The 52579-nt window shown below is 62.8% G+C and carries 40 protein-coding genes (1 of these 40 running past the window's edge); 19 read left to right on the plus strand and 21 right to left on the minus strand.

What is annotated here, in order from left to right; genetic code table 11:
* A protein-coding gene (locus tag G365_RS23200; protein ID WP_019646699.1) for a S1 family peptidase crosses the window boundary here: on the plus strand, positions 1-450 show its 3' end. Its footprint begins 495 nt before the window's first position; only the last 450 of its 945 coding nucleotides appear in the window; its start codon lies off the left edge, out of view; its stop codon occupies positions 448-450.
* Positions 451-496: 46 nt separating this feature from the next.
* Here G365_RS23200 and G365_RS0116790 read toward each other — a convergent pair whose 3' ends face one another.
* The 3 genes from G365_RS0116790 to G365_RS0116800 form a co-directional block, all read right to left on the minus strand.
* A complete protein-coding gene (locus G365_RS0116790; protein ID WP_019646700.1) occupies positions 497-997 on the minus strand; it encodes a hypothetical protein in 501 nt (166 codons plus the stop codon).
* A 124-nt stretch (positions 998-1121) separates the two neighbouring features.
* Entirely contained in the window at positions 1122-1826 is a 705-nt protein-coding gene (locus tag G365_RS23205; protein ID WP_019646701.1) for a glycine zipper domain-containing protein, read from the minus strand.
* Between the two features lie 77 nt (positions 1827-1903).
* Complete coding sequence (locus G365_RS0116800) at positions 1904-3469, minus strand: formylglycine-generating enzyme family protein (RefSeq protein WP_019646702.1); 1566 nt, start codon at positions 3467-3469, stop codon at positions 1904-1906.
* A 219-nt stretch (positions 3470-3688) separates the two neighbouring features.
* On the opposite strand from G365_RS0116800, the gene G365_RS0116805 reads away from it, so the two are divergent.
* Positions 3689-4060 (plus strand): hypothetical protein, encoded by a 372-nt coding sequence (locus G365_RS0116805; protein WP_019646703.1) that lies wholly within the window; start codon positions 3689-3691, stop codon positions 4058-4060.
* Here the strand turns inward: G365_RS0116805 and G365_RS0116810 are convergent.
* The 8 genes from G365_RS0116810 to G365_RS23210 form a co-directional block, all read right to left on the minus strand.
* Positions 4057-5256, minus strand: a complete 1200-nt coding sequence (locus tag G365_RS0116810) for an FtsX-like permease family protein (protein ID WP_019646704.1) — start codon at positions 5254-5256, stop codon at positions 4057-4059. The two genes, G365_RS0116805 and G365_RS0116810, sit on opposite strands and share 4 nt — an antisense overlap.
* Positions 5253-5987: an ABC transporter ATP-binding protein gene (locus tag G365_RS0116815; RefSeq protein WP_019646705.1), complete on the minus strand. Its 735-nt coding sequence runs from the start codon at positions 5985-5987 to the stop codon at positions 5253-5255. Before G365_RS0116815 ends, G365_RS0116810 begins: the two co-directional genes overlap by 4 nt.
* 22 nt (positions 5988-6009) lie before the next feature.
* Positions 6010-7971 carry a vWA domain-containing protein gene (locus G365_RS0116820; RefSeq protein ID WP_019646706.1) on the minus strand — a complete coding sequence of 654 codons (1962 nt, stop codon included), beginning with the start codon at positions 7969-7971 and terminating at the stop codon, positions 6010-6012.
* 143 nt (positions 7972-8114) lie between these two features.
* Positions 8115-9233 carry a tetratricopeptide repeat protein gene (locus tag G365_RS0116825; RefSeq protein WP_019646707.1) on the minus strand — a complete coding sequence of 373 codons (1119 nt, stop codon included), beginning with the start codon at positions 9231-9233 and terminating at the stop codon, positions 8115-8117.
* Positions 9223-11928, minus strand: coding sequence for a putative virulence factor (locus G365_RS0116830; RefSeq protein ID WP_019646708.1), 2706 nt, complete (start codon positions 11926-11928; stop codon positions 9223-9225). Before G365_RS0116830 ends, G365_RS0116825 begins: the two co-directional genes overlap by 11 nt.
* Before the next feature lie 17 nt (positions 11929-11945).
* Positions 11946-14954 carry a virulence factor SrfB gene (locus G365_RS0116835; RefSeq protein WP_019646709.1) on the minus strand — a complete coding sequence of 1003 codons (3009 nt, stop codon included), beginning with the start codon at positions 14952-14954 and terminating at the stop codon, positions 11946-11948.
* A 10-nt stretch (positions 14955-14964) separates the two neighbouring features.
* A complete protein-coding gene (locus tag G365_RS0116840; RefSeq protein ID WP_155976344.1) occupies positions 14965-16476 on the minus strand; it encodes an SrfA family protein in 1512 nt (503 codons plus the stop codon).
* 50 nt (positions 16477-16526) lie between these two features.
* A complete protein-coding gene (locus G365_RS23210; protein WP_019646711.1) occupies positions 16527-18185 on the minus strand; it encodes a VWA domain-containing protein in 1659 nt (552 codons plus the stop codon).
* A 317-nt stretch (positions 18186-18502) separates the two neighbouring features.
* On the opposite strand from G365_RS23210, the gene G365_RS0116850 reads away from it, so the two are divergent.
* The 5 genes from G365_RS0116850 to G365_RS0116870 are packed head-to-tail and all read left to right on the plus strand — an operon-like array spanning position 18503 to position 28953.
* Positions 18503-19762 (plus strand): NHLP bacteriocin system secretion protein, encoded by a 1260-nt coding sequence (locus G365_RS0116850; RefSeq protein ID WP_026345450.1) that lies wholly within the window; start codon positions 18503-18505, stop codon positions 19760-19762.
* On the plus strand, positions 19762-21963 hold the full coding sequence (locus G365_RS0116855; RefSeq protein WP_019646713.1) for an NHLP family bacteriocin export ABC transporter peptidase/permease/ATPase subunit: 2202 nt from the start codon (positions 19762-19764) through the stop codon (positions 21961-21963). The genes G365_RS0116850 and G365_RS0116855 overlap by 1 nt, the downstream gene beginning before the upstream one ends.
* On the plus strand, positions 21963-24536 hold the full coding sequence (locus G365_RS22125) for an NHLP bacteriocin export ABC transporter permease/ATPase subunit (protein WP_019646714.1): 2574 nt from the start codon (positions 21963-21965) through the stop codon (positions 24534-24536). Before G365_RS0116855 ends, G365_RS22125 begins: the two co-directional genes overlap by 1 nt.
* 26 nt (positions 24537-24562) lie before the next feature.
* Complete coding sequence (locus tag G365_RS0116865; protein WP_019646715.1) at positions 24563-25105, plus strand: cyclic nucleotide-binding domain-containing protein; 543 nt, start codon at positions 24563-24565, stop codon at positions 25103-25105.
* Positions 25105-28953, plus strand: a complete 3849-nt coding sequence (locus G365_RS0116870) for an ATP-binding cassette domain-containing protein (RefSeq protein ID WP_281164090.1) — start codon at positions 25105-25107, stop codon at positions 28951-28953. The genes G365_RS0116865 and G365_RS0116870 overlap by 1 nt, the downstream gene beginning before the upstream one ends.
* Here G365_RS0116870 and G365_RS0116875 read toward each other — a convergent pair.
* Complete coding sequence (locus G365_RS0116875) at positions 28901-29866, minus strand: LysR family transcriptional regulator (protein ID WP_019646717.1); 966 nt, start codon at positions 29864-29866, stop codon at positions 28901-28903. The two genes, G365_RS0116870 and G365_RS0116875, sit on opposite strands and share 53 nt — an antisense overlap.
* 292 nt (positions 29867-30158) lie before the next feature.
* Here G365_RS0116875 and G365_RS0116885 point away from each other — a divergent pair, with 292 nt between their 5' ends.
* From G365_RS0116885 to G365_RS0116910, 6 genes are all read left to right on the plus strand, one after another.
* Positions 30159-31160, plus strand: a complete 1002-nt coding sequence (locus tag G365_RS0116885) for a hypothetical protein (protein WP_019646719.1) — start codon at positions 30159-30161, stop codon at positions 31158-31160.
* 187 nt (positions 31161-31347) lie between these two features.
* A complete protein-coding gene (locus tag G365_RS0116890; protein WP_019646720.1) occupies positions 31348-31938 on the plus strand; it encodes a response regulator in 591 nt (196 codons plus the stop codon).
* 48 nt (positions 31939-31986) lie between these two features.
* Entirely contained in the window at positions 31987-33732 is a 1746-nt protein-coding gene (locus tag G365_RS23215) for an ATP-binding protein (protein WP_019646721.1), read from the plus strand.
* A complete protein-coding gene (locus tag G365_RS22135; RefSeq protein ID WP_019646722.1) occupies positions 33729-34862 on the plus strand; it encodes an HDOD domain-containing protein in 1134 nt (377 codons plus the stop codon). Before G365_RS23215 ends, G365_RS22135 begins: the two co-directional genes overlap by 4 nt.
* A 132-nt stretch (positions 34863-34994) precedes the next feature.
* Positions 34995-36191 carry an acyl-CoA dehydrogenase gene (locus G365_RS0116905; RefSeq protein WP_019646723.1) on the plus strand — a complete coding sequence of 399 codons (1197 nt, stop codon included), beginning with the start codon at positions 34995-34997 and terminating at the stop codon, positions 36189-36191.
* A 112-nt stretch (positions 36192-36303) separates the two neighbouring features.
* Positions 36304-37530, plus strand: coding sequence for a CaiB/BaiF CoA transferase family protein (locus G365_RS0116910; protein WP_019646724.1), 1227 nt, complete (start codon positions 36304-36306; stop codon positions 37528-37530).
* A gap of 237 nt (positions 37531-37767) precedes the next feature.
* Here the strand turns inward: G365_RS0116910 and G365_RS23640 are convergent, their stop codons facing one another.
* From G365_RS23640 to G365_RS0116940, 8 genes are all read right to left on the minus strand, one after another.
* A complete protein-coding gene (locus G365_RS23640; RefSeq protein WP_081628606.1) occupies positions 37768-37932 on the minus strand; it encodes a DUF2256 domain-containing protein in 165 nt (54 codons plus the stop codon).
* A 167-nt stretch (positions 37933-38099) separates the two neighbouring features.
* The gene (locus tag G365_RS0116915) at positions 38100-39086 is read right to left on the minus strand and encodes a peptide ABC transporter ATP-binding protein (RefSeq protein WP_019646725.1); all 987 of its coding nucleotides are present in this window, start codon (positions 39084-39086) and stop codon (positions 38100-38102) included.
* Complete coding sequence (dppD, locus tag G365_RS0116920; RefSeq protein WP_019646726.1) at positions 39083-40063, minus strand: dipeptide ABC transporter ATP-binding protein; 981 nt, start codon at positions 40061-40063, stop codon at positions 39083-39085. Before dppD ends, G365_RS0116915 begins: the two co-directional genes overlap by 4 nt.
* A gap of 4 nt (positions 40064-40067) precedes the next feature.
* Entirely contained in the window at positions 40068-41048 is a 981-nt protein-coding gene (locus tag G365_RS0116925) for an ABC transporter permease subunit (RefSeq protein ID WP_019646727.1), read from the minus strand.
* 29 nt (positions 41049-41077) lie between these two features.
* Complete coding sequence (locus G365_RS22140; RefSeq protein ID WP_019646728.1) at positions 41078-41947, minus strand: ABC transporter permease subunit; 870 nt, start codon at positions 41945-41947, stop codon at positions 41078-41080.
* Positions 41931-42092: a hypothetical protein gene (locus tag G365_RS24650; RefSeq protein WP_019646729.1), complete on the minus strand. Its 162-nt coding sequence runs from the start codon at positions 42090-42092 to the stop codon at positions 41931-41933. Before G365_RS24650 ends, G365_RS22140 begins: the two co-directional genes overlap by 17 nt.
* Positions 42093-42286: 194 nt before the next feature.
* Positions 42287-43879, minus strand: coding sequence for an ABC transporter substrate-binding protein (locus G365_RS0116935; protein ID WP_019646730.1), 1593 nt, complete (start codon positions 43877-43879; stop codon positions 42287-42289).
* 316 nt (positions 43880-44195) lie between these two features.
* Positions 44196-44672 carry an Lrp/AsnC family transcriptional regulator gene (locus G365_RS0116940; RefSeq protein ID WP_019646731.1) on the minus strand — a complete coding sequence of 159 codons (477 nt, stop codon included), beginning with the start codon at positions 44670-44672 and terminating at the stop codon, positions 44196-44198.
* A gap of 217 nt (positions 44673-44889) precedes the next feature.
* On the opposite strand from G365_RS0116940, the gene ald reads away from it, so the two are divergent.
* The 5 genes from ald (at position 44890) to G365_RS0116965 (ending at position 51256) form a co-directional block, all read left to right on the plus strand.
* Positions 44890-46008 carry an alanine dehydrogenase gene (ald, locus tag G365_RS0116945; protein WP_019646732.1) on the plus strand — a complete coding sequence of 373 codons (1119 nt, stop codon included), beginning with the start codon at positions 44890-44892 and terminating at the stop codon, positions 46006-46008.
* Between the two features lie 464 nt (positions 46009-46472).
* Positions 46473-47606, plus strand: a complete 1134-nt coding sequence (locus G365_RS0116950; protein ID WP_051089923.1) for an ABC transporter ATP-binding protein — start codon at positions 46473-46475, stop codon at positions 47604-47606.
* 182 nt (positions 47607-47788) lie between these two features.
* Entirely contained in the window at positions 47789-48844 is a 1056-nt protein-coding gene (locus G365_RS0116955; RefSeq protein ID WP_019646734.1) for an ABC transporter substrate-binding protein, read from the plus strand.
* Positions 48845-49140: 296 nt separating this feature from the next.
* Complete coding sequence (locus G365_RS0116960) at positions 49141-50418, plus strand: ABC transporter permease (RefSeq protein WP_051089924.1); 1278 nt, start codon at positions 49141-49143, stop codon at positions 50416-50418.
* Between the two features lie 13 nt (positions 50419-50431).
* Entirely contained in the window at positions 50432-51256 is an 825-nt protein-coding gene (locus G365_RS0116965) for an ABC transporter permease (RefSeq protein WP_019646736.1), read from the plus strand.
* 99 nt (positions 51257-51355) lie between these two features.
* Here the strand turns inward: G365_RS0116965 and G365_RS0116970 are convergent, their stop codons facing one another.
* Positions 51356-51922, minus strand: coding sequence for a cupin domain-containing protein (locus G365_RS0116970; protein WP_019646737.1), 567 nt, complete (start codon positions 51920-51922; stop codon positions 51356-51358).
* A gap of 335 nt (positions 51923-52257) precedes the next feature.
* On the opposite strand from G365_RS0116970, the gene G365_RS0116975 reads away from it, so the two are divergent.
* Positions 52258-52579 (plus strand): aldehyde dehydrogenase family protein (locus G365_RS0116975; protein ID WP_026345452.1); only part of this gene is annotated, 322 nt, incomplete at its 3' end.

Consider the following 52579-nt stretch of genomic DNA (forward strand, 5'->3'; position numbering starts at 1 on the left):
CCGGCCGGACGCGATTTTGCCCTGCTGAAAGTGGCGGGGGCGCCGCTGACCACCAAACTTGCGCTGACCCCCAATGTTGCCGACCTGCAACCGATCGTTGCCGCCGGTTTTCCCGGCCTGCTGATTACCAACGACGTCAATTTCCACCGGCTGATGCAGGGGGACCTGTCTGCAACCCCGGAAATCATCCTGTCGCAGGGGGCGGTGATGGCAATCCAGAACCGCAGCGCCGGGATGCCAACCATTGCCCACAATGCCCCGATTTCCGGCGGCAACAGCGGCGGGCCGCTGGTTGACGCCTGTGGCCGGGTGGTCGGCATCAACACCTATATCCGGGTCGCTTCTGATCAGGGCACCAATGCAGGCTATGCCCTGGGGACAGAGGGAATCCTGAAGTTTCTGGCCAAGGCTGGCGGTTCGCCCACGGTACAGAGCGGTACCTGCGAATAAAATAACCCCCCGGACTGAGAGATCCGGGGGATTTTTCTTAGGCCTGTTAGCGCCCGATCAGGGTATCCAGCTCTTTACTCAGGCTGTCTTTCTGCTTACGCAGGGCATCAAGCCGGGCTTCTTTCTCCGTATCATTGCTGACCGGATCAGCCTTGACCTGCGCAATCCGCGCTTCAAGCTGAGAAATCTGGCGCTGAAGCTCCGTCGTGTTGCCCTTGGCTTTGGCAACTTTCTTCTTCAGATCAGCGATATCTTTATCGAGTGCCGCCGCTTTCTGTTCCGCAGCCGTCCTGTCCGCCGCAACAGCGGTCTGCTGCTGCTGGGTCCGCTGCAGCTCGCGCTGCTTCTGGGTATTGACGTCCTGCTCGTTCTCCAGCGTTTCCTGTTTCTGCTTGGCCCGCTTGTCATAGGTGCCGTCAGACAGGTTGCTCATCCCGGAGAAAAATCCGCCCTTCGCCGGATCTTCATTGGTCTGGCAGGCCGACAGGGTCAGCACAGAGCCCAGACAGATCACCGGCAGAAGCAGACGGCGACGGATACGGTTCATCGTGGTCATCCTTTTCACAAAACGGCCCTGGCAGAGATTCCGGATCGGCGCTTTCCGCGATGCGGGTACCGACCAAGGGTATCGTATCAGCCGGTCACACTGGAACGCCTGGAAATAGAAAAACTTAGCCTATCCGGGCAACCTGACGGCGCTGCATCAGGCCGTTGATATCCCCCTCAAGCTGGGCGATCTGCTTTTCCAGCGTCCCGATTTCCTTATCCATCGCCTGCATCCGTTTAGAGGATCCCTGCGTCTGGGCACGGGCCTGCACGTATTCGTCATGCTTTTCCTTCAGCTTTGCCAAAGTCTTCTGCATGTACTGAGTGTTTTCGTCGATACGCGCCAGTTCCTGCTTCGCCTTGTCCTTGCTCATCTGGCCGGAGGCGATCTTCTGATTCAGCGACTCAAGGGTCCGGCTGTCTTCAGCGATCACCTGACGGCTGGTGGCAATCATATCGGCAAGGCGCTGGTTATCCTTGCGGACATCGTCGGTCATTGAATCAAGACGAGCTTCCTCATTGGCATACTGTTCCTGCTTATCCGCAATATAGTAGCCGGTTGCCCCGCCCATCGCAGCACCGGCGGCGCACCCGATCGCCGCCCCCTGACCACGCTGACCGTTGCCCGCTGCCAGCAGACCGACCAGCAGACCGACCGCGCAGCCCGCGACTGCCCCTTCAACCACTGTCTGGTTAAAAGTATCGGCCTGCTCCCGCAGCCGCTTTTCCGCCGGAGACAGGTTTGCCTGATCAACACTGGATGTCGCGCAGCCCGCCAGAAACAGACTGGCGATCAGAACTGTCCCGATTCCCTTCCCAAAGCGCATCATTGTTTACTCCTGTTCCCACAATCCAGACCGGCTTTTGCAGTTTCAGCCGTGTCCCCGGCAGAACCCGGTTTCTCCGTTTACATCTTCACGTAATCATCCAGCCATTTCTGGCGGCTGACTTTATGGTCATCACGATATCCAAGCACATGCCCGGTATGCCGCTCCAGATACGGGACCAGATGGGCCAGACCCAGATTTTTCATTTCGGTGGCCAGAAGATCCCGCTGCCGTTTCAGGGTATCATCCCCATAGTCTTCAGCAATGCGTATCACCGTATCCGCATAATAGCGCAGGTTGTCATCCAGTGCCTTCTGGTTCTCCTGCACCTTCGCCTGATAATCCTTCGTCCGGTCGCTGTTGGGATCAGACGCCTTCTGGCTTTCGTACAGAGAGCGCAGGCGGTCAACCCACTTACCGTCATCGGCCAGCTTCTGTCCGAGAAATGCCCCCATCCGCAGGGCCGTGCGGGCCGCACGGTCACGCTGCTCATCCCGCAGGGCCAGATCAGCCCTCAAAGAGGCCTGCACCTGTTCCAGCCGCTTTTTCATTTCCGGGTCCGGAGCGGCTTTTGCCAGCACCGCCAGATCTTCAATCGGTGTCTCCGCCTGCTTGCCAAGCTGAACCCCCGGCCGGTCATCGGTCGCCGAGCTGGCCCCCAGCTTATCCCACGCCTGCTGAACAGCCTTCAGCTGCACCCCTGAGGTCAGCGACGGAACCGCCGCCACCACCCGGAAACCGGTGGTCTTGGATTTGCGGGCTCCAGCGTCATCAAAATACGGCACCTCCTGCCGCAGAGCCGTGCGGATGTCCTGCTCCCCGGTCAGATAATTGCCACCACGCACCACATACCCGCCAGCCTGACCGTGTGACCGGCCCAGTTTGTTCAGACGGAACGGCTCCAGCACCATTTCATCCACATTGCCAAGCATATCGTGGATCCCCAGCGGACCCGGATTGAGTAGACCCGTTAACTGTGGCTTTCCGTTGGCCGACTGCGTACCGGCAAACCAGACATACTTCGGCATCCCTTCCGGCATCGCGAACAGGCGCTCACCGAAGTCAGCGGGGGAGACCGAGGCCCCGCCCCGGGCCGCATATTCCCATTCCGCCTCGGTCGGCAGGCGGATATAGGCCGCCTCATCGCCTTCCTTCGGCAGGGCCTTCGCGGCATTCGTGCGCAGCCAGACCGAATAGCGTTCGGTAAACTTCACCGCGTCAAACCAGCCGATATCCGCCTGCGGCAACCGCTTCGGGACCGCAACCTTCGGGCAGGCCTCCGGCGTCTCGGCCATAACGGCTTCATACTGTGCCTGCGAAACTTCGTACTTGCCGATCAGATAGCTGCGCTGGTTTTTGCCGTCACTGAAACTACCGGCAATATATTCGGGATGCACCCCTTCGATTGATCCCCGGGCCGGATCGCCGCCGCCCAGCATGACCCGGGTATCGCCCAGCGGGCCGTCAGCCGGAACCGCCACACGGCGGAACACCATTGCCCCACCACAGGGCATTGGCAGGGTCACATCCTCCGCCGCCGGTTTCGGGTTGCTGATCTTGGCATCCCAGTCAGCGGCTGACGCCGTCACAGCCAGACCGCCGAGCAGAAAGATCCCTGCTGCCAGCCCTTTGAAACCCGCCTGCATGTCCGATCCCCTCTGACACAAATCCAGCATGAAGTGTGCGCATCATGCCCCGGATCACCTGTGGAAACAAACGCTTCCCAGCACCCTTTGCCCAAACAGTCGACTCCGGGACTAAAAAAGAGGATTTTTTTAAGATTCCGGGCAGGAACATTTAGCAACCGTCCGCACACCGCCTTTTTACAATGATGCCCGTTCTTTCAAAATAAAACCGGAAGCATCATGAGTACCCTCTTTCTCCGCAGTGCGGTTGTGTATGCCCTTTTCGGGATTATGCTGGGAATCCAGATGGCGGCAACCCAGCAGTTTGATGCCAGACCCGTCCACGCTCACGCCCTGCTGGCCGGATGGCTGTCGATGGCGGTGATGGGGGTGATGTACAAAGTGTTCCCGGCCCTGAAACACCGGGTTTTAGGCCCGGCGCATTTCTGGCTGCACAGCATCGGCCTGCCGGTGATGCTGGCAGGGGTCTTTGCCATTCATCGCGGGCAGGCTGATATCGGCGAACCGATCGCCGGGATCGGATCGATGGTTTTTGCCGTCGGCATTATCGCTTTTGCGGTTAATGTCTGGCGGCATGTCAAAGAGGATTAAATTTCCCGCAGGCTTTCCGCCGGGTCAATCTGCGCCACCTTCCGCGCGGCCCCGGCGGCGGCAAGCACCGCCAGCACAAGGGTCAGCACGATCCCGATGAGGTAATGGGCCGGATCAAGGCGGCAGACAAATTCTTCGCGGGCCAGTGTCCCGGCCAGTGTGGCGTTGAAAAAGGCGGCCGAAGGCCAGTACAGCAGCGATGACAGGGCCACCCCGCCGGCGGCCACCAGCAGCCCTTGCGTCACCGGCACCAAAGCCAGTGCCGTTCCGTCAAACCCCAGCAGACGCAGCAGGGCCAGATCCCGGCGTTTACGCTCCACCGCCGCCCACAGACTGGCCCCAAGCGACAGCAGAAACCCGATCACGGCCAACCCCAGCAGCAGGGACAGCACCCGGCTCAGGCTGCGATCAAGCAGACGGACGCTTTCAATCTCTGCCGCACGGGTCCGGACCTCCATTCCCTGCTGGCGTAACTGCTCCGCCAGCGGAGCGACCGCCTCCAGATCTGCGGCAAAAACCCGGGCGCTGGCAAACAGCCGGTCTGCCGCCGGTTTCTCCCGACCATCGCGCCAGTCTTCAGCCGCCACCAGAAAAGCCAGTGGCGCGAAGACTGCCGGACGGGAGAACAGCGCTTCCGGCACGACACCTGCAACGGTCAGGGACCAGCGCCGGACTTCCGTCTGGCCCTGCACAATGCGGCTGATCTGGCCGGTTACCGTGCTCCCCGCCGTCACCCCCAGAGTCGTGGCGGCACTCTGGCTGAGCAGAACAGTTCCGTCAGCCAGTGGCCGGGCACGCAGATCCGGCGGGATCAGAGGATCCCCCGGCGCGGTCGGCACCAGCTCAAGGCCGGGCTCAGCCTTCCCCGATGCCACCCGAACATCCAGTGTTGCCGCCAGCGACCGCGTCCGTGGCACCACAAAGCCGGTCCCCGGTTGGGCTGCCAGAGCTGAAAACCAGCCCGCATCAAGGCGATAACTGCCAACCACCACGACCTCACGGTTACGGGGGTCAGACAACAGGCGGGTCTGAAGTGTGGTGACAATCCCGGTTTTCAGCCCGAACAGCACCATCAGCGGCGTCATCACCGCCGCCAGCGCCACACACAGACACAGGGACACCTTCCAGTCATGCCGGAAATCCCGGCTGGCCAGCCGCACCGCCTGCCGGAAACCGGGCCTTACCGCCTGCGTCATCTTGCGTCCCCTGCCCCCGGCGGCACAAAACGCACCGTCTGGCCATTCTTCTCAAGAACCCCGGTCAGCACCGGCACCTGAAGACCGGCGATCCGCCTCTGATCGTGACTGACCAGAATCAGCGCCGCACCGCTGTCGACACTCAGGCCCAGCAGCAGGGCCAGCGCCCGGTCGGCGGTGGCCGGGTCCAGCGCCGCCGTCGGTTCATCGGCCAGCACCAGCGGCGGACGGTGCGCCAGTGCACGGGCCATCGCCACCCGCTGACGCTGCCCGATCGACAGCAGGCGCGGGGCCTTGGTCAGATGATCCTGCAGGCCAAGCTGTGTCACCAGATGATCATACCAGCCCCGGTCAACCGCCTGCCCCAGCAAACGCGGGGACAGACCGATGTTCTCGGCCACCGACAGATAGGGCAACAGCCCACCGGTCTGGAGAATGTACCCGACAGATCCCGCCCGCAGTGCCGCCAGACCGCTCTGACCCCGCGCTCCATCGGCCCACAGAGCAGAAACGTCCTGCCCCATCACCCGGAATGTTGCCGCTGCCGCCGGGCGCAGCACCAGCCCGAGAAGATCCAGCAGCGTGCTTTTGCCACATCCGCTCGGCCCGGTCACCGCCAGAGCCTGACCGGCCCCCAGCGACAGACCCGGTACCGTCAGGCGAAAGGCGCCGCGCTGCCCTGATAGACCCTTGATATGAAGGACAGGGGCATCGGTGCTTGTCTGCGTCATGCGGCGTCGCTCATGGCCCAACTCACGGCATCGCATCCAGCGGCACCGGATACACCGCTTCCCCGGCATCCGCTCCGCCATCCAGCGCCACCCAGCGGCTGACGTCATCGTGGTAGATCTGGTACAGCCGCAGCTTCCGTTGCAGTTCATCCAGGAAGACCTGCTGCTGCGAAATGCTCCAGCTCGACCAGGTCTCCTGATCCAGATCCAGAACTTTGCTGCGGTACGGCAGATCATCCAGATATTCCCCCATCAGGCCTAGATCGGCCAGTTTCTGGGCATTGGGGGAATTGATGGCGTTGGGATCGCGGCCCAGCGTCGCCGCTGCCGACCGCATCCGGGCGAAAAAGTCCTTCGGGGACAACTGAGCGGCCTGCCCGGCATCCAGAATACTTTTCACCACCTGCTGCATATCGGACAGCTGGTTTTTGGTCAGAAGCACCCGCACTTCGGTGGTCGCGACATCGGGTTTGACCAGATCTCGGTCGCTGATCCACGCCGAAAACAGCGGCGGGGCACGGGTTCCTTCGGTCCGGCCCAGCCAGGCCAGTTTCATGGCATGGCCCAGCAGGGCCGCATCATCCTTGACCTGATCGCCGCTGGCCTTGCTGGCCGACAGGGCAGACCCGGCGACCTCTTCCCCACGGGAGCTGGCGTTAACCTGATCGACAATCGCATCGGCCAGACTGTCGACAATCTTGCCAAAAGCATCAACCGAGCCGGATTCCACCGGATAATACAGCGGGTGGGGGACCAGCGGATGGGCTGTCAGGGCCTTATACTGGGCTTCAGCCTCAGCATGGTTGGCCTTCCCCTCCGGGGTCCGCAGATGCATCGCATACAGCGCCACGCCCCGATGCTGGGCTTCCAGACGCACCTGCTCGGCATCCAGCTTCGTGCCCGACAGCGGATCATTGCCGCGCAAAGCCCCGGCATCGGTGATCAGCACCACATAGCGGCCGCCGAAGTTAGCCCAGTCAACCTTATCCAGCGCCGTCATCACCCCGGCATAGGCATCTTCAGAAAAGCGGGCCGAAGAGGCAGTGGCCTGCCTGAGGCCGGAAACCTTCTCCAGAAACTCCTTCCCCGACTTAACCTGATTGGGGTCGGCATACAGGCGGGAGACGTATTCCAGCGCCGGAGTCTTATCAATGTTAGACCGGAACGCCACCATACCGAACCGTACCTTATCGGACAGACCGGCCTTCTCGATGCGGTCATAAATCCGCTTCACCGCGTCGCGGGTCCGGTCAATATACGGCCCCATCGAAATGGTGGAATCGATGACAAACACCACCGAAGCGGAAAAATTGCGCAGTCCGTTGGCCTTCGGCGCCTGTGCTTTATCGGCTTTGGCCTCCTGCTGCGTCACCGAGGCGACCTCCAGCAGCCGCATGCGGTGACCGCTGGCGGCAAAGGTTTCTTCCGCCGACAGAATCGGCAGCAGATAGAACTGTTTGTTCAGATCAACATAGGCTTCCGGCTCGATCGACACCACCGACGGATCATTTTTTCCCGACGCAATGGTTTTGCGCAGCGGCGCAAGGGTTGACCCCGGATCATCGGCATTGACCAGCGTCGCCAGCGTATCCCGGTCCTTAAACAGCAGGGAACGTTCACGCCCGGCCGGGTTGGTGAAGGCCAGCGTCATCTGCTGCTTCCACGGCAGGGTGTAATCAGCGGCAACCCAGCCGTCAGTCTGCCCCTTGGCAGTCAGCCCGACCTCAAGCCATTCCGCGCCGTTTTTCTGCACCCGGCCATAAACATACAGACGGGTCAGCGCCGGTTGCGGCTTGCCCGCCGCATCCGCCGGATCTTTACGGATCTGCGCCCCCGGACGGGTCAGCACCCGCTGATACAGGGTCTTCTTCCCTTCCATCAGCAACGGGGTCCGTGCCGCTTCCGCCGATGGTACACCCCATGCCCCGGCCAGCAGCACCGCCGCCACCAGACACGCTTTCCCCACCGACGATAACATGCGCATCGCTGCGTCTCCCGTTTCTGACTTTCGCATCTCGCCCCTTTTTACCCCACTCCCCCAAGGGTCGCAAAGGCTGTCTGGTTCATAGAAAGACACGGAGACAAACAGAAACCGGCCCGGGGGGTCCCTCCGGGCCGGTTCTTCTTTTACTTCAGCGCTGCTGCGGCCTCAGCATCTCCAGCATCGGCGGCTTTTTTCAGCCATTCCTTCGCCTTGTCGGTCTGCGGACCGCTGCCACCCGGCTCAAGAGACTTGAGGACCAGCCCCAGACGGCGCTGCGCTTCTACATTGCCCGCCTGCGCCGCCGGTTCGTACCAGAAAGCCGCCGTCTCGGCGTCAGCCTGCGGCAGCGGGCTGGCAGAGGCGCTCCACGTTGCCGGATCATACATCTTACCCAGCGCGAGACCCGCTTCCGGGTTCCCCTGCCGCGAGGCCTGCTGCCACGCCAGCATCGCCAGATCCAGCTTGCCCCGCGCCGTCAGATCCTTTGCCGTCGCCGTAATATCGGCCACTGCCGGATTGCCACCCAGATAACGGGCCAGATCTTCCCGGGTGTTGATCACCGAGGCCGGGGTCTGACCCGGCGCTGCCGTTTCCGCCGTCTTGTCGCCGCCAAGCAGACCGTCAAGCAGACCAAACTTCCAGGCCGCCGCACCCCCGCCGACAAGCAGCAGGACCAGCAGCCCGATCAGCAGCAGCGGAACCAGAGGCGACTTCGGCTTTTCCGGTTCCGGGTCACGCACCGGGGCAGCCAGCTCCGGCGGGTCATCCCGCAGCGGCGGGTCGATCATCTGCGGTTCCGGGGCAGATACCTGCGGCTCGGAGTCCACAATAACCGGTTCAGCAACCGGCGGGGGCGGCAGCGGGGCCGCAATCACCGGCTCAGGATTTTCCCCGCGGGCGAACGACGGCGGCAGGGGTTGCACCAAAGACAGTGACGACACCTCAGGCCCGGTGGCCCCATAGGTCACCATCATCCGCAGGCGGACGTTGTTGGGCAACTGGGCCAGCGGATCAAACAGGGTCGGCCCCAGAGGCACCACCGCCACTGCCCCATCCCAGCCAAGACTGGGCAGAATCTGCGACACCTCTTCGGGCTGCCAGGCACCACTGCTGGTCAGATACCGCCCACCCTGCTGGTTCTGGATGATCTTGACCGACAGCGGTTCCAGCGGATCAATATCCGGTGTCAGGCCGCTGATGCGCAGCAGACCATGGCCGGGGCCACGCCGGACGTCGGCGATCAGTTCACTCTTAAGCGGCATGATGACGGATCAACTCCAAAATCTGGCCCAGACGCTGGTTCTGTTCCGGGGTCAGTTCACTGCCAGCGGCATGCCCGGCATTGCCCATGGCAAGGCTGGTGAACGCATCCAGCCAGTCAAGAATATACAGGGCCGAATAGTTCATCGGCTGTGGCCCCAGCACCGGCAGAACATTGCTGAGCGGCGGAGGCGGCTGGAACAGCTTCCGCCCCGCCAGCCGGGATGACGCCGGGCGCTTGTCCAGCGGCAGAACCGTCTGGCCCAGCGTATCGATAAAGCCGTTCAGAACGGTCGAGACAACCGACACCTGCCGCCCGATCAGATCCCGGCGGGTTGCCCCGGCCCGGTCCTCTGCCTCGGCGAGCAGGGTGGTCAGCCGTTCTTCCAGCCGCAGACGCAGGGCGCCGGTGATCAGCTCATCCGTCACGGCCTGAAGGGTTGCCTCATCCAGCCCGAGGAAGCGATGCAGGGCGGCATCCTCGGGAATGGTCCGCAGGTGCCGCAGCCAGCCGGACATCACCGCCTGAGCGAACCGTGACGCCCGGTTGGCAGACTGGGTGATTTCCGCCGGCGGCGGCTCAAGCACCGCTTCTTCACCAAAGCCGGACAGGTCAAGCGACAGGAAGCTGCCACCGCCAAACGGCGACACCGGGGCTGCGGCCGCCTTCCCCGCAGCAGCGGGCGGCGGTACCTCCGGCTCCTCATCGGCTTTGCTGTACAGATCCCGGATGGTCCGGCCCGGCAGGTGCAGGGCATTCAGCAACTCGGCAAACAGGGCGGCACGGGCCGCCAGCGCTGCTGTCACCGTCTGCGCCACCTGCTGCTTCTGCGCAACCGCATCCGCCCCGTCAGCCCGGTAATAGCTGCCAAGCGCGGACTCCGTCAGACTGGTCTGAAGGTGGGTCACCTGTTCGGTGATCCGCGCCAGCTTCAGCTCGCGCCGGGCCACCTGCTCCAGATAGCCGGTCAGGCGGCCCATGCCGCCATCATCCAGCGCCATCATCGCGTCCCACGCCGCCGCCGGATCGGAGAAATGGCGGTTGACGCTGTCGTCACCGACAAAGGTATCCCGCATCTGGCCCATCCGGGTCTGCTGGGTCGAGACAATCTCAACCTCGCGACCCGTCGCGTCAGTGCCGATCACCCCGGCCGCCATCCCCGGTTTGCGGACCAGAAACAGATTGTTGAACGACTGACCCGGGGCCCACTTGTCCAGCCAGTCGAACTGCTCGAACTTCTCACGCAGGGTCAGGCGCATCATGCCGTGCCAGCCGGAGCGGATCAGATCCAGCGTCTCATCCGGGCGCGGGGCCAGACGGACGTCGAACATGGTGATCGCCCACACCAGCCCCGGCAGGCGGCGGGCGCGCTCTTCCGGCGTCGCCCCCTGCGTGGAGTTGATCCAGCTTTCCAGCGCCGGGCCAAGATCGTTGACGTCGGACTGTTTGTGGCAGGGGGTGCACATCACCAGAACGTTCATTTCCTGATCGTCGGTGTAGCGCTCGAACAGATAAGCGACCTTGCCACGCAGAATCAGTTCGGCAACCGGGTCGCGCCCCTCCAGCTTTTCCGCCACTTCCTTCAGGCTGGTCACCTTCAGGCGGCCACGGTAGCCGGGGAAATCGAGCAGATCGACCTGATCGAGCATCGGCGCCATCGGCGGGTCGGCCAGCTCAAACGTCATTTCCCGCGACAGGGCCGCCAGCAGCGAGCGGGCCAACGTCACCGGGGTCCCGGGGCCACCGTCAGGGCCGGTCAGCGGCACCAGCGACACCTGATCGGCATCATCCCGCCCCAGACGCGACAGCATATCGACGTTCATGATGCTGTCGGCCTGTGACAGCCCGCCGCCATCGGGGCGCACCAGCGCGCCCAGCTCGGCCAGAACGGTGGCGGCATGGCCGACCCGCTGCAACCCGTCGCGCAGACGCAGATAGGCCGCCGTCAGCTCGGGGATACTGCCCCACAGCAGACCGAACAGGGTGGCACGGTCCTGCGGGGCCAGACGCGGGGCCAGATCCATGGCCTTCGGCCAGAAGGTCGCCTGATAGGCCTGCATCGGAATCGGGAACCGCCGCAGGAAATAGTCCATCACATCGACCACATCCTCGGCTTCCATCCCCGGTGTGGGGGCAGGCTGCACCCGGCGGGCCAGATCGGCCAGCACCGCCTGCATATCCTCCGCCTTCGGGGCCAGAGCCGCTCTCTGATGGTCAAAGTCCATGAAGAAGGAGTTGCCGATAATCTTCAGCAGATCCGGCTCACTCAGCAGATCCAGCCGCACCGGAAATCCGCTGACCTTGCTGCGGTTCTGCCGGGTAAAGCGGGTGACGATGCCGGTGGCTTCCTTACCGCCGCCCGGCGGGTTGATGTGAGCGATGAAATTCAGGCGCTGCCCGTCCATCATCGTTTCCAACGATCCGCTCTCCGAGCGGGCCAACGCCGAAATCAGGTATGATTTACCCGCCTGCGACAGACCAAAGAAACCGACCGCCATCGGGCGGGAGGCCGCGCCTTGCAGCCGCCGTGCCAGCACCTTGCCACGGCGCAGACGCTCGGTCAGACCGGCGGCATCCCGCTCCAGACGCGGGCTGTCGGCCTTGGTGGCGCTGACCCAGTCAACACCCTGCCCGGTTCCGTCCACAATGGCCGCACAGCGCCCGACCAGAGCATCGGCAGAAACTGATCCTGTCATTTTCTCTTCCTCCCCCGTCAGCGCACAATGCTGCCGCTGTCCAGCCAATGGCTGGTTTCTCCGACCCCACGGGTCAGCAGCGTGCACAGCCGCATCGTCAGGGTATCCCGGGCCATGGTGGAACCACCGCGGCTGCTGATCTGTTTGATTTCAAGGCGGTCGATGCCCTTTTTCATCACCCGCCGCAGCGCCACTTCCAGCACCATCGGGCCGTCGCCGTCATCGGTCTGTACCGGTTTGTCCCCGTACAGGGTCGAACGGGCCTTCTGGTTGCCGGTATTGAACTCAATCAGATACAGCGGACTGGCCCCCCAGCGCGGCGAAGACAGCTGACGGAACCCGAGGTTCATCCGCCCGCGCACCTCAAACACCGTATCTTCCGGGAACGGCGTGTCAGGATTATCAAGATCGAGATCGGCGTAATAAACATCCTCGGTCTTGATGGTCTGGGCATGATCCATCAGACCGATGTTCCGCACGGTCGAGTAGAGCTTGAAGGTATTGGCGCGGAAGAAGAAGTTAGGGATACGCCCCTGCCCCAGCACGCACAGCATCGCCCCCACCGCCGCCGTGGTCTTGGGGTCAGCGATATGACCGTTGTGATGGAACGGATACCACACCCCGGTCCGGTAATTATGCAGCGGCACCACCCGCTCCGGCGGCAATGCCAGCAGCCCCCGGAACAGGGACTGCACCCCCGGCAGCCGCGACGGCCGCCCGGAGATCAGCAGCACATCGCAGTCATACAGATAAGCAATCTCGCACAGTGCTTTGATCGGTTTAACAATTTCCATCTGATCGGTGATGAACAGACGGTGCAGACGGTTCATGTCGACACTGACCGGCACCGACAGCAGATCGAACGGCACCGTGGTCACGCCAAGTACCCGGCGGACCCCGGCGGCAAAATACTCCAGCACCTCGGCTGACGGCTGATCACGCCCGGTCAGCAGACTGCCAAGGGTTTCCGTGCGCGGTTCGGCACCCTGACGGGGCTGGAACTGCTCGTATTCTTTCAGCAGGGTCAGACCGGCGGGATACAGGACCTGCAAGGCCAGCTGCTGGCGCAGGACCATATCCTGCACGATCCCGGCCTCTGCCCCGATCAACCGCGACAGCAGCGAGGCCGGATCCGCCACCCCAAAGGCAATCAGCGCCTGTTCCAGCGCCGGAACGATGATCTTCTGGATGGTGTCGTGAACAATATCGTCCCCGGCCACCTTGAAGCCGTCGCGGAACATCTGCTGCGGCAGAATATACACGTTGCCGCCGCTGCCGTTATCCAGCGTGTAATCGTTGATCACCAGATCGGTGGTACCGCCACCGATATCGATGGAGGCCACACGCACCCGGCGGTCATCCGCCGTTGCCCCGCCACGCGGACGGCGCAGGACCTTGAAGAAGTCTTCCGGGCGTCCGCCGAAATTGTTGGCACACTCAGAGTAAAGATAGACCACCTGCGCACAGGTCGCCTCATCCCACTGAATCCGCATCCCCGGCAGGGCGGGCCATGCCTTGTCGCGGTCTTCCTGCGTCTCCATCGGGCAAACATCCGGGTGCCAGCCCAACGCTTTCCAGACCAGCCCGACGGCCTGACGCAGCCGCTCCTCGAAGATCTGCCGCTCGGTGGTCGGCATCGACGGCGGGACGGTCAGGATCACCGTCCGCAGCTGACGCGGCAGATTGGCATGACTCATCTTCATCCGCTGTCCGGGACTGTTCATCTGGCACAGGGCCTGTACCAGCACCTCCGCCAGCATGAACGTCATCAGAGAACTGCGGCTGTAATGAGGGACAAACACCTGCAGCTGGTCTTCCGGCGGCAGGGTATGCAGGGCAACCCCTTCATCATTGATCAGGTCGCCGAACGGGGTGGCCGTCGCCAGCGGCTCGCTTTCCGCTTTGTTGAAGGCAACGTTGAAGCGCCAGCCGGGCTGATAAGGGGCCTCATCCCACAGGTACCGCTTGGGGCTGGACAGACCGGTGGACCCTTCAGTCCCCCGGCGGCGGGCTGCCAGACGCGCCGCTTCAGGGCCGACACGGGCAATGGTCGGCCACACGAAGGCATCGGCCCGACCGGACTGGACCGACTGTTCCACCTTGCCAAACGTCGCTTCGGCAAATTCAAGACGGCTCTCAAACGGCTCTTTATGCACAAAGTGCGGGCGGGTCAGGTCCCGCAGCTCCAGCTCATACCGGGTCTGCAGACCATCGCCCTGCTGCGGATGATCCTCGATCAGAATCCCAAAGGTGCGGGAGTTGCCGACATCCAGCACCATATCGACCGGAATCGGGCGATGGATGTCATTCGGGCGGTTCGACAGCAGCCGGATGCGCGGCGGCGCGGCCTTGGCCCCCAGCAGCCACAGCATATTCAGATAATGGGCAAAATACTTATGCTGGCGGGCATTTTCAGCGATGTCATCAACATCCAGCCGGGCCAGAGCCTCAGCCTCGCTGACCTGCTGGCGCAGCCAGTCCGTCACCCATTTCTGTTCGCAGAACCACGCCGCATCCTGCCCCCGCCATGCCAGCTCAAAGCGGGCACCGGATTCCACATCTTTCAGGCTGGGGGTGAGGTACGCCGCACCGGCCACCTCAGTATCATAAACCGTGGTGTCAAACGCCAGCACCACCCGGTGGGTATGCCCGTCGCGGTCTTCGCCCGGCTGCAGGGCAACAATCCGTGCCCGCGCCCAGTTGGCCGGTCCGCGCGCGAAGGTGTCACCCTGCCGCAGCATGAACGGCACCGGCAGCCAGACGTCGGACAGCAGCTTCAGGGTATCCGCCACCCCGGTTTCCAGCACTTCCGCCGGGGTGGTCAGCACCCGGGTGGCGGGATGGACAAGGCCACCCCGGACCGGATCATCCTCCAGCCGGACCAGCGCCGGGCTGCCTTCGATCCGCGCGAACTGCCCCGGCACCTCCTTCTTCAGATCCAGCGTCAGGCCAAAGTCCATAAACTGGACTCCGGTGCGCATGATCAGAGTGGCGTCTTCCTCGAAGCGGATTACTTCTGCCAGCATCCCCGGTTCCTCACTGCCCAATCACCACATCAAACTTACTGCCATCGGAATTGGTGCCCTTACAGGACGCCCGTCCGTCAGCCCCCGGTACACAGTCAACCTTGGCTTTGCCAAAACCGCCGCCATCCGGGCAGACCGCATCCTGAAGATCGATCTGCATCTGCTTCCCCTGCATCGACGCCTGCGCCGGGGCCTGACAGACCGTACCGTCATGCCGGGTCACCGCCGCCGTGCCTTTACCGTTCTCAAACGTATATTCCATTTCCACCGGCAACCCGGTGGCACTGTCCACCAGCCCGGTGCGCGACCGCCACTTACCGTTCAGGAAGTCCATGTTGCCATTGGCCCCGGCATCAGGGGGCAGAACCAACGGCTTCAGCGGCTCCTGCCCCGGCTTTTTCGGATCAACGGGTTTCTGATTGGCCTGCTGATCCGGCTTGGGCGGGGTTACCGGCTTCTGATCCTGCGGATTGGCTTCCGGTGACAGCTTCTTTGGGTCAACCGGTTTCTGCTCCGGCGGCTTCTGGTCCTGCGGCTTGGTTTCAGGCGGCTTCGGCGCATCCGGTTTCTGAGGATCCGGCTTCACGTCAGGCGCTTTCGGATCCTGCGGCTTCTTTGCATCAGGCATCAGATCCGGCGCGGTGATCTTCGGGTCCGGCAGCACCGTACCGTCCGGGCCGACAATGCCAACCCCGGGGATCACCGTGCCCGGCACCACATCGGGCAACACCATGCCCGGCACGACCTTTTTCGGGTCAACCGGCAGATCGGGCTTTTTCTCCGGATCCGTGCCCAAGGTCAGGGGACCGATCCCCGGAAGATCAAGAACCACCGGGGTCGCGCATCCACGCAGCAGGAACAAAAGCAACAGCAGAAGGAGCAGCAGCGGCAACAGCCACAGCAGCCAGCGCCACCACGGCCGACGGGGTTCTTCCTCCACCACCGGCGGAGGAACCGCAGCAGCAGCGGCAGCCGCCACAGGGGCAACAGGCGGGGGAGCCGGGCGGGTCAGCACCAGATCACGGATGGTATCCGCCGCAGACGGCGCATTGATATGGGTAAATCCCCAGAAGGTAACGACGGGCAGCCCGTCCACCAGATAGATATGGCCGTCATCGGGGATCTGCAGACCGAACGGCAACAGGCGGATAAATACCTCCTGATCCTTGCTCGGTGCCGTCACTTTCGACAGGTTTTCCGCCAGCTGGGTTGCCCGGGCGAGCAGCTTTTCGCGCGCGGCCTGCAACAGCGGCAGGGCGTCCTGCTTCTCCTCAAACGAGGCAGAGGACCATGGCACCACCATCGACCCTTTTTCGGCGTACCAGTCGATCGTATCACCCCGCTCGTTGATCTGCGGGATCGCCATCAGGGCAGCGACATCTTCCCCCAGCTGACGGCGGATGGTGGCCCGCAACTGCGGCGCAGACGCGAATACCGGGCTGCCAACGCTCCCCAATGCGTTGAAATCCCGCAACATTCCCGTCCGTAGCAACGGCCCGGCGACGGCTGGACGACCCGACATGCTCTCACCCTCCAAAAAGCCAACCCATCATTACAGTCACATCCGTCCGCTCAGGGGCAGCCGGGGGGACGTGGGGCCTGATCCGTGGCCCGCAGCATCAGATCATCCCAGTTTTCGCCTTCGCGGGGCTTCAGAACGCGCCCGCCGCTGATTTCCGCCATGCACTTGCCAGTGCCGGAACCGTCAACGGAAATAACGTTGATCTTCAGATTCGGCTTTTTCTGCTTCAGGGCCCGGGCCACCGCACAGGGGTCCCCGCCGCAGCTGTCTTCGCCATCGCTGACCACCACAATCGTCCCCGGAACGGAAACGCCGTCGATCATGTTCCCGGCCCGTTCCAGCCCACGGGCCAGCGGTGTGCCTTCCTGCGTCTGGATTTTCTGAACCTGCGCCACCATCTGCGGACGCTCGGCATTGCTGAAGAATTTGTAGTTGTCCGTGCCTTCGCAACGGCCGAAGACCAGCAGCCCGAGATCAACCTCCGGCGGAATGGTCCGGGTCAGATCCGCGACGGAGTCCTTCGCCACTTCCAGACGGCTGCCCTTGCCGCCGGTCAGACGGGCCCGGGCCGCAGGATCCCCCATTGCCGCCTTCTGGGCGAGTGCCCGGGCGTCGGCATTGTTGAGGGTCGCAGGCAGGCCCATACTGCCCGAGGCATCCAGCAGGATCGCCACTTCCGGCTTTTCCCACGGCTTGGCCGTAGGCGGGCAGGCCTGTGCCTGCTTCGGCTCTTCCTTCGGGGGCGTCGGCTTGGGGGCCTCAGTCTTCGGCGGCTCAGGCTTCGGGGGCACGGGCTTCGGCGGTTCCGGCTTCTTTTCCGGCTTCGGCGGCTCGGGCTTGACCGGCTCGGGCTTCGGCTCTTCCTTCGGCGGTTCGGTCTTTACCGGCGGAAACGGATCCGGCTCCTTCGGCAGCTCTTTCGGCAACACCTCAGGTACCGGACAGGCATCCAGCCGCTTCTGCAGTTCTTCTTCCGCCTTGCGGATCTTTTCCTTCAGATCGGACAGATCCTCCGGCGTCTTCGGCTCTTCTGCCTTAGGCGGTTCTTCTTTTTTCGGCTCCGGCGGCGGCGGTTCCTGACAGAAACGCAGGAAGTACAGGATCCCCGCCAGCAACAACAGCAACGGCAGCAGCCACAGCAGCCAACGCCACCACGGGCGGCGGGCCGCAGGCTGCTCTTCTTCCGCTGCCGCAGCAGAGGCCGGGGCCGCCACAGCCGCAGCTGCTGCCGCCGGAACAGCCATTGCAGCCGCAGCCGGCATCGCCGCTGCCGCAGGCAGGGCGCCATGGCAGCCCCAGCCGACCATCACCGGTTCGCCATTCTGCACATAAATCTGTTCAGGGGCGGGCTCCACCGCCATCCGGGTCAGCCGGTCAGCATTGGCGCTATCCCCGGTCTGCCCCAGACGGGTGGCAATCGCCTGTGTCTGCTCCAACCGTTCGCGCAGCCGGGTCAAGACCGGCGCCTGCTCCGCAGCCCCCAGCGAGGCCAGCGGCACCGGCTGCCCCGGCAGGGACGAACACCAGTCGATCGACTGGCCATCCGCCGTCGGGACAGGCTCGGCAAACAGGGCGACGGTAATATCCGGCAGAAGACGCGCCAGCAACGGGCGGATCGCCGGGTACCCCAGACTCAACGGCTGCCCTGCCGCGTCCATGGCGGCATACTGATGGGCAGGCAGACGGCAAAGACGCAGACGGGTGGCCATGGCGCCCCTTACAACTGGGAGAGAAACCGGCAACAGACGGAAACCGGGCCTGACAGGACCGGCAGAGGAAGACTCACCATTGGGTTGCTTACCAGATGCAGGGCCTGAAGACCAGTTCGCCGTTAAGGGTACCGGATGAACGCGCCGTATTGAGACTTGATAATCCACGGCCTTTCAGTCAGACCGTTAAATGGATTGCGACTCCGCAGCATAATCAACGGGGATTGAACAACCACCCCGCCGGTTTGACCGCCACGGCGGCAGTCTGTTTCCCTGTCCTGCTTCCAACCGGCTCTGATCCCTTCACCGAGGCCACGATGACACGTCAGGTTTTCCGGCAGGCCGCATTGGACCGGCTGGCTTCCCCCGAGCAGCTTGACCGGCTGGTGACCCTTACCGACCCGCGCGGCTGGATTGCCCTGTCCACCGTTGCCGTTCTGACTGCAGCGACCATCCTGTGGGGCTTTCTCGGTACGCTGCCGACCACCGTCAAAGGACAGGGAATTCTGCTGTCTGAAAAAGGCCGCCTCAGCGACGCGATGGCTCCGGCAGCAGGCACACTGGCCAGCATTCTGCCTGCCGTCGGGGACACGGTGACCGAAGGCCAGACCATTGCCCGGATCAGTCAGGGCAATCTGGTGCAGCAGATCCGCAATCTCGATGACCTGATCGCGGAACGTCAGGCCGAGCTGGCCCGCCGGAAAGAAGGGTTCGCCCGCGAGCAGACAATCAAGCAGCGCAACCTCGACCAACGCCGTCAGGCCCTGTCCCAGACCGTGGATGCCGCCAACCAGCATGCCGGATACCTGCAATCGCTGCTGACCCAGCTGGAACAGATGGCGGCACAGGGCATCTCCACCCGCCAGCGGGTTCAGGAAACCCGGACCGAACTATCCAAAGCCCAGCGCGAGGCCGCCAGTGCCCGCTCTGACCTGCTGAGGCTGGATGCTGAGGCGCTGGAAACCAAACTGCGGCAGGACAGCGAGCTGACCGAACTGGAAGCCCGCCTGAATGATGCCAGCCGCCAGAAACGGGAACTGAGCGCCCGTCTGGATGAACAGTCCGTCGTCACTGCCCCGGCCACCGGGCGGGTGATTGAGGTCAAGCGCTCAGCCGGATCGGTGATCGGCGTCGGGGAACCGGTGCTGACCATCGAAAGCGGCAGCACCCGCCTGAAAACGGTGGTATTTGTCGGCACTGAGGACGGCAAGAAGGTCCGTCCCGGCATGACCGTGCGGATCACCCCGGACACCGTCAAAAAAGAAGAATGGGGCAGCCTGACCGCCACTGTCCGCGATGTGTCGGAATTTCCGGTCACCACCACCGGCATGGCCGCCATTCTGCCCAATCCCGGCCTGATCGAGCTGCTGGCCAAGAAAGGCGCCCCCTATGCGGTGGAGGTGGATATGGAAACCAACCCCGCCAGCCCCAGCGGCTACCGCTGGACCTCGGGCCGCGGCCCCGACATGGTTCTGACCTCCGGCACCACGGTTAAGGCCGACGTGACGGTGGAGCGCCGCCGCCCGATTGATCTGGTGCTGCCTGCCCTGCGCAAACTGACCGGCGCGATGCCCTGATGATGGCCGGTTTCTCCCTCTCCTCACTACGGGCCCGGTGGCAACGCCTGTGGTCTGGCCGCAGCGGCAACCGCCGCGCCCGCACCCCGAGCATCCTGCAGATGGAGATGGTGGAATGCGGGGCTGCCTCTCTGGCCATGGTGCTGGCCCATCACGGGGCCTGGGTGCCGCTGGAACAGCTGCGGGAAGAGTGCGGCGTCTCACGCGATGGCAGTAAAGCCTCCAATGTGCTGAAGGCGGCACGACGGCACGGTCTGGCGGCCAAAGGCTTCCGTAAAGAGGTCCACCAGCTTGATGAGGTGCCGGTCCCGGCGATCATCCACTGGAACTTCAACCACTTTCTGGTTTACGAAGGCCGGAAGGGCGAAACCCATTTCCTTAACGATCCGGCCAAAGGGCCGACCACGGTGAAAACGGCGGAAGTCGAGGAAGCCTTCACCGGGGTGGTCCTGACATTCTCCCCCACCGATGACTTCACCCGCAAAGGCACCCGCCCGTCGCTGATGCCCGCCCTACTGCACACCCTTAGCGGGTCCGGCGGGGCAGTGGCGCTTGCCCTGCTGGCCAGCCTGCTGCTGGTTGTGCCCGGTATTCTGCTGCCGACCTTCTCGAAAGTCTTCATCGACAGCGTGCTGGTGGCACGGATGGAAGACTGGCTGCGCCCGCTGTGTCTGGGCATGGCGATGACCGCACTGGTGCGGCTGGTCCTGACCACCATCCAGCAGACCACCCTGCTCAGGCTGGAAGCGCGGCTGGCCTCGGGGATCGCCGGGGAATACCTGCGCCGTCTGCTGGCGTTGCCGATGGCGTTCTTCCTTCAGCGGCAGCCCGGGGATCTGGCCGGGCGCGTCGCCGCCGGGGACCATATCGCCCGGCTGATGTCCGGAGAACTGGCGACAAACGCCTTCAATGCCCTGTCGCTGCTGTTTTTCGCCATCGTGATGGTGCTGTATGATCCGCTGCTGGCGGCAATCGGCATCGGGCTGGCCTCGCTGAACGTTTTTGCCCTGCGGCGCATCAACCGCAGGCGGGAAGAACAGTCCGGGGCCATGGCAATGGCACAGGGTAAGCTGGCCGCCGCCACCGTCGGCACCCTGACCGCCATCGAAACCATCAAGGTCAACGGGCTGGAGCAGGAAGCCTTCGCCCGCTGGTCCGGCTATCAGGCCGGGGCCCTTGGTACGACCCAGACATTTGCCCTGTCCTCAGCCCTGCTGGGGGTATTGCCTTCGGTCCTTTCCGGCCTGACCACCGCCCTGATTCTGGGGGTCGGCGGATACCGGGTGATGTCGGGTGACCTGACACTGGGCGGGCTGGTCGCATTTCAGACCCTGATGTCCAGCTTCTCGACCCCGGTCGCCAAACTGATGCAGCTGGGCGGTAACCTGCAGGCCGCACGGGCTGACCTGACCCGGTTGCAGGACGCCTTCCGGTATCCGCTGCCCACCCCGGTTGATCACAGCGCCGCCGATGCGACGCCCCCGGCAGGCAGTCTGGAATTCCGGTCTGTCACCTTCGGCTACAGCCCGCTCGATCCGCCGCTTCTCGACGGTATCAGCCTGACCGTGCGCCCGGGGCAGCGTGTGGCGCTGGTCGGCGGCTCCGGCAGTGGCAAAAGCACGCTCGGGCGGCTGGCCGGGGGGCTTCTGGCCCCCTGGAGCGGAGAGATCCTGCTGGACGGTCAGCCGCTGACCGCCCTGTCACCGGACCGCACTGCCGCCACCCTTGGCTATGTCGATCAGGATATCTTTCTGTTTGAGGGCAGCGTGCGCGAGAACCTGACCCTGTGGAACCCCAACGCCGATGATGCCGATCTGGTGCAGGCGCTGGCCGATGCCGAAATCCTGATGGATGTGCAGGAACGCGGCGGTCTGGACGACTGCCGGATCAGCGAAGGCGGCAGCAATTTCAGCGGCGGACAGCGCCAGCGGATCGAGCTGGCCCGCGCCCTGTCCACAGACCCCGCCCTGCTGGTGCTTGACGAGGCGACCTCGGCCCTCGATCCGGCAACGGAAAAGGCCGTTGATGACAATCTGCGGCGGCGTGGCTGCACCTGCCTGATTGTCGCCCACCGCCTGAGCACCATCCGCGACTGTGACGAGATCATTGTCCTGCACCATGGCCAGATCATGGAGCGGGGACGGCATGAGGAGCTGATGGCCCGTAACGGCGACTACGCCCGCCTGGTGGGAACGATGTGATGACGGACAGCTCTCCCCAGACCCGTGACATTCTGCTGACCGGCGCTGACGGCCCCGGATGGGGTCTCCGTCAGGGCCGGGCCGATGTGTTTGCTGTCTCGCCCGGCGGGCGGCGGTTATATCTGTTCTCGGTGGAAACCGGCGACACCCTCTCCCCCCTGCCCGATACCCTGCCGCCGGTGATCGCGGTGCCCGCCCTTGATGCCGCCATCCTGCCGCTGACCGACCGCCTGCCCGAACCGTGGGAGCCCCGGTTTTCCGCCGTCCTCCCCGGTGTTTCCGCCGGGGATCCGGCCTTTCTGCACGCGCTGGCCGAAGCCCTGCGCACCCGGCTGGCCCAGCGCGATGCCCGGGCCACCGAGCGTCAGGACGGGCGGCAGCAGGCGGCAGACAGCGGACTGGCGGATGGTTTCCGGGCGATTGCAGCAGCCATCGCCGCCCGCCCGGCCCCGCCACCATCACTGGCCGAGGCCGGGGCCGGGGCCGACCCCGAAGGAACTCTGTATGCACTGGTCCTGCACGCGCTGAGCGTTCCGGTGCCACCACCGCGCCCCGGCCAACGGAATCTTTCCGCACAGGAACGGCTGAAACAGGCCGGTGTCCGCCTGCGCCCGGTCCAGCTGCGCGGCCTGTGGTGGCGGACTGCCTACGGCCCGATGCTGGCCCGCCGTGATGACCGCACGGTTGCCCTGATCCCCGGTCAGGGCGGTCATTATCTGCTGCATGATCCGGCTCTGCCCGCCCCGCAGCCGGTGACGGCAGAGCTGGCGGAAACCCTGTCCGCCAATGCCGATCTGGCCTATCCCCGCCTGCCGCTGCGCCTGTCGTCATGGGGTCAGGTGATCCGCTTTGCCTTTGCCGACGGTGGCCCGGACCGGCGGACAATGATCCTGATCGCCGCGGCCGGGGCAGCCCTGTCGTCTGCCGTTCCGGTAGCCTCCGGCTGGCTGTTTGAACATATCATTCCCGCCGCGGCGCTCAGTGACCTGTGGCAGATCGCCGCCGCGCTGATCCTGATGGCTTTGGGGGCCGGGGCCTTTGAGGCAGCCCGCGCCCTGCTGCTGGTACGGATGGAAGGCCGGGCCGACTGGCGGACCCAGTCGGCCCTGTTTGACCGCCTGCTGCGGCTGCCGGTCGGTTTTTTCAAGGCTTATACCATCGGGGATCTGACGGACCGCGCCCTCAGCGTCCATCATGCCCGTTCCCTGCTGTCTTCGGCGGTGCTGGGGGGGATGGTCGGCATGCTGGTCGCCCTGCCCAGTCTGGGGCTGCTGTTTGTCTATCATGTCAAGCTGGCCTGTGTGGCGCTGGCACTGGTGCTGACCGGCTGCGGGGTGATCGCCGTCACCTCATCCCGTCAGGTCCGGCACGAGGCGATGAAACTGGCGCAGGCCGGGCGGGTACAGGGGCTGGTGCTGCAATTGCTGAACGGCATCGCCAAACTGCGGGTCTCTGCCGCAGAACGGCGCGGACTGGGGGCGTGGGCCAGTGCCTATGCCCGGCAGCAACAGCATCTGGTTGCCTCGCAACGCTGGGCAAACCTGACAGAGATCTTTCTGTCCGGCTTCCCACTGCTGTGTTCTCTGGTGATTTTTGCCTGTACCGCATGGTTTCTGAAAGACGCCCTGACGGCACAGGCGACCGCGCCGGACCCGGCGAAAGCCGCTGCGGCCATGAGTACCGCCGATTTTATCGCCTTCAACACCGCCTTCGGGCAGTTCATCGGGGCGATGACCTCCGGCGTGCTGGCCCTGACCGGGGCGCTGGGGGCAATCCCCTATCTGCAACGGGCCCGGCCGATTATTGAGGCCGTCCCGGAGTCAACCGGCCAACGCCGTGACCCCGGCACACTGAAAGGCACCATCGAAGCCTCCGGCCTGTCGTTCCGCTATGGCCCCGGTGATCCGCTGGTGCTGGACCGGCTGTCATTCCGCATCGAGGCCGGGCAGTTTGTGGCCATCGTCGGGGCTTCCGGCAGCGGAAAATCAACCCTGCTGCGCCTGCTGACCGGCTTTGAAATCCCTTCGGAAGGCGACCTGCGGTTTGACGGTCAGCCGCTGGAAACGCTGGATGTCGATATCCTGCGCCGCCAGATGGGCGTGGTGCTGCAACATGGCCGGGTGATGAGCGGCAGCGTGCTTGACAACATCGTCGGCACCTCCGGCCTCGGGCAGGATGAGGCATGGGATGCCGCCCGCATGGCCGGTCTCGACAGCGATATTCAGGCAATGCCGATGGGCATGCATACGGTCCTGCCCGATGGCGGGGCCAGCCTGTCCGGCGGGCAGCGGCAGCGGCTGCTGATCGCCCGCGCTCTGGTCCGCCGTCCGGCGATGCTGCTGCTGGACGAGGCCACCAGTGCGCTGGATAACCTGACGCAGGCCGTTGTTTCCGAAACCCTTTCCGGCCTGACCGCCACCCGGATCGTGGTCGCCCACCGCCTCAGCACCATCCGTCACGCCGACCGTATTCTGGTGCTTGACGGCGGGCGGCTGGTCGAAGATGGCCCCTATGACGCCCTGATGGCACAGAACGGGGCCTTTGCCGCCCTCGCCCGCCGCCAGCTTCTGTAACGCTCTCTCAGCCCATAGGACACTCCATGCGCAAGGTTCTCTATATTCTCGGTCAGCTGACCGATCAGGATGCTGAATGGCTGGCCCGCAATGGCAGACGGCGGGAGGTCCCGGCAGGGGAAACCCTGATCCGGCAGGGGCAGCCGGTTTCGGCGATGTTCATCCTGCTCGACGGCCATCTGGAGGTGCAGGTCAACGGCATCGGTCGGGTCGCCCGGCTCGGCAGCGGTGAAATTGTCGGCGAAATGTCCTTTGTCGATAAGGCTCCCCCCGCCGCGTCGGTGCTGTCGCTGGAAAACTGCGTGGTGCTGGAGCTGGACAAGGCTGCCATTGAACGGCGGATCGCCGAGGATATGGGCTTTGGCATGCGCTTTTACCGCGCCATCGCCTGCTTCCTGTCCGACCGTCTGCGCGCCACCGTCACCCGCCTTGGCTATGGGACGGCGCAGGAAGAGGACGCCGATCAGGGGCTGGCCGCCGATGAACTGGATGAGTCGGTGCTTGATACCGTTTCCCTCGCCGGGGACCGTTTTAACCGGATGCTGAAAATGCTGGGGGTCGGCTCCTGATCCGCACTCCGGTCTATCTTCAGAACGAGCTGACCGAATGCGCCCTGACGGCGCTGGCGATCCTGCTTGACCATTACGGTATGCCGGTGCCGCTGGATACCCTGCGGCAGGACAGTGGCCTCAGCCAGAATGGCACCACCGCCGTCGAGCTGTTGCGTCTGGCCCGCCGTTATGGTCTGGAGGCCAAGGCCTACAGCCGCGATATCGACGGGCTGACGGATCTGGGATTTCCGCTGATCGTCCAGACTGACTTCAACCACATGATGGTGGTGGAAGGGATCACGGCCACCCGGGTGCAGGTCAACGACCCTGCCGTCGGCCCGGCTGAGCTGCCCCTGTCGGAGTTTTCAGAGCGCTTCACCGGGATCGTTCTGCTGATGCGGCCACCTCCGGGCTCCGCAGTGCGCCGGGGCCCGCTGACACGGGCCCTGAACCGTCTGCGGCGGGACTGGGGGCCGGTGTGGCAGGCGATTCCCCCCGTCAGGCGACGGCAAATTCTGCTGAATGCCAGCGCCGCCGGGATCCTGACGCTGCTGACGGCGATAACGGTTGCACTGGCAGCGGTGGCGATCCTCCCCCCCCTGCCCGCGCTGGCGCTTACTGCTGCGCTGCTGGCCGGGCGTAGCCTGCTGCTGGCCATGACCGGACCGACCCTGACGGATGCCCTGCGCGATGCCGCCTGCCACACCCTGACCGCTCAGCCCGGGCGCTATTTCAGCATGCGCGGACCGGACCGGATTCTGGGGCAGGTGATGGCCCTGATCTCCCCCGGACAGGCCCTCGGCAGTAAGACCGGGGCCCGGGTGCTTGATCTGCTGCTGCTGCCGGTGTTTCTCACGCTCCTGCCGTTCAGTGGCCCTGCCCTGCTCGGGCTGGCCTGTGTCGGACTGACCGGGCTGGCTGCCCTGCCGTTGCTGGTGGCGGTCAGTGACCGCACCGCTCCGTGGCGGCGGTTTTCCCCGCAGGAGTTACGCCTCCCCGGACTGGACGGCCAGACACTGACCCGCGATACCGACTGGGCCTTTTCAGGCCAGCGCAGCAGCCTGTGGGCCAGCCTGAACGGATCAGCAGCCCAGACCGTTCTCAACCGCCACCGGGCGGACCGCGCCCTGCGCCGGGCCAGTGCCGGGCCGGTGCTGATGATGGCCTGTGTTGCCGGACTGGGTTGGAGCGGACTGGGTTGGGCCGGGCCCTTACCGCCCCCGCAGGCCCTTCTCACCCTGTTTTGCCTGTTCTGTCTGTGGCGGCTGACCGATAGTCTGCCCAGCCTGATTCAGGTGCAGCGCACCGCCCCGGCTCTGTCTGATCTTCTGGCCCCGCCGGTGCCATCCCCGCCAGCCCCCGGTGGAGACAGCCTCAAGGCCAGCGGGCTGACCTTCAGCTACCGGCCAGACGGGCCACCGCTGTTCGCCGGCCTGTCGCTGACCGTGACCGCCCCACAGCAGATCAGCCTGACCGGCCCGTCCGGCTGTGGAAAAAGCACCCTGTTACGGATTCTGGCCGGTCTGGACTGCCCCGGCAGCGGCACGCTCCTCCGCCCGCAGCGGATTGTCCTGCTTGACGGGCAGGAGCCGTTTCCGGCGGGCTCTCTGCGGGACAGCCTCAGCCTGTCGGGGGCAATCCCCGCCGATGACCGGCGGATCGAACAGGCCCTGCGGCGGGCAGAGGCATGGCCCTTCCTCTCCCACCGGGGCGGGCTGGACGCAAGCATCCCCGATGGTGCTGTCACCTTCAGCGGCGGGCAACGGCGGCGGCTGGCCCTTGCCCGCGCCCTGCTGACGGACCCGACGCTGATCTTGGTGGACGAGGCGTTTGACAGCCTTGATCCGGCGCTGGAACAGCGCGTCCGTCATGCCCTGCGCGATGCCGGGATCGGTCTGGTGACCGTCACCCAGCGCCCGGAATCGCTGCGGATGGCAGATCAGGCCCTGACCCTGACCGCAGCGGGTTTTCTGCCATGGCAGGAAGACGGCGCCGCGCTCCCGCAGGCAGTGACAGAAACCACCCCCCTGCCACCGGCAGAAGCCGCCCCCTTGAGCGATCAGGATCGCCTGATCGTACAGGAAACGGCCCACCACCTGACCGGGCGCGCACCGGATCAACTGTCCCTGCCCCAGACCGGCCTGACGATCCGGACGGCATTGCTTCATTCCGGGGTCCTGACCCGGCGGATACGCCTGCGACCGGAAGACCAGCCGCAACGGTCCGCCCTGCCGCTGCTGATCCGCAGCGCCGGACGCTGGAGGCTGCGGCCCGGCCCCAACCCGGTCCGAGTAAAAGGACCAACAGAGACAGAGGCACTGGCCCCCCATCCGGTCAGCCTCATCGCCCCGCCGCTCGCCCCCCTGTTATGGCGGGCGACAGGGCTTGCCCTGCTGCTGTGCCTGCCTGCCGCACTGGCCGGGACCCTGATTCAGGCCGGGGCAACTGCCGCAACCTCTGCACTTCTGGCGGCGGCCACGGCCTGTAGCCTGCTAGTCGATCAGTGGCTGCGCAGCCGGAATGAGACGTCCCTGCTTAAAGCCCATGCCAGCCTGTGGAGCTGGCTGCTGTTTCTACCGCTGCCGGTCCTGCGGAAGGAAAGGCCGGAACGGGTCGATCCATGGCTACCCGACTGGCTCGACACCATACGTGCCGGTCTTCCGGCCCTGACCGCCCTGCCGCCGCTTCTGACCGCTGCCGGGATTGCCGCCGCCGGAAGCCCCCTGCTGCCGGTGATTTTGCCGCTGACCGGTATCACCCTGCTGACCGCCATCTGGTACAGTCATCGCCTGCGGGTCCTGCATCCACGCAGTCTCCAGCTGCGCCGCAGTCTGTCGCAGACCCTCGGGGCTCTTTTATCCCTGCGCCTGCTGTCTGCCGACATCGCCGCCCTGACCCACTGGCGGCAGAATCAGCAGGCCCTCGACCGCAGACAGTGGCCCGCCCATCTGGGCATGGCTCTGGCCGATCTCGGCCCCCTGCTGCTGATCCTCGCAGGCCTGATCGCCCCCGGCCTTGCCACGGTCCCGCTGCCTGCCCTGTGTCTGACTGCCGTCGTTCTGGCCGTGGCGCTCCGGCACGGGGGCGGTCTGGCTGCTGCCGCAGTCCGTCATCCCGTTATGTTCGCCGGGCATCGCAATGTCCTGCCAGCCCCCCCTTCCCGGGGCCCACTGACACTGACGGCAGACAATCTGGCCTTTACCTTGCCCGGAGCCCCCGCACCGCTGATTGCGGGCATGGCCGCCCCACTGACCCTGCGACCGGGCACCATCACCGCGCTGTGCGGACCGTCAGGCTGCGGTAAAACCACCCTGACCCGCCTGCTGACCGGGATCATGACCCCGCACTCCGGCGGCATTACCCTCAACGGCCTGTCAGCCGATACAGCCATGCTGGAAGATCTTCAGTCCCGTACCGGCTGGCTGGAGCAGGATGACAGGCTGCCGGTCGGCACGGTGCGGTCTCTGGTTTCAGGGAATGGGGCAGCATCAGAAGCGGACTGCTGGCAGGCCCTTCAGGCGGTCGGCATGGCCGACACCATCGCCGCCCTGCCAATGGGGTTGCAGGCCGTGATCAGCGGCACCAGCCTGCCTGCCGGACACGGGCGGCTTCTGGCGCTGGCGCAGGTGATGCTGACCCGCCCGGCCCTGCTGATTCTGGATGAAGCCCTGAGCGGTCTGGAAGGCGGGCGGCTGCCCGGATTACTCGGCATGATCCGGCAATCCGGTTGTGCCTGCCTGCTGGTCACCCACCGCCCGGACATCCTGCCGCTGACCGATGCAGCGTGGGAAATCCGGGACGGAGTGGTCAGACCTATTCTGTCAGGACCGAATTCGGCAGGGCCGTATCACGCCAGCGGCCATTGACCGTTACGGTTTCCAGCTTGCGCAGGGTCATATCCCGCACGGTGCGGGCGGCAATGGTCAGCGGCCGTTCCGCCGAATGGGCCAGATGAATTGTACGGGTGATCGACGGATAGCGGATCGGCGCGGTTTCCAGCCGCGCACCGTGCATGCCGCTGCGGGCGATCCGCTCCGACAGTACGGTATACCCGGCCCCGGCAGATACCAGCGCCTTGATATGGTCCAGCGCATCCATCTCGATCACCACATCCAGCGGCACCCCCATGCTGCGGGCGGTGGCTTCCACCTCTTCGCGCACGCCATGCGGGCGGCCGGGCAGAATCAACGGCAGATCCTGCAACCCGGAGAAACGGACGTGGTCTCCGCCGGTCTGTTCCCGCAGCCGGGCCAGCTGACGATCATACTGCGGGGCGACCAGGTGCAGATCTTCCGTCGCCACCACCTGCACGGTCAGGCCGGGAATATCCTCCGCCCCGAATACCAGCGCCAGATCAACCTGCCCGGCCCGCAGCCATTCCAGCGTATGGCCGGACAGACCTTCAATCACCCGCAGGCGGATATCCGGATACTCCTGCCGCACCGCCAGCGCCAGCGGGACTGACAGCACCGGGCCGAGAGACGTCGGAATCCCGATCGTCACCGGCCCGGAGGGCATGGTTTCCACGCCGCGGATTTCCTCACGCAGGGCATCAACCTGCCGCAGCAGCAGGCGTGCCCGCTCCAGCAGCCGCTCCCCGGTTTCCGTCGGCACCACGCCGCGCGGGGTGCGCAGCACCAGTTCGCTGCCCAGCTCTTCTTCCAGTTTTCGCAGATGCTGGCTCAGCGCGGGCTGGGCAACCCGCAGCGCCTCGGCGGCCCGTGTCAGCGACCCATGGTCCGCGATACCCACGAAGTACCGCAACTGCCGCAAGTCCATTTTATTGTCCACCCGTAAGCATTTGGCCGTCCCCTTCGTCTGGCCTCTCCGACCCCGCTGACCGCAGGCCTGATCTCAGACGTGGTTCTTAAGCCGGTTATCATATCACCCTACCCCCCGGCGCAACCTCTGGCAAAGCCCTTTGCGTGCGGGAAGCCATGAATTATCATGCCTGACTGTCTTTTTCCGGCAGGGTGGGATTCATCAACAGAACCGGTGATTGAATACCCCGCATCCCGGAAATCAGAAAGACCTCATATACGGACGCCCCCACCCGGAGCACTCAGGCACGATGGCAAACAACACCCGGCAGAAGGCCGGCGGTCAGCCAAAAGGGCTTTTCTCTTCGCTGAAAAGCATGCTCGGTTTCGACAGCCCGCCACCCCCCCAGCCCCCAAAACCGATTGTCCGGATCCATAAAGGTGAGGGCGAGGAAGATCACTGGGTTCCGCTGTCGCTCGATGAAGTGCTGGAACGGAAACCGGACGCCGAAATCCATCTGATCACCCTGCAACAGTTCCGTATCGCTGTCGGGGATCTGTGGCCGCGCATTTCCAACAAGGCCATTCTGCTGGCCGACGCAACCCTGCGTCAGGTTGCAGGCCCCGGCTGCATCATGAAACAGATGCAGGAAGAAAACTTTCTGCTGTCCTTCCCCAAGCTGGCCCCGATGGAAGGGCGTCGCCGCGCCACTGCCGCCGCCATCGCCTTAGGCCAGAAACTGGTGGGCGCACGCTTCAAGATCACCGGGGACAATGAAGCTGAACCGGCGATCTGCATGGCCTCGGTCAAGGCATCGGATCTGGCCGGACCGGACGGCCGCCTGAATCCGGCGACGATTGATCTTCTGGCCGCCACATCACGACCGATCGGGGACGGCCCGAGCCTCAGCGGTGGCGACAGCGCCGCCGGGCGTGACGCCGGTGGCCTGACCGACGCCTCCAGACTTCAGGGAAAAGGCGAAGACCTGCCGGAATGGGAAAAACTGCACCATCAGCGCCGCGCTGAACAGGGGCCGGACGCCGCCGGGGATACCGGGACTGCCAAAAATCCTGACGATATGCCGGAATGGGAACGCCTGCGCTGGGAACGGCAACAGGCCGGCCTGCCCCCCGAAGAAGCCCCTGTCATAGCCGCAGACGGCAGCAAACCCGAAGACATGCCGGAATGGGAAAAAATCCAGCCGCAGCGGCGAAAACCGCAGGAAATGTCCCTTGAACTGGTGCTGATGAAAAAGGCGCGCGAGAACAAAGGCAAATCCGAACCGGAATGGGTGCCGATCCAACGGAAATAGACCCCTTCCCCCCTCCTCACCTCGCGCTGCGACCAAAGGATATCCCCGCTGTATGCGGGGATATCCTTTTGAAACACCGGGCATAGTCTCTCCGGCCCATAGTATTTCTGCAGCCACACGCTACTCTTGGAGACAGGGTGGACGGCAGGTATCCCCAACTTGACGTTGAAGGTGAGGGAGAGACATCATGGGACACAGAATCCTCTTTGTAGACGATGAGAAGAATGTCCTGTCTGCAATCCGCCGGACGTTTCATTCTGATTTTATTGTCGAAACCTCCGGGAATGCCCCTGAAGCCCTGAAGAAGTTCATGGCCGGTGAGGTTTTCGCCGTCACGGTCACGGACATGGATATGCCCGGCGTAACCGGGCGTCAGCTGGTGCAGCAGATCCGCCGGATCGCCCCGTGGACGGCACGGATCATCCTGACCGGCAAACCCAGCATTGACCTTGCCACCGAGATGCTCGCCAACGATGAGATCTTCCGCTACCTGCTGAAGCCAAGCTCCCCCGAAAAGCTGCGCGAGGCGATTCAGGAAGGTATCCAGTGGCACATTGCCAAAGTCGAAGAACTGGGCGGCATCAATCCCGGCATCATCCTCAGCTCGGTCAGTGACCTGATGCCCGGCGATGAAATCACCGCCGATGTGGTCAGCACGCAGGGCAACGTATTGGTCCGCCGGGGCAGCATCGCTGACGCCGCCACGATTGACGCCCTGCGTCGGCTGGAAGCTGCCGGACGCCTGATCACACGTGTCCCGGTACGGCGCTTCAGCTGACCCCGGCCACGTCCGGCCCCTTTTTACGGTTGGTCAGGAGGCACTCTCATGGACCCGGTCACCGCCGCCGCACTCACCTTTGCCGCCATCGCAGTCCCAACCGGGGCGCTCGGCCTCAGCATCGTCCGGCGCAGCCGCCAATGCCGGGAAAAGCAGGCGCTGGTGATTGACCGGCTGGAAGACTGCCTGACACTGGCAACCGACTGGGTCTGGGAGTGTGACACCGAAGGCCGCTTCACCTATTTTTCTCAGCAGATTGAAACCATTCTGGGGATGCCGGTCACCACCCTGATCGGTAAAACACGGCGGGAAATTGCAGGCACACCGTCGAGCTCTGCCACTGTTCAGAAAATTGAAACGGCAATGGCCGACCGGAAACCGTTTGCGGACATCACCTATTCAGCCCTGCTGCCCGACGGCACCATGCGGCATATGCGCATCAGCGGAAAGCCCCTGTACGGCCCGGACAAGACCTACATCGGCTACCGGGGCATCGGCTCTGACGTTACCCAGCAGGTGACAGAGCGGGAAGCGGCCCAATCGGCGGAAGCCCGCCTGCGGATCGCCATTGAGGGGATCCCCGAAGGCTTCGCCCTGTGCTCAATTGCCGGTATCGTCACCATGCGCAACCGCCGCCTTGGAAAAATGGTGGAGCGGGCAGGCGGGCATATCGACAGGGAGCCGACCCTGCGCGCCATCCTGACCAGCTGCGCTGAAGAGCCGCAGGCCATCCACGACTATCTTGATGCCTGGTACACCCGGGTCGCCAAACCGATGGAGTTCCGCTGCCGGTCCGGACTGATCTATGTGGCCCGCACCCAGATCTCCCCCGATAACAGCATCCTGCTGACCCTCAGCGATGTCAGTGAACAGCGCCGCGCGCAGGATGCTGAAAAGCGGCTGGAGGAAGAGCGGCGGCAGGCCCAGAAACTGGAGGCCATCGGCACTCTGGCCGGGGGGATCGCCCACGAGATCAATACCCCGATCCAGTACATCGGGGACAATGTGCGCTTTGTCGCCTCGCTGCTGCCGGATCTGATCCGGCTGGCTGAGGAGGTTAAAAAATCCGAGGATACCCGGTCACTGGAAGAAGCATGGAGTGCGGTCTCGGGCATCGTCGGCGCGATGGATCTCGACTTCATCGCAGAAGAGGCCCCGCTGGCGCTGGAACAGACGCTGGAAGGAATCTCTTCCGTCAGCCGCATCGTTCTGGCGATGAAGGAGTTTTCTCATCCATCCCTGAAAGACCCGGTCCCCTTTGACCTGAACCGCAACATTGAAAACACCGTCACGATTTCCCGCAATGAATGGAAAATCGTTGCCACCGTCGATCTGGATCTCGACACCACGATGCCCCCGGTCATCGGTCTGCCCGGCGATCTGAATCAAGTGTTCCTGAACATGGTGGTTAACGCCGCACATGCGATTGAGGATGCCCGTAAACCCGACCTTGGCGTGATCCGCATCCAGACCCGGCAGGCCGATGGTGTGGTCACCATCTCCATCGCCGACAGCGGCTGCGGCATCCCGGAAGAAAACCTGAGCAAGATCTTCGAGCCGTTTTTCACCACCAAGGATGTCGGGCGGGGGTCGGGACAGGGGCTGGCAATCGCCCACGATATCGTCACCCGCAAACACGGTGGGCGGATCGCCGTCGACAGCATCCCCGGTGAAGGCACCACCTTCACCATCACCATTCCGCTGGATTGCAGCACCCTGCCCCAGTATCAGACACAGCCCGAAACGCTTTCAGGAGACGGCGCGCACGGCCAGACAGCACAGGTGTCATCATGAAAAAGTATTCGATCCTGTTTGTCGATGACGACACCCGCCTTCTGTCCGCGCTGCGGCGGTTGATGATGACCCGTGCCGTCGAGTGGTCATGCCAGTATTCCGCCTCGCCCGAGGAAGCTCTGGCGCTGGTGACGACCCAGCATTTTGATGTGGTGGTCAGTGACATGCAGATGCCGGGAATGGACGGGGCCGCCCTGCTGCAGGAAGTCAGGATCATCAGCCCGGACTCGATCCGCATTGTTCTGTCGGGATACTCACGGACTGAGACCATCGCCCGCGTCGCCGGACCGGCCCATCAGTATCTCGCCAAGCCGTGCCCGTCAGACACCCTGTTTGATGTCATTCAGCGGTCCCTGATGCTGCGCGAGTTTTTCAACAGTCCGGTCCTGCGCCGCATGGCCGGGGCGCTGACCGCGCTGCCATCCCCTTCGGGCAAATACGCCAGTCTTCTGGCTCTTCTGGACTCTCCGGTCTCAAATGCCACTGACATCGCTCAGGCCATGACCGGGGATGTGGCAATGGTGGCGGAAATCCTGAAACTGACCAACAGTCAGTACTTTTCTCTGGCCACCAAAGTCACCAGCGTTGATCAGGCCGTCAGAATTCTTGGGGTCGAGATCATCCGCCTGCTGGTGCTGAATGTCGGCATCTTCTCGATGTTCAAAGCCACAGGCCCTGCCGCGCGGGTGATGAACATGGTCGAAGCCCGGGGTCTTCTGCTCGCCAATGCCGCAGCCGAACGGGCCAGCGTGATCGGTGGCACCCAGCGCGACATCCAGTTCGCCCGCATCGCCGGTATGCTGTCGGAAATCGGTATGCTGATCCTGCTCGACCGCGACCCTGATCATTACACGCTGGCCCTGTCGAAAGCCGTCGCCAGCGGGCAGACCGTCGCAGAGACCGAACAGCGGCTGCTGCAGGTGACCCACGGTGATCTGGGGGCCTATCTGCTTGGCACCTGGGGGTTCAATGACGATGTGGTATGGGCGGTGGCCGCCATCTCCCCTTCCGCCCCGACCGAAGCCCGCAACAGTGTGGTGGCCCGCGCTCTGCTCTCCGCCCGTACCCTGCACCCGCTGGAGCAGGCCCTGAAGGCTGTTTTCAGTGAACCGACAGCAGCCCATGCCTGAAAACTCAGCCTCGGGGCATAGATATAACAAAAAATAATACAGAAGAGATCGAAACTGTTTTTCCCTTATGCCGTAACCCCGGGTATGGTCGTTGCAGATACCAACTCAGCGTCCAAGCCAGGGAGAGACACTGTGCAGGCTTTCAAGTGGGAAGACCCGTTTCTGATCGAAGACCAGCTGACCGAGGAAGAGCGTCTGATCCGTGACGCGGCTCACGCCTACTGTCAGGAAAAGCTGCAGACCCGCGTTCTGATGGCGTTCCGTGAAGAACGCTTCGACCGCGAAATCATGAACGAGATGGGCGAGCTCGGCCTTCTCGGCCCGACCGTGCCGGAACAGTACGGCGGCCCGGGCGTCAACCACGTTGCTTACGGTCTGATCGGCCGTGAAGTTGAGCGCGTTGACTCCGGTTACCGTTCGGCCATGTCGGTCCAGTCCTCGCTGGTGATGCACCCGATCTTCGCTTACGGCTCGGAAGAGCAGAAGATGAAGTATCTGCCGAAGCTGGCGAGCGGTGAATGGGTCGGCTGTTTCGGCCTGACCGAACCGAACCACGGCTCTGATCCGGGCAGCATGATCACCCGCGCCAAGAAGGTCGACGGCGGCTATCTGCTGACCGGTCAGAAGATGTGGATCACCAACAGCCCGATCTCTGACATCGCCATTGTCTGGGCCAAGTCTGATGCCCATGACAACAAGATTAAGGGCTTCATTGTCGACCGCGCCATCGCCGACAAGGAAACCCCGGGCGCCTTCAGCACCCCGAAGATTGAAGGCAAGCTGTCGCTGCGCGCTTCCGTCACCGGTGAAATCGTCCTCGACGGCGCTTTCGTGCCGGACGAGAACCTGATGCCCAACACCACTGGCCTGTCCGGTCCGTTCGGCTGCCTCAACAAGGCCCGTTACGGCATTGCCTGGGGTGCCCTCGGCGCCGCTGAGTTCTGCTGGCACGCTGCCCGTCAGTACACCCTTGACCGCAAGCAGTTCGGGCGCCCGCTGGCTGCCAACCAGCTGATCCAGAAGAAGCTGGCCGACATGCAGACTGAAATCACCCTGGCCCTTCAGGCCTGCATCCGCGTCGGCCGGATGATGGACGAAGGCACCTGGGCGCCCGAAGCGGTTTCGATGATCAAGCGCAACAACGTCGGCAAGTCGCTGGATATTGCCCGTATGGCCCGTGACATGCACGGCGGCAACGGCATCTCCGACGAGTTCCACGTGATCCGTCACATGGTCAACCTCGAAACCGTGAACACCTATGAAGGCACCCACGATGTGCATGCGCTGATCCTCGGCCGTGCCCAGACCGGTATTCAGGCCTTCTCCTGATCCGCTCGGACAATAAGGTCGTCTGATCGGTTCCCCTCTTCCGCCGGTGGTGTTGCTCCACCGGCGGAAGAGACCCTCTCTCTGCCATTCTGCCCTGCATAAGGAAGCCCCCATGTCCGGCGCAGCCAAATCCGGTCCGCTGTCCCATATCCGCGTGCTCGATCTGTCTCGTGTTCTGGCGGGCCCGTGGGCAGGTCAGCTTCTTGCCGATCTCGGGGCCGAAGTCATCAAGGTCGAACGGCCCGGTGCCGGGGATGATACCCGTGGCTGGGGCCCTCCGTTCCTGAAGGACGAGGCGGGCAACCCCACCAGCGAGGCCGCCTATTACCTCTCCGCCAACCGTGGCAAGAAGTCGGTGACCATCGACATGGGCAGCCCGGACGGGCAGGCCCTGATCCGTGATCTGGCCGCCCGCTGCGATGTGGTGCTGGAAAACTTTAAGGTCGGCGGTCTGAAGAAATACGGGCTGGACTACGACAGCCTGAAGGCCATCAAACCGAACCTGATTTACTGCTCGATCACCGGCTTCGGGCAGGACGGGCCCTATGCCCACCGCGCCGGATACGATTTCATGATTCAGGGGCTGGGCGGGCTGATGAGCCTGACCGGCGAACCTGACGGCATGCCGATGAAAGTCGGCGTCGCTTTTGCCGATATCTTCACCGGCATGTATTCCACCGTTGCCGTACTCGCCGCGCTTGCTCACCGTGACCGCACTGGCGAAGGCCAGTATATCGATATGGCCCTGCTGGATGTGCAGGTGGCGGTGCTGGCCAATCAGGCGATGAACTACCTTGCCTCCGGTAAGGCCCCGGGCCGCCTCGGCAATGCCCATCCGAACATCGTCCCCTATCAGGCGTTCGCCACTCAGGACGGCCACATTATTCTGGCTGTCGGCAACGACGGGCAGTTCGCCCGCTTCTGCGCGGTGGCCGGACGGCCGGAACTGGCAGAAGACGAACGGTTCCGCACCAACCGCTCCCGTGTGCAGAACCGTGCCGATCTGGTGCCTGAAGTGGCCGGAATGGTGGCGCGCAAAACCACCGCCGAGTGGATTGCCGCCCTTGAGAATGAAGCCGTGCCCTGCGGCCCGATCAACACCCTTGATCAGGTGTTTACCGACCCGCAGGTGATCTATCGCGGCCTGAAACAGACTCTGCCGCATCCGGTGGCGGGGTCAGTCGATCTGGTAGCCTGCCCGATTAAGTTCTCTGAGACACCGGCCGGGGCAACCACCCCGCCCCCGTCTCTCGGGCAGCATACCGCAGAGGTGCTGGGCACCCTTCTTGGGCTGGAAACCGCCCGGATGGATGCCCTGCGCGAGGCCGGCGTGATCTGAGTGTCTTCACGCTGACCGGTGCGGCGGTTTGCCGCATCTTCCTTAAAGGTATGTGGCCCTAGGGCTACATGGCTTTGGGGGATCGGTTCCCCCCTGACCGCGCGGCCAGGGCTTATGCCGGTTTCCTGACATTCGCGGATCCCAATGTGTTCTGTACGACCTTACTGGGCCGGTTCCTTGTGGACCGGCCTCTTTTTTTATTTCGGACAGACCAGAGTCGGAAAAATGACCCGGCCCCTATGATTCCCTGACCACAGACCTGTTATCCGGAGTCTTCTTTGTCCGCCGACAGCGCTCTGAACAATATCTGACCTCACTCCAGACTTTTTCCCACTTTTTACGCCATGAGAACGGGCGCTGGCAGACCGGGCAAATTTTGGTCGGTAACTCTGACTTTTTCACGGCTCCCTCCTGCTGGATCTTGCCGACGGTACGGGCAGAACAAAGCGGCGGATCAGAAAAAACCCGGTGGCAAAGCCACCGGGTTCAAGTTTTCTCAGAGTATCAAAACGCTCCGGAGCCGTTTCAGGATACCGGACCGTCAGGTCCGGCTGAAAACACCCCGGATCTTAATCAGAGATTTCTTCCAGACGGACACAGGCAGCCTTGCGGCCATCAAAGTCACGCAGGGCCGGAACCTCTGACTTACAGGCCGCTGTCGCAAACGGACAGCGGGTGTGGAACGAACAGCCCGACGGCGGGTTGAGCGGGCTGGGCAGTTCACCCTGCAACACAACCTTGGTCTTGCGTTCAGCTTCCGACAGGCGCGGGGTCGCCGACAACAGGGCACGGGTATAGGGATGGCGCGGACTCGCGAAGATCTTGTCCTTCGGTCCCTGCTCCACCACCCGGCCCAGATACATCACCATCACATCATTGGAGATGTGTTCGACCACCGACAGATCGTGAGAGATAAACAGGAAGGCGACGCCGGTCTCTTCCTGCAGGTCCATCATCAGGTTCAGCACCTGCGCCTGCACCGACACATCCAGCGCCGACACCGGTTCGTCGGCAACAATCACCGTCGGTTCCAGCATCAGGGCACGGGCAATGGCGATACGCTGACGCTGCCCCCCGGAAAACATATGCGGATAACGTTCCGCGAATTCCGGGCGCAGGCCGACCTTCGCCATCATCTCCCGCACCTTGTCGGTGCGGTCGGTTTTGGACAGGTCGGTATTGATGACCAGCGGCTCGGCAAGAATATCCAGCACCCGCTTACGCGGGTTCAACGACCCGTAAGGGTTCTGGAACACAATCTGCACGCGGCGGCGGGCAATCTTCAGGGTATCCTCATCCGCCCCGGCCACATCTTTTCCGTCAAGGATCAGCGAACCGGAGGTCGGATTCTCAATCATCGTCACCTGACGGGCCAGCGTCGACTTCCCGCAGCCGGATTCCCCGACAACGGCCAGAGTCTGACCCGAAAACAGAGAGAACGACACATCGCGCAGGGCCTGCACATGGCCCTTGCCCTGAAACAACCCCTTGCTGACCTCATACGTCTTGGTCAGGCTGCGGGCTTCCATCAGCGGCTGCGGAGTCTGGGTGGTCATGGCGTCGGCCTCCCGGCATCGTCAAGCGGATGGAAGCAGCGGATCTTCGCCCCGGCCAGATCGCTGACCTGCGGGCGCACGGTGCGGCAGGTGGCATCGGCATAGCGGCAGCGCGGAGCCAGCAGACAGCCCTTCGGCCGGTCATAGACACCGGGCACCACACCGGGAATGGTGGTCAGGCGGCGCTTGCCGCGCGACCGTTCCGGCAATGCTTCCAGCAAGGCCTGAGTATAGGGATGACGCGGAGCGGTGAAAATATCGGGTACCTTCCCGGTTTCCACTACCTGCCCGGCATACATCACCTGCACCCGGTGCGCCGCTTCCGAGACCACCGCCAGATCATGGGTGATCAGAATCAGGGCCATGCCACGGTCCTGCTGCAGACGCAGCAGCACATCCATGATCTGGGCCTGAATCGTCACGTCCAACGCCGTCGTCGGCTCGTCGGCAATCAGCAGCTTGGGGTTACAGGCAATCGCCATGGCAATCATCACGCGCTGGCTCATCCCGCCGGAAAGCTGATGCGGGAAGGCGGACAGACGCTTCAGCGGATCGGGGATCCCCACCTGCTGCAACAGATCCGCCGCACGGTCCCGCCGTTCCTGACGGCTGCCGCCGACATGGACCTTCAGGGCTTCCGAGATCTGATAGCCAACCGTGAAACACGGGTTCAGGCTGGTCATCGGCTCCTGAAAGATCATGGCAATGTCAGAGCCGGTGATCTTACGGCGCTGCGACTGCGGCATGGCCAGCAGGTCATTGCCGTCAAAATTCAGCCGGGAGGCATTGACCCGGCCGGGATAAGACACCAGCCCCATCAGCGCCAGAGACGACACCGACTTGCCGGAGCCCGATTCCCCGACGATACCGACCACTTCGCCCTTGTCGATGGTCAGCGATACCTGATCAACCGCACGGAACGGGTTCTTTTCAGACCCGAACTCGACGGTCAGGTTTTCCATTTCAAGCAAGGCCATGGGCTTATCGCTTCATCTTCGGGTCAAGGGCATCACGCAGCCCGTCGCCCATCAGGTTGAAGGCCAGCACGGTGACAAGAATGGCCAGACCCGGGAAGGTCACCACCCACCACGCGCGCTGCACGAATTGCAGGGCGTCCGCCAGCATCGAGCCCCATTCCGGGGTCGGCGGCTGCGCACCAAGGCCAAGGAAGCCAAGGGCCGCAGCATCAAGGATGGCGGTCGAAAAGCCCAGCGTCGCCTGCACGATCAGCGGTGCCCAGCAGTTCGGCAGAATAGTGTCGAACATCAGGCGCATCTTCGATGCCCCGGCCACGCGGGACGCCATCACATAATCCTTACCGGCCTCGGTGATCACCGCCGCACGGGTCAGGCGCACGTAATGGGGCAGAATAACGATGGCAATCGCCAGAATGGCGTTGGTCAGGCTGGGGCCAAGGATTGCCACAATCGCAATCGCCAGCAGCAGGCTGGGAATCGCGAGCATGATGTCCATCGCCCGCATGATCGCCACATCGACCCAGCCGCGGAAGAACCCGGCCAGCAGGCCGAGAAAGATTCCGGCCGCCAGCGAGATGGTCACCACCAGCAGGCCGACGAACAGCGACAGCCGCGCCCCGTGCACAATGCGGGAGAAAATATCGCGGCCCACATCATCGGTGCCAAAGATATACCCGCCGGTCCCACCGGCCCAGAACGGCGGCACCAGCAGCGCGGTGCGGATCTGCTCATCCGGGGCATAGGGGGCCACAACGTCAGCCAGAACAGCGGCCAGAACGATGACGATGATGGCAAACAGCCCCATCACCGCGCCCTTGTTCTCGCTGAAATAATGCCAGAAATCGACCAGCGGATGCGGCGGAGCGCCGGAGGTCTGCTCCGCCTCGCGCGCTTCGGCCACTTCGGCGGCGTGGCTGGCGGCGGCCTGTGCAGCCGGACCGGCAGCCGCCTGCGACGGCACGGTGTTATCGTTATTATTGGTCATCAGGATTCTCTCTCACCCTCTGGCCAGATTTAGCGGGTATGCCGGATGCGCGGATTGATGATGCCATACAGCACATCGACGAGCAGGTTGACGGTGATAATCACCGACGCCACCAGCAGGATCCCGCCCTGCACCGACGGATAGTCACGGCGCGCGATGCTCTGGATCAGCCAGCGGCCGATCCCCGGCCAGGAAAAGATGGTTTCGGTCAGGATCGCCCCGGCCAGCATGGTGCCAAGCTGGAGGCCGATCACCGTAATCACCGGGATCAGGGCATTGCGGAGGGCATGGACCCCGATCACCCGCAGCGGCGACAGGCCCTTGGCCCGGGCGGTCCGGACATAGTCCTCACGCAGCACTTCCAGCATCGACGAGCGGGTCATACGGGCGATCACCGCCAGCGGAATGGTCCCCAGCACAATCGCCGGCAGCACCAGATGGTGCAGGGCATCGGCAAACGCGCCTTCTTCCTCACTCAGCAGAGTATCAATCAGCATGAAGCCGGTGGTCGGATCAATCCAGTATTCCGCCGACAGACGGCCCGATACCGGGGTGATGCCCAACGTTACCGAGCAGAAGATGATCAGCAGGAGCCCCCACCAGAAAATCGGCATCGAATAGCCGGTCAGGCTGACCGCCATCACCGAATGATCAACCGCGGTGCCCCGCTTGACCGCCGCCCAGATGCCCGCCGGAAGACCGATGGTCACCGCAAACAGCATGGCACAGAGGGTCAGCTCGATGGTGGCCGGAAACAGGGTGAGGAATTCCTCAATCACCGGCTTCTTCGTCACGATGGACAGGCCGAGATCACCCTGAATGGCATGATAGAGATACAGGGTGTACTGCTGCCACAGGGGCTTATCAAGCCCGAGCAGGGCTTTAATTAAGTTCAGCATGCCGGGTCGGGTCGATGCCACGCTCCCCCGCCAGCAGTTCCACCGGATCCCCGGGGATCATGTGGATCAGGGCAAAGGTCAGCAGCGTGACGCCGATGAACGCCGGAATGACCAAACCGATCTTCCGAAGAATAAAACCGATCATCGTTTTCGCCTGGACAAATACCGACCCTTGCCGCCCGCGCCCCCCTCCCGGGGTTGTTTGCAGCAAACAAGTCGATTGTTAATGTAAACAGAGACCCGGCTGACCCCAAAAGGCGCAATCTTTTGAGCCGTCAGACCGGAAATAAAAAACACTCCCGCAGCGCAGCATGGCTGCGGGAGTGCCTTAGCGTAACGTTACTTGGACAGGCTCATTTCCTGGAAGTACTGACCGCCCAGCGGGTCGATCTTCCAGCCCTGAACTTCCTTACGGACCGGCTGATACACCACGGAGTGAGCCACGGTGATCCACGGGGCTTCTTCCTTGAAGATCTTCTGGGCCTGCTCGTACAGGGCGGTCCGCTTGGCGACGTCGGATTCAACCTTCGCCTTCTGGATCAGAGCTTCAAAGTCCTTGTTGCACCAGCGGGAACGGTTGGCGGAACCAACGGCGTCGCAGCCCAGCAGCACGGCGAGGAAGTTATCCGGATCACCATTGTCACCGGTCCAGCCCAGCATAAAGGTGGACTGTTCACCGGCCTTGGTGCGCTTCAGATACTCGCCCCATTCGAAGGAGACGATTTCCGCCTCGACGCCAACCTTCTTCCAGTCCGCCTGAATCATTTCAGCCATGCGGCGGGCGTTCGGGTTGTACGGGCGCTGCACCGGCATCGCCCAGATGTCGGTCTTCAGGCTGGTGACACCGGCTTCGGCCAGCAGCTTCTTGGCGCCTTCCGGATCGTACGCGTAATCTTTGGTGTCGTTGTTGTAAGACCAGATGGTCGGCGGAATCGGGTTCTTGGCCTTCACGCCAGCGCCCTGATAAACCGCTTCGATGATGGCGTCCTTGTTGGTCGCCATGTTCAGGGCCTGACGGACCTTCTTGTCATCGAACGGCTTCTTCTCAACGTTGAAGCCGAGATAGCCGATGTTCAGACCGGGCTGGTTCATCAGGGTGATGTTGGCATCGGTCTTCATCGCCGCCAGATCAGCCGGGTTCGGGAAGGCCATCACATGGCATTCACCGGCCTTCAGCTTGGCATAGCGCACGCTGGCGTCCGGGGTGATCTGGAAGACAAGCTTGTCTTCCTTCGGCAGACCGGCCTTCCAGTAGTTCTTGTTCTTTTCGTAGCGGATCTGGGCATCCTTCTGGTAGCCCACGAACTGCCACGGACCGGTACCGACCGGCTCCTGATCGACCTTTTCCGGGGTCCCGGCCTTCGACATCTGATCAGCGTATTCCGCTGACAGGATGGAGGCAAAGTCCATCGCCAGGTTGGCGATCATCGGGGCTTCCGGACGCTTCAGCTTGAAGACGACAGTGTAGTCATCAACCTTTTCGATCGATTCCAGCAGGTCCGGGAAGGACATGGACTCGAAGTATTCGTAGGACCCACCGACGCCATGGTACGGATGATCCTTCTTCCACTGACGGTTGAAGGTGAACAGAACGTCGTCAGCGTTGAAGTCACGGGTCGGCTTGAAGGTCTTGGTGGTGTGCCACTTCACACCCTTACGCAGATGGAAGGTGTAGGTCTTACCATCTTCGGAAACGTCCCACTTCTCGGCCAGACCCGGCTCAACCTGGGTGGTGCCGATCTTGAACATGGAAAGACGGTCGAAGACCGCACGGGACGTGGCATCAAAGGTGGTACCAGCGGTGTAGTGCTGCGGGTTGAAGCCTTCCGGGCTGCCTTCCGAGCAGTAAACAATGGTCTTGGCATTGGCCACACCGGCACCGGCAATCGCCATTGCCAGCACGGAGGTAACAGAAAGAAGTACCTTACGCATCATGCGCTCCCTGTTAGATCGCCTGTAAAGTTACCCGCATCCGTTTTCGGATACCTTTTGACCTCTACACGCGCACGCCTGCCGGAACAACCGGCAAATCAGGTTATGTCTTTGTTTTTATTCATAACCATAGATTCAACGTACATCGTGATTGCTAAATGCTATGGACGTTTTGCATCCATCCTCAGCATGCAATAATAGCGCATCAAATTTATGGGGTGACGTTTCATCCGTATAAGGAACACTGACCGAAAGATTAGAAAAGCCGGGAAGCGCCTATCCTTTCAGGCGCATTCACCGGCTTTTTCAGGCGCAGTCACCCGCCAGAGGCCGTTGCCACCGGCATCGACGGCCTGCGAACGATGGTTCGCAGCGCGAAGTTGGACTGGATTCGCGATACACCCGGCAGCTTTGACAGCACTTCCTTGTGCATGCGTTCATAATCAGCCGCATCCTTCACCAGAAGACGCAGCAGATAATCGGCAGACCCCGACATCAGATAAGCTTCCATCACCTGCGGATTTTCGCGGATCGCAACCTCAAACTGTTCAAGATAATCCTCGGTCTGCCGCTCCAGCGTGATCTGCACCACCACAGTGGTGCCATAGCCCAAAGCAACAGAACTGACGCGGGCGGCATAGCCGATGATCACCCCTTCCCGCTCCAGAATCTGGACCCGGCGCAGACAGGCAGAGGGGGACAGCCCGACCCGCTCAGACAGTTCCTGATTGGTGATACGTCCGTCCGTCTGCAGGACCGCCAGAATGCGGCGGTCCATAGCATCAAGGTTCATGGAGATTTCTCCGATGTTTTGTCTCCCAGTGCGCAGATAATTCCATATTTACGCGCTTGCACACAAGTCTTTGCAAGGACACCGCCGGGTTTGGCGTTGTACTCTCGAAACTGATAAAGGGCCCGCCCCGCCGTGAAGACCCCGGCCTGTCCGGTGCCGACAGTCTCCGCCGGTCCGCCTGGCCCGCCCCTGATCATCAGAAGTGAGGGAGGCTTCCATGCTGATTGGCGTTCCTAAGGAAATCAAAAACCATGAATACCGGGTTGGCATGACCCCGGCTGCGGTCCGCGAGGCGGTCGCCCATGGTCACCGGGTGCTGGTGCAGCGGCAGGCTGGGACCGGCTCCGGTTTTGCCGACGAAACCTACACCGCTGCCGGGGCCGCGCTGGCGGATACGGCGGCTGAGATTTTTGCCACCGCCGATATGATCGTGAAGGTTAAAGAACCGCAGCCGGTGGAATGCAAAATGCTGCGGGACGGACAGGTGCTGTTCACCTATCTGCATCTGGCCCCGGATCCTGAACAGGCCCGCCTGCTACAGGACAGCGGCTGTACCGCCATTGCCTATGAAACCGTCACCGATGCCCGCGGCGGCCTGCCCCTGCTGGCCCCGATGTCGGAAGTCGCGGGACGAATGGCGGTGCAGGTTGGCGCAGTCTCGCTGCAAAAGGCCAATGGTGGCCTCGGCATGCTGCTTGGCGGCGTGCCCGGGGTGGCACCGGCCCGGGTTACGGTCATCGGTGGCGGCGTTGTCGGCACCAATGCCACCCGGATCGCTGCCGGTCTGGGCGCCGATGTCACGGTTCTTGACCGCTCTATTGACCGGCTGCGATATCTGGATGACGCCTTCGGTCCGGCCATCAAAACCCGGTATGCCACACTGGATGCGACTGAAGAGCTGGTATTTGCCGCTGATCTGGTGATCGGCGCGGTCCTGATCCCCGGGGCCGCCGCCCCCAAACTGATCCGGAAAGAGCAGCTCAGACAAATGAAAACCGGCGCGGTCATCGTCGATGTGGCGATCGATCAGGGCGGCTGTTTTGAAACCTCACGCGCAACCACCCACGCCGACCCGACCTATGTTGTTGACGGTATCGTCCATTACTGTGTCGCCAATATGCCCGGTGCGGTTTCACGCACCTCTACGCTGGCCCTTGGCAATGCCACCCTGCCCTTCACGCTGGCTCTGGCCGACAAAGGCTGGAAGCAGGCGATGGCGGAAGACCGGCATCTGCTCAACGGCCTGAACATTCACGCCGGAAAAATCACATATGCCGCCGTGGCAGAGGCACTGGGGACGACCGCCACCTCCCCGTCTTCTGCCCTGTCGGGTTAAAGCGGAACGCGGCGTCCAAGGTTTACGCCCCCAGGAACAGGCGCTGCCCGGAAAAGGGTGGCGCCCTGTTTTTAAGCAGACAGATCCTGTGCTGAAATAATGCACGCCCCCGTCTGAGGGTGACAGGAAATATTAAACTCCCCCCCGGGGAGTCCAGAGTTTTTCCGGGCCAGCCTTCCCAGCCACCCTATAGGGTAGTTACCGCCAAAAACCCGCACAAAGCGGGGGCTTCCGCTACGACAGGATTTTTCCGGCACCCCAAAAAAAGATTGTCTATTTTTTTAAACGTGCCATTCTGTGCGCAACAACAGTGACACACACGGGACGGCAGGATCAACAAATCCGGATGAGATGGTCTGGCAGGCAGCCCAGCCCCTGTCTTCATCTCCACAGGCAGAGTGCCACCGCCCCCGATAAAGCTGTGTCTACAGGGATAGCTTATTTCGATGGGAAAGGCCGACCGGATGTCCGCAATTGCCACCTCTGGAGCCCAGCAACCGACCGCATCCGCGGCTTCGGATACTATTGTTTCGTTCCGCGGGGTCCAGAAGACCTACGACGGCGAATCGCTGGTGGTGAAAAATCTTAATCTTGAAATCCGTCGTGGCGAATTCCTGACCATGCTCGGGCCATCGGGGTCTGGCAAGACGACCTCACTGATGATGCTCGCCGGTTTCGAAGTGCCCACCCACGGCGAAATCCTGTTCGACGGCCAGTCCCTGCGCAACACCCCGCCGCATAAGCGCAATATCGGCATGGTGTTCCAGAACTACGCCCTCTTCCCGCACATGACCGTGGAAGAAAACGTTGCCTTCCCGCTCTCGGTCCGCCGCGTACCGAAGCATGAGCAGAAAGACCTCGCCCGCAAGGCGCTGGCAATGGTCAAGCTGGAAGGCAAGGAAAGCCGCCACCCGGGTCAGCTCTCCGGCGGTCAGCAGCAGCGTGTGGCGCTGGCCCGCGCTCTGGTGTTCCAGCCGAAACTGGTGCTGATGGATGAGCCGCTCGGCGCGCTGGACAAGCAGCTGCGTGAGCATATGCAGATTGAAATCAAGCACATCCACGAACGGCTGGGCGTCACCATTGTCTACGTGACCCACGATCAGTCGGAAGCGCTGACCATGTCGGACCGCATTGCGGTGTTCAACGACGGGATCATCCAGCAGCTCGACAGTCCGACCGGCCTGTACGAAACCCCGCAGAACAGCTTCGTCGCCCACTTCATCGGCGAAAACAACATCCTCAATGGCGAAGTCACCGCCGTTGACGGTGCGTTCTGCAAGGTCCGCCTCAACGGCGGCCATGAAGTCACCGCCCGCGCCATCAACATCAAAGGCGTCGGCAGCCGTACCAGCCTCTCCTTCCGTCCGGAAAAGGTGCACATCGAAGGCATCAGCGCGGATCATCCGAACCAGCTTCCGGCACGGGTGGAAGAGACGATTTATCACGGCGACCATGTGCGCGTGCGCATGACTGTCGCCGGCAGCGAAGGCTTCACCGTAAAGATGCGTTTCCGCGCCAGCCGCCCAATCCCGGTTCCGGGAGAGGAAATGGCCGTCGCCTTCGCAGCGGAAGACTGTCTGGCGCTGGATCCGGTTTAACCGGTGGTTTCATGGGAAAGCGGTTCCGGCTGAGACACCGGTGCCGTCTGATCCGCCGCGTATCTGGTTTTGATCCGGTCCCATGGAAACAGGGAGTCCAGGACCGGGTCTTTTTCAGGGCAGTCCCCTATCTCCGGCCGCGCCGGGGCAGGCCTGCCCCCAACACTGGGAGACCGAAGAGCATGCTGTTCAAGAAAATGCTGATTGCCGGTACCGCCGCCGCCACTGTGCTTGCCGCCACTGTCGCCGGGGCATCGGCCCGCGACCTGACCGTGGTGTCCTGGGGTGGGGCCTATCAGGAAGCCCAGAAGAAGGTTTACTTTGAGCCGTACAAGGCGACCTCTAAGTCCAACCTGATCGACGAGTCCTGGGATGGCGGCGTCGGTGTGCTGCGTGCCAAGGTCGAAGGCGGTAACGCCACCTGGGATATCGTGCAGGTTGAATCTGACGAACTGGCCCTCGGCTGCGAAGAAGGCCTGTTCGAAAAGCTGGACTTCTCCAAGATCGGCGGCAAAGACGCCTACATGAAGGAAGCTGTCAACGACTGCGGCGTCGGCGCCATCGTTTACAACTTCGTCCTGGGCTACGATAAGGACAAGCTGAAGGACGGCCCGAAGTCCTGGGCGGATTTCTTCGATACCGCCAAGTATCCGGGCAAGCGCGCCCTGCGTAACGGCCCGAAGACCACCCTTGAAATCGCCCTGATCGCCGACGGCGTTGCCCCGAAGGACGTCTATAAGGTTCTGGCCACCGAAGAAGGCGTGAACCGCGCGTTCAAGAAGCTCGAGACTGTCCGTAAAGACCTGATCTTCTGGAAAGCCGGTGCCCAGCCGCCGCAGCTGCTGGCTTCCGGTGAAGTGGTGATGACCTCGGTCTATAACGGCCGCGTCGATGCCGCGAACAACAAGGACGGCAAGAACTTCGGGATCGTCTGGGACGGCTCTCTGTTCACCCTCGACAGCTGGGTCATCCTGAAGGGCAGCCCGAACGTCGACGCCGCCTACAAGGCGCTCGAGTTCATGGGCAAGGCGGATGTGCAGGCCGGTCTGCCGACCCACATCGCCTACGGGGTCACCAACAAGGACGCCAAGAAGTATATCAACCCGAAGCGCCTGAAGGATCTGCCGACGGCTGACGAGAACATCGCCAATGCCATCGAGATCAACACTCAGTTCTGGCTGGAAAACAACGACCGCCTGACCGAACGCTTCAACAAGTGGGCCGCCAGCAACGGCTGATAGCCTGACAGACAGTCTGGGCGCCGGGTCCTCACCGGCCCGGCGCCTGACTTTTTCTGTGGTACAGGCGGGTAAAGCGTTCAGACCTGCCCGCCTGTCTGCATCTGCTGCGAACAATGCCGCAGTGACCGTCGTCTTCGATGTCCGAAGACCGCACAGACCACCTCCGCGCAGAAGACTCTCCGCGTTTCTGGTCCTCCGCCTCACCCTGCGGTATCGTTACCCCTGTCCCACGGCTCCCGCCGCATCAGGGGCCTTCAGCGCCCGCTTCCGTGACCGCTTTCCGGGAAGATCCGATGACCGTCCCAGCCTCTGCCTCTGCTGTCCCGGCCCCGGCCGGATCAGCCCAACACAATGACAGCCCCGCCGCGCTGAAACAAAAGCTGCGCCGCGCCGAGCGGGTTCGCAAACTGCGGGCCATGGGCCTGATCGCCCCGCTGTTCTTTTTTCTGCTGATCACCTTTGTGGTGCCGATCCTTGATATGATGCGCCGCAGTGTCCACGACACTGAACTGTCCACCGTGTGGCCGACCGTCACGGCGGCGATGGACAGCTGGAAGGACCGGGGCAACGTGCCGGATGAGGCCGTTTTCGCCGCCCTTGCCAAGGATCTGCGCGCCGCAGGGGAAACCAAGACCCTTGCTGTTGCCGCCCGCCGCCTGAACTACGCCGTCGATAACGGACGCTCTCTGGTGTTCGGCACCGCCCGCCGTTTGCCGGTGGACGCCACCAACTGGAAAGAAACCCTGATCGGCATCGAGCCGCGCTGGGGGCAGGTTGCAACCTGGAATGCCATCAATCAGGCTTCCGGCCCACTGACAACCTTCTATCTTCTGGCGGCGCTTGACCGCGAGAAGCTGGCCGATGGCAGCATCGTCAAGGCGCCGGAACAAAGCTCTATCTACGTGGATATTCTGGAGCGGACCTTCACGGTCAGTCTGTCGGTCACGCTCCTCTGTCTGGTTCTGGGCTTCCCGGTGGCGTATCTGCTGGCAACCCTGCCCGCCAAGCATGCCAATATTCTGATGATCCTCGTCCTGCTGCCGTTCTGGACCTCTCTGCTGGTCCGCACTGCCGCCTGGGTGGTGCTGCTGCAGGAACAGGGGCTGGTCAACGAGCTGCTGCTGGCTCTCGGGATCATCGAAAAACCGATCCGTATGATCTACAACCGGATCGGCGTCTATATCGCCATGACCCATATCCTGCTGCCCTTCATGATCCTGCCGCTGTATTCGGTGATGAAAGGCATCAAACCGCACTTCATGCGCGCTGCCACGTCTCTCGGGGCAACCCCGACCGAAGCCTTCGTCCGCGTTTATCTGCCGATGACCCTGCCCGGCATTGGGGCCGGGGCCCTGCTGACCTTCATCCTTGCCCTTGGCTACTACATCACCCCGGCACTGGTCGGTGGCGCTGCGGATCAGATGATCAGCTTCTTCATCGCCTTCTACACCTCCGATACCGTCAACTGGGGCATGGCCTCGGCGCTGGGGGCGGTGCTTCTGGTGGCAACCCTTGTGCTCTACAGCCTGTACAACCGGCTGGTCGGCATCAGCAACATGCGGCTCGGATAAAGGAGGGCACATCATGGCAAGCACCCATAACCGTACCCTTCAGGAAAAAGTCTGGATCGGCGTTCTTTATGGCCTGTCCGCCGCCGTTCTGGTGTTCCTGATGGCCCCGATTTTTGCAATCGTCCCGCTGTCGTTCAACTCCGGTCAGTTTCTGACCTACCCGCTGGAAGGGTTTTCCCTGCGCTGGTATCAGGAGTTTCTCAACAGTGATGCCTGGATGCGGGCGCTGAAGAACAGCTTCTTCGTCGGCATCATTTCCACGCTGCTGTCCACCTCGCTCGGCACTCTGGCCTCACTGGGGCTGACCCGTGCCGATTTCCGTGGCAAGTCGATCGTGATGGCGGTTCTGCTGTCACCGATGATCGTGCCGATGGTCATCACGGCGGTCGGATTTTACTTCTTCTTTGCCCCGCTGGGTCTGACCGCCAACTATACCGGTCTGATTCTCGCCCATACCGCACTGGCCACCCCGTTTGTGGTGATTACGGTCTCGGCTACGCTGCAGGGGTTTGACGGCAATCTGGCCCGCGCCTCCTCCAGCCTTGGCGCAGATCCGGTGACCACCTTCTTCCGTGTTGTCCTGCCGCTGATTGCGCCGGGCGTGTTCTCCGGGGCGCTGTTTGCCTTCGCCACCTCCTTCGACGAAGTGGTGGTGGTGCTGATGGTCGCCGGGCCGGAACAGCGGACCCTGCCACGGGAAATGTTCTCCGGGATCCGTGAAAACATCAGCCCGACCATCACCGCTGTTGCCACAGTCATGATTCTGGTCTCGGTGGTGATGCTGGCAACACTTGAACTGCTGCGACGCCGGAATGAACGGATGCGCGGGATCCGCTGATCGGCCTTTCCCTTTGCTTTTCTGTTAAAAAACCGGCTGTTCCATTACGGAACAGCCGGTTTTTCTTATCTCTTCGGGACCGAGGTATGCCCCTGCCCCTTACAGATAGGGCGGCGTACAGGCAGAAACGATCACACACGGCTCATCGAATGGATTGCGGAAGCGGTGCGGCTGACGGCTGTCGAACAGGTAAGAATCACCGGGCCCCATGACGAACTTCTGTTCACCCACCGTCAGCTCAAAGCGGCCAGAAACCACGACCCCGCCTTCGACGGAAACGTGCTGTAACATGGTTCGCCCGGTGTCAGAACCCGGCTCGTAAACCTCATGCAAAATCTGCAGATTATGCTTTCCGGCATCCCCGACCTGCCGGAAAGAGATTCGGCCCTTGCTGTCCCCCTGAAGGTCGCTGGCGATTTCAAACAGTTCGCTGGCCCGGAATACGATCTTTTCTTCCTCGGGGATCTCGTAACTGAAAAACTCCGACAGCGTCATCGGTATGCCCTGAAGAACCTTCCGCAATGAGGCCACCGAGGGGCTGTTGCGATTCTGCTCAATCAGGGAGATTGTACCATTGGTCACCCCGGCACGCCGGGCGAGTTCCCGCTGGGACAAGCCCGCCGCCTCCCGCACCTGTCTCAGGCGGGTTCCGACGTCGATCTCCATGGGTGACTCCTCTCTCATACCGTCTAATATTTTAAGGCATTTTTTTTCTTGGGCCAACACTCGTGTCACACCTTACCCCATGCTGGCAAACGGTTGTCGAAGATACCGTTATTATGTTGATAACATCAGGATTTTTCGGGTGTTTTCCAGCATGTTGAGCCACATTCAAAACCCGGCATGCTTCCGCATTAAAACACAGTGATTCCTGTTGTCGAATTTTTTAAACGGTAGTAGGCTCTTTCCTGTGATGCACGAAGCGCCGCTTTCCTGATCCACTGAAAGCCAAGACACCGCCGTGCGTGTTGCGCCACCATCCCGAAGGGAAAGGCTCCCCCATGACTTCTCCGACCCCGTCCTTTATCAGCAATCCGTCCCTGTACCGCACGCAGGGTTACATTGACGGGCAATGGCAGGCCGCGGCGAGCGGCAAGACCTTTGCGGTCCTGAACCCGGCGACGGGGGAAGAGCTGGCGCAGGTTCCGGATATGGGTGCCGCCGAGGCAAAGCAGGCGATTGCAGCGGCGCATGCGGCGCTGCCGGCCTGGCGGGCGAAGACGGCGAAGGAACGGGCCAACATTCTGCGCAAGTGGTACACCCTGATTCTGGCCAATCAGGAAGATCTGGCGCAGCTGATGACCGCCGAACAGGGCAAGCCGC

The organism is Novispirillum itersonii subsp. itersonii ATCC 12639 (assembly GCF_000381985.1).
GTDB lineage: Bacteria > Pseudomonadota > Alphaproteobacteria > Rhodospirillales > Rhodospirillaceae > Novispirillum > Novispirillum itersonii.

What these genes read in the sequence shown, in the direction of transcription:
- G365_RS0116955 (WP_019646734.1), top strand. Translation starts at nt 47,789, where the DNA reads ATGCTGTTCAAGAAAATGCTGATTGCCGGTACCGCCGCCGCCACTGTG.
- G365_RS0116820 (WP_019646706.1), bottom strand. Translation starts at nt 7,971, where the DNA reads ATGCGCATGTTATCGTCGGTGGGGAAAGCGTGTCTGGTGGCGGCGGTG.
- G365_RS0116805 (WP_019646703.1), top strand. Translation starts at nt 3,689, where the DNA reads ATGAGTACCCTCTTTCTCCGCAGTGCGGTTGTGTATGCCCTTTTCGGG.
- dppD (WP_019646726.1), bottom strand. Translation starts at nt 40,063, where the DNA reads ATGGCCTTGCTTGAAATGGAAAACCTGACCGTCGAGTTCGGGTCTGAA.
- G365_RS22135 (WP_019646722.1), top strand. Translation starts at nt 33,729, where the DNA reads ATGAAAAAGTATTCGATCCTGTTTGTCGATGACGACACCCGCCTTCTG.
- ald (WP_019646732.1), top strand. Translation starts at nt 44,890, where the DNA reads ATGCTGATTGGCGTTCCTAAGGAAATCAAAAACCATGAATACCGGGTT.
- G365_RS0116790 (WP_019646700.1), bottom strand. Translation starts at nt 997, where the DNA reads ATGAACCGTATCCGTCGCCGTCTGCTTCTGCCGGTGATCTGTCTGGGC.
- G365_RS22125 (WP_019646714.1), top strand. Translation starts at nt 21,963, where the DNA reads ATGACGGACAGCTCTCCCCAGACCCGTGACATTCTGCTGACCGGCGCT.
- G365_RS0116960 (WP_051089924.1), top strand. Translation starts at nt 49,141, where the DNA reads ATGACCGTCCCAGCCTCTGCCTCTGCTGTCCCGGCCCCGGCCGGATCA.
- G365_RS0116855 (WP_019646713.1), top strand. Translation starts at nt 19,762, where the DNA reads ATGATGGCCGGTTTCTCCCTCTCCTCACTACGGGCCCGGTGGCAACGC.
- G365_RS0116940 (WP_019646731.1), bottom strand. Translation starts at nt 44,672, where the DNA reads ATGAACCTTGATGCTATGGACCGCCGCATTCTGGCGGTCCTGCAGACG.
- G365_RS0116875 (WP_019646717.1), bottom strand. Translation starts at nt 29,866, where the DNA reads ATGGACTTGCGGCAGTTGCGGTACTTCGTGGGTATCGCGGACCATGGG.
- G365_RS23210 (WP_019646711.1), bottom strand. Translation starts at nt 18,185, where the DNA reads ATGGCCACCCGTCTGCGTCTTTGCCGTCTGCCTGCCCATCAGTATGCC.
- G365_RS0116970 (WP_019646737.1), bottom strand. Translation starts at nt 51,922, where the DNA reads ATGGAGATCGACGTCGGAACCCGCCTGAGACAGGTGCGGGAGGCGGCG.
- G365_RS23215 (WP_019646721.1), top strand. Translation starts at nt 31,987, where the DNA reads ATGGACCCGGTCACCGCCGCCGCACTCACCTTTGCCGCCATCGCAGTC.
- G365_RS0116865 (WP_019646715.1), top strand. Translation starts at nt 24,563, where the DNA reads ATGCGCAAGGTTCTCTATATTCTCGGTCAGCTGACCGATCAGGATGCT.
- G365_RS0116815 (WP_019646705.1), bottom strand. Translation starts at nt 5,987, where the DNA reads ATGACGCAGACAAGCACCGATGCCCCTGTCCTTCATATCAAGGGTCTA.
- G365_RS0116965 (WP_019646736.1), top strand. Translation starts at nt 50,432, where the DNA reads ATGGCAAGCACCCATAACCGTACCCTTCAGGAAAAAGTCTGGATCGGC.
- G365_RS0116950 (WP_051089923.1), top strand. Translation starts at nt 46,473, where the DNA reads ATGTCCGCAATTGCCACCTCTGGAGCCCAGCAACCGACCGCATCCGCG.
- G365_RS0116835 (WP_019646709.1), bottom strand. Translation starts at nt 14,954, where the DNA reads ATGCTGGCAGAAGTAATCCGCTTCGAGGAAGACGCCACTCTGATCATG.
- G365_RS0116825 (WP_019646707.1), bottom strand. Translation starts at nt 9,233, where the DNA reads ATGCCGCTTAAGAGTGAACTGATCGCCGACGTCCGGCGTGGCCCCGGC.
- G365_RS0116925 (WP_019646727.1), bottom strand. Translation starts at nt 41,048, where the DNA reads ATGACCAATAATAACGATAACACCGTGCCGTCGCAGGCGGCTGCCGGT.
- G365_RS0116915 (WP_019646725.1), bottom strand. Translation starts at nt 39,086, where the DNA reads ATGACCACCCAGACTCCGCAGCCGCTGATGGAAGCCCGCAGCCTGACC.
- G365_RS0116935 (WP_019646730.1), bottom strand. Translation starts at nt 43,879, where the DNA reads ATGCGTAAGGTACTTCTTTCTGTTACCTCCGTGCTGGCAATGGCGATT.
- G365_RS0116840 (WP_155976344.1), bottom strand. Translation starts at nt 16,476, where the DNA reads ATGTCGGGTCGTCCAGCCGTCGCCGGGCCGTTGCTACGGACGGGAATG.
- G365_RS22140 (WP_019646728.1), bottom strand. Translation starts at nt 41,947, where the DNA reads ATGCTGAACTTAATTAAAGCCCTGCTCGGGCTTGATAAGCCCCTGTGG.
- G365_RS0116850 (WP_026345450.1), top strand. Translation starts at nt 18,503, where the DNA reads ATGACACGTCAGGTTTTCCGGCAGGCCGCATTGGACCGGCTGGCTTCC.
- G365_RS0116830 (WP_019646708.1), bottom strand. Translation starts at nt 11,928, where the DNA reads ATGACAGGATCAGTTTCTGCCGATGCTCTGGTCGGGCGCTGTGCGGCC.
- G365_RS24650 (WP_019646729.1), bottom strand. Translation starts at nt 42,092, where the DNA reads ATGATCGGTTTTATTCTTCGGAAGATCGGTTTGGTCATTCCGGCGTTC.
- G365_RS0116890 (WP_019646720.1), top strand. Translation starts at nt 31,348, where the DNA reads ATGGGACACAGAATCCTCTTTGTAGACGATGAGAAGAATGTCCTGTCT.
- G365_RS0116910 (WP_019646724.1), top strand. Translation starts at nt 36,304, where the DNA reads ATGTCCGGCGCAGCCAAATCCGGTCCGCTGTCCCATATCCGCGTGCTC.
- G365_RS0116810 (WP_019646704.1), bottom strand. Translation starts at nt 5,256, where the DNA reads ATGACGCAGGCGGTAAGGCCCGGTTTCCGGCAGGCGGTGCGGCTGGCC.
- G365_RS0116800 (WP_019646702.1), bottom strand. Translation starts at nt 3,469, where the DNA reads ATGCAGGCGGGTTTCAAAGGGCTGGCAGCAGGGATCTTTCTGCTCGGC.
- G365_RS23205 (WP_019646701.1), bottom strand. Translation starts at nt 1,826, where the DNA reads ATGATGCGCTTTGGGAAGGGAATCGGGACAGTTCTGATCGCCAGTCTG.
- G365_RS0116885 (WP_019646719.1), top strand. Translation starts at nt 30,159, where the DNA reads ATGGCAAACAACACCCGGCAGAAGGCCGGCGGTCAGCCAAAAGGGCTT.